Origin of the sequence: Mycolicibacterium parafortuitum (assembly GCF_010725485.1) — a bacterium.
In the GTDB taxonomy this organism is placed as follows: domain Bacteria; phylum Actinomycetota; class Actinomycetes; order Mycobacteriales; family Mycobacteriaceae; genus Mycobacterium.
In genome coordinates, this window is record NZ_AP022598.1 from 3,715,607 (window position 1) to 3,773,277 (window position 57,671).

The following is a 57,671-nucleotide window of genomic DNA, read 5'->3' on the forward strand; positions in this document are numbered from 1 at the left end:
CGAACCGTCGGGCGCATCGGCCGCGGCGCTCGCGAAGATGAATCTGCCGAAGATGAACCATCGCAGGCGGGTGGCGGGCAAGGACATGGCCTTCGAGATCAAACAGGCTCTTGAGGCGGACCGACCGGTCGGGGTGTCGCGGCTGGCCTGAAGTATCGCGGCCACACCGGCGACGGAAGAGTAGATTTCTGGCCAGCGACCAGACCACAGCGGGGGAAGGTTCCATTGGCAGACAAGACGGCGCAGACCATCTATATCGATGCCGACCCGGCGACGGTGATGGACGTCATCGCCGACATCGGTTCCTACCCGGATTGGGTCGCCGAATACAAAGAGACCGAGGTTCTCGAAACCGACGACGAGGGCTATCCGAAGAAGGCGCGACTGGTGCTGGATGCCGCGGTGCTCAGGGACACCATGGTGCTGGTCTACCAGTGGCCCGCCGACCATGCCTCGGTGACGTGGTCGTTGGAATCGAGCACGCTGCTCAAGGCGCTCGACGGCGCATATCGGTTGGTGCCGAAGGGATCTGGCACCGAGGTCACCTACGAGTTGTCCGTCGACCTGATGATCCCGATGATCGGGCTGCTCAAACGCAAGGCCGAGCGCCGATTGACCGACACCGCGCTGAAGGACCTCAAGAAACGAGTGGAGGCTGACTGAGGGCAGCCACGCGGCCCGGATCAGTTTGTTCGTCGGCAAGGGCGGCGTAGGGAAGTCGACGTTGGCGACCGCGACCGCGGTGCGTGCTGCGCGCGCCGGGATGCGGGTGCTCATCGTGTCCACCGACCAGGCGCACTCCACCGGTGACGTGCTCGGTGTCGACCTCGTCCCGACCGGGCTGCGCGAACCCACCCGGGTACTTGCCGAACTCGACACCGACGCCGGCGGCGGATCCCTCGACGCGCTGGCGCTCGACACGCTCGCCCTGCTGGCCGCGCGCTGGCGTGAGATCGCCCGCCCGCTGGCGGCGCAGTTCCCCGAATCCGAGATCGGAGACATTGCGCCCGAAGAACTTTCGGCGCTGCCGGGGGTGCAGGAGGTGCTCGGTCTGCACGAGGTCGGCGAGCTCGCGGACTCCGGTGCGTGGGATCTCGTGGTGGTCGACTGTGCCTCCACCGCCGATGCGATGCGGATGCTGACGCTGCCCGCGACGTTCGCGCTGTACCTGGAACGGGCCTGGCCCCGGCATCGCAGGCTCTCCAGCGGCGACGATGGGCGCACCGTGGTGCTGGTGGACCTGATGGAGCGCCTCGGCGCGGGCACCGAGGCGCTGAGCACCATGCTCACCGACGGTTCCCGGGTCAGCGCCCACCTGGTCATGACGCCGGAACGGGTGGTGGCGGCCGAGGCGGTGCGCACGCTGGGCACGTTGTCGTTGATGGGTGTGCAGGTCGAAGAATTGATCGTGAATCAGATTCTGGTCCAGGATGATTCGTTCGAATACCAGAACCTGCCCGCACATCCGGCGTTCGACTGGTACTCCGCCCGGATCTCCGAGCAGCAGGCTGTGCTCGGGGACCTCGACCGGCAGATCGGCGACGTGCAGTTGGTGCTGGTGCCGCATCTGTCCGGCGAGCCGATCGGGCCCAAAGCCCTCGGCGAGTTGCTCGACGCCGCGCGCAGGCGCGACGGCTCGCCGCCTCCGGGCCCGCTGCGGCCGGTCGTCGACCGCGAGTCAGGAACCGGCCTGGACGCGGTCTACCGGCTGCGCCTCGAGCTGCCACAGGTGGACGCCGCCGCGCTGTCGTTGGGTAGGGTCGACGATGACTTGATCATCGGCGTCGGCGCGATGCGACGCCGGGTTCGCCTGGCGTCGGTGCTGCGGCGGTGCATCGTCATCGGCGCGCAGCTGCGCGGTAGCGAGCTGACGGTGCGATTTCGACCGAATCCGGAGGTGTGGCCGCGGTGAGTGGTTCGCACGCCGAGCTGGGGCCGGAACTGCGGGCGCTCGCCCAGTCCATCCTGGACAAGCTCGACCCCGCCATCAGGCTGGCCGCCGCGCGCGCCCAGGCCGCCGGCGGCGGCCCCGGACCGTGCCAGCAGGTGTGGTGCCCGGTGTGCGCGCTGGCCGCGCTGATCTCGGGTGAGCAGCATCCGCTGCTCACCGTCGTCGCCGAACACAGCGTGGCGCTGCTGACCCTGCTCAAGGCGATGGTCGAGGACATGGAGGCCGCACCCGCGGCCGCTGAATCGCCGCACCCGCCGGACCCGTCTCCGGACGATCCCGGCCCGCCCGATCCGGCGCCGCCGGATCCGCCCGGCCGCTATCAGCACATCCCTGTCAGCATCGACGAGTGACCCCCGCGGGTACATCTGTGGTCGCACACACAGGCCGTGGGTAAAGTTGTCGCAGAGCATAATCTTTCGGAGGGTCCATGTGGTACTGGCTGTTCAAGTACGTCCTGCTGGGCCCGCTGCTGGCTGTCATCGCCAGGCCGAAAATCGAAGGGCTGGAACATATCCCGGCTGACGGCTCGGCCATCATGGCCAGCAATCACCTCGCCGTGATGGACAGCTTCTATCTGCCGCTGATGGTGCGCAGGCGCATCACGTTCCTGGCCAAGGCCGAGTACTTCACCGGAACCGGCGTCAAGGGGCGCTTCCTGGCGTGGTTCTACACCGCGGTCGGCCAGGTCCCGATCGACCGCACCGATGCCGACAGCGCCCAGGCCGCGCTGAACACCGCCGAGCGCATCCTGGGCCAGGGCAAGTTGCTGGGGATGTACCCCGAGGGCACCCGATCACCCGACGGCAGGCTCTACAAGGGCAAGACCGGGCTGGCCCGTCTCGCGCTGCAGACCCAGGTCCCGGTGATCCCGGTCGCGATGATCGGCACCGATGCCGTGAATCCGCCCGGTAAGGGGCTGCGCTTCGGCCGGGTGGTGATCCGCATCGGTCCGCCGATGGACTTCAGCCGCTTCGACGGGCTGGCGGGCAACCGATTCATCGAGCGGGCCGTGGTCGACGAAGTGATGTACGAGCTGATGCGGTTGTCCGGGCAGGAATACGTCGACTTGTACGCAGCTGATGTGAAGCTGGGAAAAGCTGATGCGGCTCCGAAGCCGCCCACCCGCCTGCCGGAGTCGGCTGCCGGTTAGGCCTTGACCGCGTCGTCGCTGGGCTCGCTCGACCCGATCTCGGAGCCGTCGTCGCGGGGGCGCAGCGCGACCGTGCCGACCACGGCGATCACCGCCAGCGCCCACCACAGATAGGACCCGCCGACCAGTTGGCGCCACAACGCCGCGGTGGTCTCGCGGTGCTCGGGCAGCAGCTTGATCGGCGTCCACACCATCAGCGCCAGCCCGGTGGCCGACACCGCGCCCAGCCCGACATGGCGCAGCCGCACCCCGAGCACCGCGGTGGCGACCACCGTCGGCAGCATCCAGACCCAGTGGTGCGACCATGACACCGGCGATACGACCAGTCCGAACATCGCCACGCTGATCAGGGCGAGCACCGGCTGCTCGGCGCGCAACGCGCGCCTGGCCGCCCACACCGTCAGCGCGAGCACCGCGAAGCACAGTCCCACCCACAGCAGGAATCGCTCGCTCTCGCCCAGGCCGAGCCGGGCCAGCGCGCCGGCGATGTTCTGGTTGGTGTTCAGCGTCGCGGTGCCGATGCGGTCGGTGTTGCGGACCGTCTCGGTCCAGTACTCCCAGGAATCGCGCCAGCTGAACGCGAACCCGGCCAGGGTCGCGACGATCGCCGACGCCGCGGTCACCAGCAGCGCGCGGGTGTCGCGGCGCAGCAGGAAGTACAGCAGGAACACCGCGGGGGTGAGCTTCACCGCGATCGCTATACCGAGCAGGATCCCGCGCGGCCACGGGGTGCGGCGCGGCACGCAGTCGGCGATGACCAGGGTCATCAGCACGACGTTGATCTGGCCGAAGTCGAAGTTCGCCCGGATCGGTTCCAGGTAGATCACCGCCGGAGCGACGATCGCGGCGGCCAGCCACAACCGGCGCGCCCACGCCGGCTCGCCGGTGACCTGCGTCTGCGGCCAGACGTCGAGCCGGGTCAGCACGATCGCCGTCGACACCAACAGCAACACCAGCGTCGTCGCGGTGATCGCGACGCTGGCGGCTTCCAGGGACAGCATCGCGAACGGACTGAACGCGACCGCCGCCAACGGGGGATAGGTGAACGGCAGTTCCAGGCCGCCCCGGGTCATGAACATCGCGCCGTCGGCGTACAGCGCCTGGCCGTCCAGCCAGGCCCGGCCGCCCATCCGGTAGACGTCGATGTCGATGCGGTACGGCACGTGGCCGAGCAGGCGCCAACCGGCCACGGCCAGCGCCGCGAGCGTCAGCAACTGGAACAGCCGCCACCCGAGCTTCGGAACCCAACCAGCCCCGTCGGGCGACCGCCGATTATTCATGTCGGGGTCCAGACTATCGGGGCGGATCGGCGAGTCGGCGGGTATCCCGGGCTCGACACCCGCAGGTCGGCGTAAGTTTTCTGCGTGCCCACGGACCCCGGACCCCACCTGGCCTTCTTGGCGTCCATCCCGGAGTCGCGGCTGCCGCTGGTGTGCTGCCTCGTCGCGTTCATCCTGACGTTCTTCATCACCCGCACGATCGTGCGGTACATCCGCAGCCATGCCGACAGCGATGCGCCGCGCAAGTGGTGGCAGCCGCGCAACATCTCGGCGGGCGGCGGGCTGCACATCCACCACGTGGTGATCGGTGTGGTGCTGGTCATGGTCTCCGGGATCACGATGGTCACGATCGCTGTCGACGGCGGTGTACCCGAGTTCACGGCGGCGTCAATCCTGTTCGGGATCGGTGCGGCGCTGGTGCTCGACGAGTTCGCGCTGATTCTGCACCTCCAGGACGTCTACTGGGCCGAGGACGGCCGCACGTCCGTCGACGCCGTGTTCGTCGCCGTCGCGGTGGCGGGCCTGCTCGTGCTGGGCTTCAATCCGCTGTCGTTCTTCGACGTCGCGGACTGGCAGGAGGATCCGTCCTGGGTCACCCGCACCATCGTGGTGGTCGCGGCGGTCGCGACCCTGGCGCTGGCGGTGATCGTGCTGCTCAAGGGCAAGGTGTGGACCGGCCTGATCGGTATGTTCATCACCCCGCTGCTGATCATCGGTGCGATCCGGCTGTCGCGCCCGCACGCGCCGTGGGCGCGTTGGCGCTACACCAAGCGACCGCGCAGAATGCACCGTGCCCTGGAACGGGAACGCTGGCTGCGGCGCCCGGTGATCCAGGCCAAACTGTGGCTGCAGGATGCGATCGCCGGCATGCCGAAGTTTCCCGATGACGCGCTGGTCGACCAGCAACTCGACCGCGAGATCCATGCCGCGCCCGCCCCGGGCGAACCCGAGCCCGCCCGACAGAAAGCCTCCTAGAGATTGCGGTACTTCTACGACACGGAATTCATCGACAACGGCCGCACCATCGAGCTGATCTCGATCGGGGTGGCCGCCGAGGACGGCCGCGAGTACTACGCGATCTCCACGGAGTTCGACCCGCAGCGGGCCGGCAGTTGGGTGCGCAAGCACGTGCTGCCGAAGCTGCCGTCGCCGGCGTCGCCGCTGTGGCGCTCGCGCCGGACCATCCGCACCGAGCTGGAGGACTTCTTCGGCATCGACGGCGACGAGCCGATCGAGCTGTGGGCCTGGGTGGGTGCCTACGACCACGTGGTGTTGTGCCAGCTGTGGGGCCCGATGACGGATCTGCCGCCCGCCATCCCGCGGTTCACCAGGGAACTGCGCCAGTTCTGGGAGGACCGCGGGTGCCCGCGGATGCCGCCCCGGCCCCGCGACGCGCACGACGCACTGGTCGACGCCAAGCACAACCTGGTGCGTTATCGCCTGATGACCGGCCAGTAATACCATCGATGGGTGAACTGGACCGTCGACGTACCCATCGACCAGCTGCCTGCGCTCCCGCCGCTGCCCGAGGACCTGCGGCGTCGCCTCGACGCGGCGTTGGCCAAGCCTGCGCTGCAGCAGCCGTCCTGGGATGCGGGCCAGGCCGCCGCGATGCGCAAGGTGCTCGAGAGCGTCCCGCCGGTGACGGTTCCGTCGGAGATCGAGCGGCTCAAGACGCAACTGGCCGACGTCGCGCTGGGCAGGGCGTTCCTGCTGCAGGGCGGTGACTGCGCGGAGACGTTCGCCGACAACACCGAGCCGCACATCCGGGCCAACATCCGCACGCTGCTGCAGATGGCGGTGGTGCTGACCTACGGCGCGAGCATGCCGGTGGTGAAGGTGGCTCGCATCGCGGGCCAGTACGCGAAGCCGCGGTCGTCGGATGTCGACGCGCTCGGGCTCAAGTCCTACCGCGGCGACATGGTCAACGGGTTCGCCCCGGACGCCGCGGTGCGCGACCACGACCCGTCGCGGCTGGTGCGCGCCTACGCCAACGCGAGCGCGGCGATGAACCTGGTGCGCGCGCTGACGTCGTCGGGGATGGCGTCGCTGCACCAGGTGCACGACTGGAACCGCGAGTTCGTGCGGACCTCGCCCGCGGGTGCCCGTTATGAGGCGCTGGCCGGCGAGATCGACCGCGGCCTGCGATTCATGAGCGCCTGCCGCGTCGACGACCGCAACCTCGACACCGCCGAGATCTACGCCAGCCATGAGGCGCTGGTGCTCGATTACGAGCGGGCGATGCTGCGGATGGACACCGGCGATCTGGCCGATCCGGACCTCTCGGCGACGCCGAAGCTCTACGACCTGTCGGCGCACTACGTGTGGATCGGCGAGCGCACCCGGCAGCTCGACGGTGCGCACGTCGCGTTCGCCGAGGTGATCGCGAACCCGATCGGTATCAAGATCGGCCCGACCACGTCGCCGGAGCTGGCGGTCGAGTACGTCGAACGCCTGGACCCGAACAACGAACCGGGTCGGCTCACGCTCGTCAGCCGGATGGGCAACCACCAGGTGCGCGATGTGCTGCCGCCGATCATCGAGAAGGTGCAGGCGTCGGGTCACCGGGTGATCTGGCAGTGCGATCCGATGCACGGCAACACCCACGAGTCCTCGACCGGCTACAAGACCCGGCACTTCGACCGCATCGTCGACGAGGTGCAGGGCTTCTTCGAGGTGCACCGGGCGCTGGGCACCCATCCCGGCGGTATCCACGTCGAGATCACCGGCGAGAACGTCACCGAGTGTCTCGGTGGCGCACAAGACATCTCGGACACCGATCTGGCCGGTCGCTACGAGACGGCGTGCGATCCGCGGCTGAACACGCAGCAGTCGCTGGAGCTGGCTTTCTTGGTCGCGGAGATGCTCCGGGATTAGAGCAGGTTCGGCAGGTTGGCGCCCAGGGTCCACGCGCCCGCGGCCGCCAGCCCGGCCAGCGTGATCACCAAGATCACCCAGAACAGCAGCACCCGGCGGGCACGCTGGCGCGCCCAGTGGAAGTGCTCCATCTCGATCCCGGCGAAGTGGCTTGTCTCCGACGGGTATTCGTCTTCATCTCCGTTCTCATAACCGTCGTCGAGCACGGGTAGCTCGTCGCGGCCGAACACCTTGGTGTGGTCGCGCACGACCGTCGTCGCGGCGCTGGAGGTCCCTGTGGTCGCGGAGGTGTGCGCCGCCGAGTTCTTCGGTGCGGGCACCCGGAAGTGGGGCAGGTCGAGTTCGCGCACGACGGTCTCCAGCTGGTCGGCCATCTCGGCCGCGTCGGCGAACCGCTGTTCGGGGTCGCGCGCGGTGGCGCACTGCACGAGATCGTCGAACTGCCTCGGCACGCCGCGGATCGCGGTGCTCGGCGGCGGCACATCGCGGTCCATCCGCTGGTAGGCCACCGCCAGCGAGGTGTCACCGGTGAACGGGGTACGGCCGGTGAGCAGCTCGTAGACCAGGATGCCGACCGAGTAGACGTCACCGCGCGAATCGGTCTCGCCGGTGGCGACCTGCTCGGGTGACAGGTATGCCGCGGTGCCGAGGATCACGCTGGTCGAGGTGATCTTGGCTTCGGCCACGGCCCGCACCAGACCGAAGTCGGCGATCTTGACCTCGCCGTCGTCGCTGATCAGGATGTTCTCCGGTTTGATGTCGCGGTGCACCAGGCCCGCGGCGTGGGCGGCGGCGAGCCCGCCCAGCACCGGGCGCAGCACCGCGGCCACGGCGTGTGGCGGCATCGGCCCTCGTTCGGCCAGCAGCTCACGCAGCGTGCCACCCTCGACGAGCTCCATCACGAGGAACGGATGGCGGCCGTCGAGTCCCTGGTCGTACATCGCGACGAGGCCGGGGTCCTTCAGCCGGGCCACCGCCCGGGCCTCCCGCTGGAAGCGGGTCATGAAATGTTCGTCGCCCGCGTAGCGGGAATCCATGATCTTCAGCGCGACCGGACGGTCGAGCCGCAGGTCCAGGCCCCGGTACACCGCCGACATGCCGCCCGTGGCGATCAGCGTGTCCACCCGGTAGCGACCGTCCAGCACGGCCCCGGTCAACGGGCTCTGCTGCTGGTAGGTCTCCACCGGCCCATGGTACGAGCCAGGATCGCGACAGTGTCGGCGCGGAGCCCTAGACTCTGTGCGATGAGCAGCATCCCGACTGCCGATGACGTCCTTGATCCCGACGAAGCCGTGTACGAACTGTCCGAGGTGGCCAAGCTGTTGGGCATCCCGGTGTCCAAGGTGCAACAGCAGTTACGCGAAGGCCATCTGGCGGCGGTGCGCCGCAACCGGACCGTGGTCGTGCCGAAGGCGTTCTTCGACTCGTCCGGCCACGTGGTGAAGAGCCTGGCCGGCCTGCTGGTCGTCTTGCATGACGGGGGATACACCGAGACCGAGATCATGCGGTGGCTCTTCACCCCTGATCCGTCGCTGTCGATCCGCCGCGACGGCGACCCCGAGCCGAAGGCTAGTGCGCGTCCGGTTGACGCGTTGCACTCGCATCAGGCTCGTGAGGTGGTCCGCCGCGCTCAGGCGATGGCGTACTGACCTCGCCTGCCTCCGGCTGCTTGGAGAGCCAGTACCAGGCCGCCGCGGCGCAGGCGCAGGCCAGCAGCACGTGCGTCCACGAGTACATGCCGTGGGCGCCGTCGGGCCGCCAGATCACGGTGATCCACGTGGAGAAGCCCGCGATGAGCGCGATCGCGCGGCGGGACTGGGCCAGCGCCGCGATCACCGCCAGCGGCCAGGTGTAGTACCAGGGCAGCGCGGCCGGAACGAACAGCACCACCACCACCATCACCCACGCGATGCCCATCAGCGCGTCGCGGTCGGTGCGGCGGTAGCGCCACCACAGCAGCGGTGCCGCGATCGCGATCGCGGCGATGCCGAGGATGCGGGTCGCCTCCAGCACGGCGTAGAAGTTCACCGGGATGACGAGGCCGACGACGGCGTTGGTGACGTTGGCGATCGCGGTCGGGATGGTCAGCCAGTTGATGATCTTCACCGAGCCCGCCAGTGCGGTCAGCCAGCCCAGCCCGACGCCGGCGGCCAGCGACAGCACCGCGAACACCGCGACGAACACCACCAGTGATGCCGCGGTCGCGGCGGCGAACGCCTTGGCCGGGCGCAACCCGCGATGGTCACGCAGTCGGCGCGCCCACACCCACACCATGAACGGAAGCGCGAGTCCCGCCGTCGCTTTGACCGCGACCGCGACGGCGATCAGGGTGACGCCTGCGACGTTGCGGCCGCCGAAGCACAGCGCGATGCCGGCCATCATCAGCCCGACCATCAGCATCTCGTTGTGCACGCCGCCCATCAGATGGATGATCACGAGCGGGTTGAGCACCGCGATCCACAGCGCGGCCGCGCCGCTGGCGCCGACATGGCGGGCCACTCGGGGCGCCGCCCAGATCAGCAGCGCCAGCCCGGGCAGCATGCACAGTCGCAGCAGCATGGTGCCGGCGACGACGTCGTTGCCGACGAGCATCGTGACGAACTTCGCGACGAGGATGAACGCGGGACCGTACGGCGCGGTCGTCGTGGTCCAGATCGGGCTGACGTCGTCGAGCAGTGAGTTCGGGTTCTCGATCGGGCCGACGACATAGGGGTCGAACCCGTCGCGCAGCAGCGCGCCCTGCGCCAGGTACGAATACGTGTCGCGGCTGAACAGCGGCACACTGAGCAGCAGTGGGGTCAACCAGAACGCCGTGGTCGCCAGCATCGTGTATTCGGTTGCGGTGCGGTCGATCACGCGCCGGCCCAGCCACACCCATGCGCTGAGCATCAACGCGACGCCGGCCCACAGCAGCACCGAGGACACGACCAGGCCGTGGCCGAATCGCAGCCAGGACAGGTGCAGCGACTCCAGCAGCGGATCGTGCAACCGGGTGCTGCCCGCGCCGAGGCCGCCGGCGGTCAGCAGTACCGCGCCGAGCGCGCCGACGAGCGCGGGGCGTCCCTGCGGGGACAGCGTGAATTCTTTGAGACGTGTGATGCTCGCGGTCATGCGTTCAGGCGGACCGGTTCGAGGCCAATCTGGCGAGCTCTGCCAGTCCGGCCTTGGCCTGCGCGTCGATCGGCACCGAGTTCAGGATGTCGAGTGCGCGACGGGTCAGGGTGTCGATCCGGCCTTCCACCGCGGCCAGTGCGCCGACGGATTCGATCACCTGGCACAGCTCCTTGACCTGGGTGTCGGTCAGGTCGGTGCCGACCGAGCGGCGCAGCAGCTCGGCCGAGTCCGGATCGTGCTGGCCCGCGAGTTCGAGGGCCTCGGCGAGCAGTACCGTGCGTTTACCGGACCGCAGGTCGTCACCGGAGGGCTTACCGGTGACGGCGGGGTCGCCGTAGACACCGAGCACGTCGTCGCGAAGCTGGAACGCGACGCCGAGGCTGGTCCCGAGTTCGTGGAAGGCCTCCAGGATCTCGGGGCGCTCCGCCGCCGCCGCGGCGCCGAGCTGCAGCGGCCGGCTGATCGTGTACGAGGCGGTCTTGTAGATGTTCACCGTCAGCGCGGACGAGACGGTCTCGCTGCCGCTGGACTCGTTGACGATGTCGAGGTACTGGCCGCCGAGCACTTCGGTGCGGATGGCCGACCAGACGCGCTGGACCCGGCGATGAGCGTCGGCGCCGATCTCGGCGCCGGAGATGATGTCGTCGGCCCACACCAGCGACAGGTCCCCGAGCAGGATCGCCGCCGAGAGCCCGAACTGCTCCGGTGAGCCGTGCCAGCCGTTGGTGCGGTGGCGCTCGGTGAAGATCCGGTGCACGGTCGACAGCCCGCGCCGCGTCGCCGACGCGTCGATCACGTCGTCGTGGACGAGCGCGCACGCATGCAGTAGCTCCAGCGCGGAGAACAGACGCAGAACCTCGGGGCCCGGCTCGGAACCGGCGACGGCGCGATATCCCCAGTACGCGAACGCGGGGCGCAACCGCTTGCCGCCGCGCAGCACGAACTCTTCGAGGGCCTCGGTCAGGACCGCGTAATCGGCGCCGATGTAGGCGGCGTCGCGACGGCGCTCCCGAAGGTAGTCGCGCAGTTCATCGTTGACGGCTGCCGCCAGCTCGACGGCTGACGGTGCCGCTGCGTCCACGCTCAGCGGGCGCCCCTTTCTTCTCGGTCAAACCCCCGACTGTTCAGCGTAAAGCCTTCGGCTCCGGTGAGTCGCCCGGCCGCGGGGATCGGTCTCTGCTGTTGTAGGCCAGCCACCCGGTGATCCCGGCGACCAGCAGCGACGCGACGCCCAACCAGATCGCCGCACCGGTGAACGACCTGGCGCTGGGATCGGTGTAGCGGGCCTGGGCGGTCATCGTGCTGACCACGCCGGGGCGCAGCTTCCACTCGACCACCGAGGACGAGATCTGGTCGCCGTTGGTGGAGGTGACCTCACCGGGGAACGCCACCGACAACGACACGTCGGCTTCGGGGTCGTTCAGCGAGGTCAGATCGACGCGGCCCTCCAGGATCACCAGGTCGCCCGCGCGGCGCAGGGAGATGTCCACTCCGGCGGCGTCCCGGTTCATCGCCGCCAGCTGCGGCAGTTCGGCGAAGGTCAGGTCCGAGAACGTTGCCTGCGAGCCGACGTAGTCGTCTCTGCTGTATTCGGAGATCGCGACCTTCTGCGCGAACGGCAGGTTGTTGAGCAGCTGCGGGCCCTGGTCGTCGTCATCGCGGGGGATCGACGCGGCGATGATCTGACCGGAGACGCGGTCGTTGGGCGACACGGTGATGGAGGCCCGGACACGGACACAACCGATCAGCGAAGGCGCGAGCACCAACAGCATCAGCATCAGCGCGAGCAGTCGCCTGCCGGTGCGGGGACGGGTCAGCACCTGGTCATCGTGCCAGACGGACTCGTTCAGGTCAGCGGGAGTGTGCGGCCGAGGATCGCGAACGCACGGGGGTCGCCCGCAAAGTGGTATCCGCGGATGACGTCGGTGAAGCCGAGCCGGCGGTACAGCCGCCAGGCCCGGTTGTCCTCACCGTTGATCTCCGGGGTGGACAACAGCACCTGCCGTTCGGTGCGTCCGTCGAGCAACCGGCGGATCAGCGCCTCCCCGAGGCCGCGGCCCTGGGCGTGCGGGTGGATGTGCAGTTCGGTGAGCTCGAAGTAGCTGGTCATCAACTCCTCGATGCGCGACCCGTCGGCGCCGCTGCGGCGCAGCCCCGAGATGACCTGCTGCTGCCACCACTGGTCGGGGGCGCCGCAGTAGCCGTAGGCGATCCCGAGCATCGGGGCGCTCGGTGGGGGAGCGTCTGGTGTGTCCCCGGCCATCTCGTCGGGGACCTCGACCGCGGCCACGGCCTTCCAGCCCTGCCTGCGGATGTGCTCCAGCCACATGGACGCCCGCTGGTGCTCGGTGCCGCGCGGGTAGCGCATGGCGTCGACGTAGATGGCCAGCGCGTCGCCGAGACGCTGCTGCATATCGGCGGGCGACAGATCGATCAGACGTGTCGCCAAGGGTTCGCCCTCCCGGAGTTGGATCGTGCGGCCGCCTCCATTATTCGGGAAGTGGATGCGCTGACTTCCACCAGCGGTGTACGTCATAGAATCGGGCACTGAAGTAGGTGGTACGGCTTAGTTTCACCTCGTATCATTACTGTTAAGTGCCCGTACACGCGGGCATGCATGATTTCTTCGAACGACTGCGACGCCCCCACGGCAAGAGGGAGGGACGAATGCCACTCTCCGATCATGAGCAGCGCATGCTCGACCAGATCGAGAGCGCGCTCTATGCCGAGGACCCCAAGTTCGCGTCGAGCGTTCGGGGCGGCACTTTGCGCGCTCCGTCGACGCGGCGCCGTCTGCAAGGCGTCGCCCTGTTCGTGCTCGGCCTGGCGATGCTGGTGTCCGGTGTCGCGTTCAGGGCGACCTGGATCGGCAGCCTGCCCGTGCTGTCGGTGATCGGCTTCATCGTGATGTTCGGCGGTGTCATCTTCGCGATCACCGGGCCGCGCGTCGGCAAGGGCGAGCGGATCCCCAACGATCTGGCAGCTCAGCGTCAGAAACGTGCCAAGGGTGCCGGCGGTTCGTTCACCAGTCGGATGGAAGACCGGTTCCGCCGCCGCTTCGACGAGTAGACCCTCCACCTGGAACAGGGGCAGCCCATAGGGCTGCCCCTTCTTTTTTGCCCCACATCTCCCCACCGGGGCTATTTGCCCAGGTGACCGCCGTTGATGCGAGGTCGGCGGCGCTCCGGCGTCGGCGTCCCACGATGGCGAAAGCCCTGGAAGTGGGGGATGGGTGGAAACGCGCGGCAGTATTTGGAGCAAAGTGGGGGATTGTGGGGTAAAGTGGCGGACAACGGAGCGACCGGAGTTCCGTTACAGCAAGGCTTGAGCGAGGGCTGCGAGGTGGCGAGATGTTCTTCGGCACCTACACGCCCAAGCTCGATGACAAAGGGCGGCTGACGTTGCCCGCCAAGTTTCGCGACGCGCTGGCAGGAGGGTTGATGGTCACCAAGAGCCAAGATCACAGCCTGGCTGTCCACCCGCGGGCCGAGTTCGAGGAGATGATCGCCGAGATCTCGTCGAAGGCCAAGCGCGGAAATCCCCAGGCACGCGCGTATCTGCGCAACCTGGCCGCAAGCACCGACGAGCAGTACCCCGATGCACAAGGCCGCATCACGTTGTCACCTGAACACCGCCGCTACGCGAACCTGTCCAAGGAGTGCGTGGTGATCGGTTCGATCGACTTCCTGGAGATCTGGGACGCCCAGGCCTGGCAGGAATACCAGGAGCTACACGAAGAGAACTTCTCCGCGGCCAGCGATGAAGCACTCGGCGACATCCTCTGATCTGGCCCCCGGCCCGCAGGCCCGTGCAGTGTGGCCTCTGTCCGATCCGGCCCTGACGTACTTCCCCGACGTCAGGTTCGCGCTCTCGGGCAGGGACCTCACTGCAGGGGCCGCCCCGATTCCTCGAAGTGCAGCCATGGTGGATGACCAGCCTCATATCCCGGTCCTGCTGGACCGGTGCGTCGAACTTCTGGCGCCTGCCCTGACGCGCGTCAGCGCCGACGGGGCCGGGGCGACGATCGTCGACGCCACCCTCGGCGCCGGCGGACATTCGGAACGATTCCTGACGCAGTTCCCGGCCGTGCGCCTGATCGGACTCGACCGCGACCCCGACGCGCTGCACATCGCCGGACAGCGGCTGGCGCCGTTCGCCGACCGGGTCACGCTGGTGCGCACCCGCTACGACGGGATCGCCGACGCGGTGGCCACTGCCGCGGGCGGCAGTGTGGACGCGATCCTGTTCGACCTCGGAGTGTCCTCGATGCAGCTCGACCGGGTCGAGCGCGGATTCTCCTACGCCAGCGACGCGCCGCTGGACATGCGGATGGATTCCGGATCGGATCTGACCGCCGCCCAGATCCTGAACACCTACGACGAACGGGCGCTGGCCCGGGTGCTGCGCGAGTACGGCGAGGAGAAGTTCGCCGGCCGCATCGCCGCGCATGTCGTCCGGCGCCGCAAGACCGAGCCGTTCGAGACCACCGGACAACTGGTCGAACTTCTCTACCAGGCCATCCCGGCCCCGGCCCGCCGCACCGGCGGCCATCCCGCCAAACGCACGTTCCAGGCGCTGCGCATCGAGGTCAACGCGGAGCTGGACTCGCTGCGTGCCGCGATCCCGGCGGCGCTGCGATCGCTGCGCCCGCACGGCCGGCTGGCGGTGATGGCCTATCAGTCGCTGGAGGACCGGATCGTCAAGACGGCCTTCGCCGCCGCGACCGCGTCGCGCACCCCGCCCGGGCTGCCGGTCGAATTGCCAGGGCACGGGCCCGAATTCACCGCGCTGACCCGCGGTGCCGAGCGCGCCGACGCAGAAGAGATCGAACGGAATCCGAGAAGCGCCCCCGTCCGGTTGCGCGCAGTGGAAAAAGTTGGGGGAGAGCGATGAAGGCGAAGAAGCCACCACGCGACGGCGTCCGCACCCGCGACAGGGAGCGCACAGCGCAGCCACGGGCCAAGCGCGCCGGCGTGCGCGAGGCCAAGCGGATGCCCACCGACGCTCCGCCGCGCGGCCGCAAGGCAACCCGTGACGGGCGCCCGCAGCGGTCGGCGCCGCGGTCCACACCGTCCTCGCGCCCGGTCGACACCCCGGCACGGCCGAAGAGCGCGACCCAGGCCAAGGCGCGCGCCAAGGCCCGGAAGGCCAAGGCTCCCAAGGTTGTTCGGCCCCCGCTGCGTGAACGGCTGCTGGTCCGGCTGGCCTCGATCGACCTGAACCCGCGTCGCCTGGTCTCGCGGGTGCCGTTCGTCGTGCTGGTCATCGCGGCGCTCGGCGTCGGTCTCGGCGTGACACTGTGGCTGTCCACCGACGCGGCCGAACGGTCCTACCGGCTCGGCAGCGCACGCCAGGTCAACCAGGCTCTGATGCAGCAGAAAGAGGCGCTCGAGCGCGACGTGCTGCAGGCCCAGGCCGCGCCTGCGCTCGCCGAGGCGGCCCGCGAGCTGGGCATGATCCCGTCCCGGGACACCGCGCACCTGGTGCAGGATCCGGCCGGCAACTGGGTGGTGGTCGGCACGCCCAAACCGGCCGAAGGCGTTCCGCCGCCCCCGTTGAACCCGCCGCTGCCCGATCCGGTGCCTCCGGCCCCGCCCGCCCCGCGCGTCGTGGAGCCCCGCGAGGTGCCGGTACGCGTGCCGACGGCGCCGTCCGCCGGACTGCCCGCGCTGCCGCTGGCAGTGCCGGGACTCGAAGTGCCGCAAGTTCTTCCGGTTCCCGGCGCTGTTCCCGGTGTGGTACCGCCCGGCGCCGTGCTGCCTGCCGTACCGCAGCCCGGGGAGATGCCGCACGCGGTGTCGGGAGATCTGCCGATGCCGGGTCCGATCGAACCCGCACCTGCACCCGCGCCGATTCCCGCTCCCGTGCCCGAGCCGGCGCCCGTGCCGGTGCCCGAGGCGGGCGTGTGAGCCGGGAACGCTCCGCCCGGGCCCGGCGCACACGGCAGCCCGCTCCCCAGACCGGTTTGCGCAGTGCGTCGTTCGTGTTCCGGCACCGCGCGGGCAATGCGGCGATCTTCCTGCTCCTGGTCATCGCGGCAGCCCAGCTGTTCACCCTCCAGGTGCCCAAGGCCGAGGGGCTGCGCGCCGAGGCGGCCGGTCAGCTCAAGGTCACCGACATCGAGCCCGCGCTGCGCGGGTCGATCGTCGACCGCAACGGCGACAAGCTCGCGTTCACGACCGAGGCCAGGGCGCTGACGTTCCAGCCGGTCCGGGTGCGCAAGCAACTCGACGAGGCCAGGGCGAAGTCCGACGACGCACCCGAGCCCGACGCCCGGCTGCGCGAGATCGCCGCCGAGGTGTCGCAACGGCTGGGCGGTAAACCCGACACCGCGACCGTGCTCAAGAAGCTGCGCAGCAACGAGACGTTCGTCTATCTCGCCCGTGCGGTCGACCCGGCCATCTCTGACGCGATCATCGAGAAGTTCCCCGAGGTCGGCGCCGAGCGCCAGGATCTGCGCCAGTATCCCGGCGGGTCGCTGGCCGCCAACATCATCGGCGGCATCGACTGGGACGGGCACGGCCTTCTCGGACTTGAGGATTCGCTGGACTCCGTACTCGCGGGCACCGACGGGTCGGTCACCTACGACCGCGGCTCCGACGGTGTGGTCATCCCGGGCAGCTACCGGAACCGCCATACCGCCGTCAACGGTTCGACGGTCGAACTGACCATCGACGACGATATCCAGTTCCACGTGCAGCAGCAGGTGCAGCTGGCCAAGGACGCCTCCGGGGCCAAGAACGCCTCGGCCGTCGTGCTCGACGCCAAAACCGGTGAGGTGCTGGCGATGTCGAACGACAACACGTTCAACCCGGCGCAGGACATCAGCCGCCAGGATCACCGTCAATTGGGCAACCTGCCGGTGTCGTCGCCGTTCGAGCCCGGCTCGGTGAACAAGATGATCACCGCCGCCGCGGTGATCGAGAACAAGCTGACCACGCCCGACGAGGTGCTGCAGGTCCCCGGCTCCATCCACATGGGCGGCGTCACCGTCGGCGACGCGTGGGAGCACGGCGTGATGCCGTACACCACCACGGGCGTGTTCGGGAAGTCGTCCAACGTCGGCACGCTGATGCTGGCGCAGCGGCTCGGGCCGGAGAAGTTCGCCGACATGCTCAGGCTGTTCGGTCTCGGGCAGCGCACCGGGGTCGGGCTGCCCGGTGAGAGCCCGGGCCTGGTACCGCCGATCGATCAGTGGTCGGGCAGCACCTTCTCCAATCTGCCGATCGGGCAGGGTCTTTCGATGACCCTGCTGCAGATGACCGCGATCTACCAGGCCATCGCCAACGACGGTGTGCGGATCCCGCCGCGAATCCTCAAGGCAACCGTCGCGCCCGACGGTACCCGCACCGAGGAGCCCCGCCCGGACGGTATCCGGGTGGTATCCGCAGAGACTGCGCGCACGGTGCGCGACATGTTCCGGTCGGTGGTGCAGCGCGATCCGCGCGGCATCCAGCAGGGCACGGGACCGCAGGCCGCCGTCGAGGGCTACCAGATCGCGGGCAAGACCGGCACCGCCCAGCAGATCAACCCCGCCTGCGGCTGCTACTACAGCGACGTCTACTGGATCACCTTCGCCGGGATGGCCCCGGCCGACGACCCCCGGTACGTGATCGGCGTGATGCTCGACGCACCGCACCGCGCCGCCGACGGCTCGCCGGGCTCCTCGGCCGCGCCGCTGTTCCACACCATCGCGTCGTGGCTGCTGCAGCGGGAGAACGTGCCGCTGTCGCCGGATCCGGGTGCGCCGCTGACGCTTCAGGCCGGGTGAAAAGGCGGAGCGACGGGGGAATCGGACCTCCGGTGATCGGTACTGTGTGATCGCCATGAATCTGCGCCCCACCCATCCCGTCGGTCTCCCGCTCTCCGAGCTTGCCGGCCTGGTGTCCGCCGAGCCCGCCACCGCGGTCCCGGACGTCCAGGTCATCGGTGTGACGCTGCGCGGGCAGGACGCGGCGCCAGGGGACCTGTTCGCCGCACTGCCCGGCGCGAAGGCCCACGGTGCGCGCTACGCCGCCGACGCCGTCGCGCGCGGCGCCGTCGCGGTGCTGACCGACCCCGACGGTTCGGCGCAGGCCGGCGACCTCGGGGTCCCGGTGCTGCTGCACCCGGACCCGCGCGCCGTGCTCGGCGACGTCGCCTCGGCGGTCTACGGTCGGCCGTCGCAGAAACTGCGGGTGATCGGGGTGACCGGCACCTCGGGCAAGACCACCACGACCTACCTGGTCGAGGCGGGTTTGCGGGCGGCGGGCCGGGTCGCGGGCCTGATCGGCACCGTCGGGGTCCGCATCGACGGGCACCATCAGCCGGGTGGCCTGACGACGCCGGAGGCCCCCGACCTGCAGGCGCTGCTCGCGGTGATGCTGGAGCAGGGGGTGGACACCGTGGTGATGGAGGTGTCCAGCCACGCGCTGACGCTCGGCCGGGTGGACGGCGTCTGCTTCGCCGTCGGCGGTTTCACCAACCTGTCGCGCGACCACCTCGACTTCCACCCGACCATGCAGGACTACTTCGAGGCCAAGGCCCGGCTGTTCGACCCGGCCTCACCGATCCACGCCCAGCAGGCGGTGGTGTGCGTCGACGACGAGTGGGGCAGGGCCCTGACCGAGCGTGTCCCGGACGCGGTGACCGTCAGCGCCACCGGGCCCGCCGACTGGCACGTGGACGAGATCCGCTCGGTCGACGGCGGTGTGCAGGATTTCCTGGCGGTCGACCCGGCCGGGGTGCACCACGGTCTGGAGATCGGGTTGCCCGGCGGCTACAACATCGCGAACTGTCTGCTCGCGGTCGCGCTGCTGGATGCGGTCGGTGTGTCGCCGGAACAGGCCGCGCCCGGGCTGCGGGATGCGACGGTGCCGGGACGGCTGGAGGCCGTGGACCGCGGACAGGAATTCCTCGCGCTGGTCGACTACGCCCACAAACCAGGTGCGCTGCAGGCGGTGCTGCAGACCCTGCGCGCCCAGTGCACGGGACGCCTGGCGGTGGTGTTCGGCGCAGGCGGCAACCGGGACCAGGGCAAGCGTGAACCGATGGGCCGGGTCGCGGCCGAACTGGCCGACCTGGTCGTGGTCACCGACGACAACCCGCGCGACGAGGATCCGGCAGAGATCCGCGCGGCGATCCTGCGCGGCGCCACCGGCGCCACCGGCGCCGTCGGCGAGGTCGTCGAGATCGGGGACCGGCGTGCGGCCATCGCCCACGCGGTGGCCTGGGCGGGTACCGGCGACATCGTGCTGATCGCGGGCAAGGGACACGAGGCCGGCCAGACCAGCCGCGGACAGACCACGCCGTTCGACGACCGCGAGGAACTGGCCGCGGCGCTGGACGCGCTGCAGACCGGGCGGTCGCCGCGATGATCGAGTTGACGCTGGCCCAGGTCGCCGAGATCGTCGGTGGCCGTCTCTCCGACGTGTCTGCCGCCGAGGCCGAACGCATCCGTATCACCGGCACCGTCGAGTTCGACTCGCGCGCGGTGACCGAGGGCGGACTGTTCCTCGCGCTGCCCGGAGCCCGCACCGACGGGCACGACTTCGCCGCCGCCGCCGTCGAATCGGGTGCCGCGGCGGTGCTGGCCGCCCGCCCGGTCGGCGTGCCCGCCGTCGTGGTTGATCCCGTCGTGGTCGAGCACCCCGCCGGGACCGCCGGGGTGCTCGAACACGACGCCGACGGTTCCGGGGCCGCCGTGCTCGCCGCGCTGGCGAAGCTGGCGGCCGCGGTCGCCGCGAAGCTCGTCGAGGGCGGGCTGACCATCATCGGCATCACCGGCTCGTCGGGCAAGACCTCGACGAAGGACCTGATCGCCGCGGTGCTCGCTCCGCTCGGCGAGGTGATCGCCCCACCCGGGTCGTTCAACAACGAACTCGGTCACCCGTGGACGGTGCTGCGCGCGACCGAATCCACCGATTTCCTGGTGCTGGAGATGTCGGCGCGGCACCCCGGCAACATCGCCGCGCTCGCCCGTATCGCAACGCCCACCATCGGGGCGGTGCTCAACGTCGGCACCGCGCACCTCGGCGAGTTCGGTTCCCGCGAAGCCATCGCCGCGACGAAATCCGAACTGGTGCAGGCGGTTCCGGAATCGGGCGTGGCGATCCTCAATGCGGACGACCCCGCGGTGGCCGCGATGGCGGACAAGACCGCCGCGCGGGTGGTGCGCGTCGGGCGCGACTCGCCGGGCGCGGACGTCAGCGCCGACGGTGTCAGCCTCGACCCGCTGGCGCGGCCCACCTTCACGCTGCGCGCGGGCGCTGAACAGGTTCCGGTGACCCTCGCGGTGCACGGCGACCACCAGGTCTCCAATGCGCTGATCGCCGCGGCCGTCGCGTTGGAGTGCGGCGCGACGCCGCAGCAGATCGCCGCCGCGCTCGGCGCCGCCGGGCCGGTGTCGCGGCACCGGATGCAGGTCAGTACCCGGGCCGACGGTGTCACCGTGGTCAACGACGCGTACAACGCGAACCCGGACTCGATGCAGGCCGGGCTGAAAGCGCTGGCGTGGATGAGCCGGGGCGGCACACCGAAACGCCGCAGCTTCGCGGTATTGGGCGAGATGGCCGAGCTCGGCGAGGACGCCATTACCGAGCATGACCGCATCGGCCGGCTGGCGGTGCGCTTAGATGTCTCTCGACTCATCGTCGTCGGATCCGGGAGGCCTATGAGCGCCATGCTGCACGGTGCGGTCATGGAAGGGTCGTGGGGTTCCGAGGCGACGCAGGTCGCCGACGCCGACGCGGCGCTGGCGCTGCTGCGCGACGAGCTGCGGCCCGGCGACGTCGTGCTGGTGAAGGCCTCCAACTCCGCGGGCCTGGGTGCGCTGGCCGAGACACTGGCGACGGAGGGCGGCCGATGAGGCAGATCCTGATCGCCGTCGCGATCGCGGTGGCGGTGTCGATCCTGTTGACCCCGGCGCTGATCCGGTTGTTCACCAAACAGGGATTCGGCCACGAGATCCGTGAGGACGGGCCGCCGAGCCATCACAAGAAGCGCGGCACCCCGTCGATGGGCGGCGTCGCGATCCTGGCCGGCATGTGGGCGAGCTACTTCGGCACCCACCTGGTCGGCGTGCTGATCGACGGCAAGGGTCCGTCGGCGTCGGGTCTGCTGGTGCTCGGCCTGGCCACCTCGCTGGGTGTGGTCGGGTTCCTCGACGACATGATCAAGTTGCGCCGGGCCCGCAACCTGGGGCTGAACAAGACCGCGAAGACGATCGGCATCCTGGTCGCGGCGGTGCTGTTCGGTGTGCTGGCGCTGCAGTTCGCCAACGCCGACGGCCTGACCCCGGGCAGCCCGGAGCTGTCCTACGTCCGCGAGATCGCGACGGTCACGCTGGCACCTGCGGTGTTCGTGCTGTTCTGCGTCGTGATCGTCAGCGCGTGGTCGAACGCGGTGAACTTCACCGACGGCCTCGACGGGCTGGCCGCCGGTGCGATGGCGATGGTGTGCGCGGCCTACGTGCTGATCACGTTCTGGCAGTTCCGCAATGCGTGCGCGACCGCGCCCGGCGTCGGCTGCTACAACGTCCGTGATCCGCTGGACCTGGCGATCATCGCGGCGGGGACCGCGGGCGCGTGTATCGGCTTCCTGTGGTGGAACGCCGCGCCCGCCAAGATCTTCATGGGTGACACCGGATCGCTGGCGCTGGGCGGCGTGATCGCCGGCCTGTCGGTCACCAGCCGCACCGAGATGCTGGCCGTCGTGCTCGGCGCGCTGTTCGTCGCCGAGGTCACCTCGGTCGTCGTGCAGATCCTCGCGTTCCGCACCACCGGCCGCCGGGTGTTCCGGATGGCGCCGTTCCACCACCACTTCGAGTTGGTCGGCTGGGCGGAGACCACGGTGATCATCCGGTTCTGGCTGTTGACCGCGATCGCGTGCGGGCTCGGTGTCGCGCTCTTCTACAGCGAATGGCTGACCACTGTCGGGGCCTGACGTGGACGACCTTGTCGGGCTGTCCGTTCTGGTCACCGGCGCGCGGGTGACCGGCGAGGCGATCCTGGCGGCACTGACGTCGCTCGGGGCACGCGCCACCGTCACCGACGACAGCGAGGCGGCGCGCGCCGCGCTGGCCCAGCGCGGCGTCGACGTCGCCGCTCCGGCCGACGCGGTGGCCCGTGTCTCCGACTTCGACCTGGTCGTGACCAGCCCGGGGTTTCCGCCGACGGCACCGGTGCTGGCCGCGGCCGCCGCGCACGGCGTCCCGGTGTGGGGCGATGTCGAGCTGGCGTGGCGGCTGGACCGGTCGGGCCGGTTCGGTCCGCCCCGCAAATGGCTCGTGGTGACCGGCACGAACGGTAAGACCACGACCACGTCGATGCTGTTCGCGATGCTGGAGGCCGCCGGCCGCAGCGCGGTGCTGTGCGGCAACATCGGCGATCCGGTGCTGGCGGTCCTGGACCGGCCGGCCGAGGTGCTGGCCGTCGAGCTGTCCAGCTTCCAGTTGCACTGGGCGCCGTCGCTGCGGCCCGAGGCCGGCGCGGTGCTCAACGTCGCCGAGGACCACCTCGACTGGCACGGCTCGATGGCGGCCTACGCGCAGGACAAGGGCCGCGCGCTGACCGGTCGGGTCGCTGTCGGCGGGCTCGACGACCCGATCGCCGCCGGGCTGCTGGCCGGTGCGCCGGCGCCGGTGAAGGCCGGGTTCCGGCTCGGTGAGCCGGGGCCGGGTGAACTGGGCGTGCGCGACGGCCTGCTGACGGACAACGCGTTCGGCGACGCTCTGGTGCTGGCGCCTGCGGACAGCATCACGGTCGCGGGTCCGGTCGGCGTGCTCAACGCGCTCGCCGCGGCGGCCCTGGCCCGCGCCGTGGACGTGCCCGCGGCCGCGATCGCCGCCGCGCTGGCGGGCTTCCAGGTCGGCAGGCACCGCGCCGAGGTGGTCGCGACCGCGGACGGCATCACCTATGTCGACGATTCGAAGGCCACCAACCCGCACGCCGCGCACGCGTCGATCAGCGCGTTCCCGCGGGTGGTGTGGATCGCGGGCGGGTTGCTCAAAGGCGCCTCGGTCGACGAGTTGGTGGCCGCGACCGCCGATCGGCTGGTCGGTGCGGTGCTGATCGGCCGCGATCGCGCGGCCGTCGGTAACGCTTTGGCGCGACACGCACCGGATGTCCCCGTCGTCGAGCTTGTGACGGGGGAGGATTCTGTGGTGCTTGAGAAAGATGAGTCAGCTGTTACTCGTGTGACTCGAGTGGTTCAGGTGGGGGAGCAGTCGCTGTCCGAGGCCGTGATGGGCGCCGCCGTCGACGCCGCACAGAGCCTGGCCCGGCCCGGCGACACCGTGCTGCTGGCCCCCGCCGGCGCCTCATTCGACCAGTTCAGCAGCTACGGCCATCGTGGTGACGCGTTCGCCGCGGCAGTCCACGCAGCGCTGCGGTAACCGGGCGCGCCAGTGAGCAACATCCTGAGCCGGTTGCGCCACCGCCGCGCCAACCCGGCCGCCTCGCCGGATGCGGCGGTCACCGCGGCGGACGGTGCGCTGCCCATGCCGCGGACCCGCGTCGGGGCGTGGCTGGGCCGCCCGATGACGTCGTTCCACCTGATCGTCGCGATCACCGTACTGCTGCTCACCATGGGGCTGACGATGGTGCTGTCGGCCTCCGGTGTCTACTCCTACGACCAGGAGGGCTCACCCTGGTCGGTGTTCGCCAAACAGCTGCTGTGGACGATCATCGGGCTGTTCGGGTTCTACGTCGCGCTGCGGCTCCCGGTCGCGATGATGCGCCGGTTCGCGTTCACCGGGTTCGCGTTCACGATCGTGCTGCTGGTGCTGGTGCTGATCCCCGGAATCGGCAAGGTGGCCAACGGTTCCCGGGGCTGGTTCGTGGTCGCCGGGTTCTCGATGCAGCCCTCGGAGCTGGCCAAGATCGCGTTGGCGATCTGGGGTGCGCATCTGCTCGCCGCGCGGCGCATGGAGCACGCGTCGCTGCGCGAGATGCTGGTGCCGCTGGTGCCCGCCACGGTGATCGCGCTGGCGCTGATCGTCGCCCAGCCCGACCTCGGGCAGACGCTGTCGATGGGCGTCATCCTGCTCGGCCTGCTCTGGTACGCGGGCCTGCCGCTGCGGGTGTTCCTGGCCTCACTGGGCGCGGTGCTGGTCTCCGGCGTCGTGCTGGCCCTGGCCGAGGGCTACCGCTCGGCGCGCGTGCAGTCCTGGCTGAATCCCGCCGCCGACAGCCAGGGCGCGGGCTACCAGGCCCGGCAGGCCCGGTTCGCGCTCGCCAACGGTGGCGTCTTCGGCGACGGTCTCGGTCAGGGCACCGCCAAATGGAACTACCTGCCCAACGCGCACAACGACTTCATCTTCGCGATCATCGGCGAGGAACTGGGCTTCGTCGGCGCCGCGGGTCTGCTGGTGCTGTTCGGCCTGTTCGGCTACACCGGGATGCGCATCGCGCGCCGTTCTGCCGACCCGTTCCTGCGCCTGCTCACCGCGACCGCGACGCTGTGGATCCTGTCCCAGGTCTTCATCAACGTCGGCTACGTCGTCGGACTGCTGCCCGTGACGGGTCTGCAGCTGCCGCTGATCTCCTCGGGCGGCACCTCGACGGCGACCACGCTCTTCATGATCGGCATCATGGCCAACGCCGCCCGCCACGAACCTGAGGCGGTCGCCGCGCTGCGCGCCGGCCGCGACGACCGGGTCAACCGCTTCCTGCGGCTGCCGCTGCCCGCGCCCTACGTCCCGAGCCGCACCGAGGCGCTGCGCGACCGGTTGCGTAAGCGGCCGGAGCGCACCGGCAAGCCGAAGAAGGCGGCGAAGCCGGCAAAATCGGGAAAGGCGGCACGAGCCGAGAAGCCCGACAAGAAGAAGCCTCGGGCCCGCACCACCTCGACCGCGCGCCACCCGGTGCGGTCGGGACGGTCCTCCGGCGACTACGGTGATACCCGGCGTAATCAGGGCCGACGGGCCCGCACACTGGAAGGTCAGCGTTACGGGTGACAGGGTTTTCGGTCCTCCTTGCCGGTGGTGGCACGGCAGGCCACATCGAACCCGCGATGGCGGTCGCCGACGCCCTGGTCGCGCTCGACCCGGGCGTGCGGATCACCGCGCTGGGCACCGAGCGGGGTCTGGAGACCCGGCTGGTCCCGCAGCGCGGCTACGACCTTGAACTGATCACCCCGGTGCCGCTGCCGCGCAAGCTCTCCGGCGACCTGCTGCGGTTGCCGCTGCGGGTGCGCCGGGCGGTCAAGCAGACGCGGGAGGTGCTCGACGCCGTGGACGCCGACGTGGTCATCGGGTTCGGCGGCTACGTCGCGGTGCCTGCCTACCTCGCCGCCCGGGGGCGCGTGCCGGTCGTGGTGCACGAGGCCAACGCGAGCGCCGGATGGGCCAACAAGGTCGGCGCCCGGATCGCGCAGCGCGTGCTGTCCGCGGTACCCGATCCCGGGCTGGGCCGCGTCGAGGTGGTCGGGGTCCCGGTGCGCGCGGCGATCACCTCGCTGGACCGGGTGGCGCTGCGGGCCGAGGCGCGCGCGTACTTCGGCTTCGCCGACGACGCCCGCGTGCTGCTGGTGTTCGGCGGCTCCCAGGGGGCGCAGTCACTCAATCGTGCGGTCTCCGGTGCGGCGGAAAGCCTTGCCGCAGCCGGGATCTCGGTGCTGCACGCGCACGGCCCGAAGAACGTCCTCGATCTACGCACGCCGCAGCCGGGCGATCCGCCGTATGTCGCGTTGCCGTACCTGGACCGGATGGACCTCGCGTACGCGGCCGCCGACCTGGCGGTCTGCCGATCCGGGGCGATGACCGTCGCCGAGGTCAGCGCGGTGGGTCTGCCCGCCGTGTACGTGCCGCTGCCGATCGGCAATGGCGAGCAGCGACTCAACGCGCTTCCGGTGGTGCAGGCCGGCGGCGGCCTCGTCGTCGACGACCAGTCGCTGACACCGGAATTCGTCGCGCGCACGGTGACCGAACTGCTCACCGACACCGACAGGCTGGCGGAGATGACGTCGGCGGCCGCGCTCGCCGGCCATCCAGAGGCCGCGACCCGGGTCGCCGAGATCGCGCTCGAGGTGGCGCGCGGGGCCGGGAGCCGGCGATGACCGGTCACCATCCCGCGACGCTGCCCGCCGAACTGCAGCGGGTGCACATGGTCGGGATCGGCGGTGCCGGGATGTCGGGCATAGCCCGAATCCTGCTGGACCGCGGTGCGCAGGTCTCCGGATCCGATGCGAAGGAGTCCCGCGGCATCGTCGCGCTGCGGGCGCGCGGCGCCGAGGTCCGGATCGGGCACGACCCGTCCGCGCTCGACATGCTGCCCGGTGGGCCGACCGCGGTGGTGACCACGCACGCGGCGATCCCGAAGACCAACCCCGAACTCGTCGAAGCGGGCAGGCGCGGCATCCCGGTGATCCTGCGGCCCGCGGTGCTGGCCCGGTTGATGGACGGCTACACGACGGTGCTGGTCACCGGCACCCACGGCAAGACGTCGACCACCTCGATGACCATCGTGGCGTTGCAGCACTGCGGATTCGATCCGTCGTTCGCCGTCGGTGGTGACATCGGCCAGTCGGGCACCAACGCCCATCACGGCAGCGGGGGCACGTTCGTCGCCGAGGCCGACGAGAGCGACGGTTCGCTGCTCGAATACCACCCCGACGTCGCGGTCGTGACCAATATCGAGGCCGACCACCTGGACTTCTACGGCACCGTGGAGGCCTACACGGCGGTGTTCGACGAGTTCGTCGACCGCATCAAACCCGGTGGCGCGCTTGCGGTCTGTGTCGACGACCCCGGTGCGGCCGCGCTGGCCGACCGCGCACGTCGGCGCGGTGTCCGGGTGCTTCGCTACGGCAGCGAACCCGGCCTGGAGGCCACGCTGCTGGACTGGGCGCAGCAGGGTACCGGCGCGGTGGCCGAGATCGAACTCGGGGCGCAGCGACTGCCACGGACCATGCGACTGTCCGTGCCGGGCAGGCACATGGCGCTGAATGCGCTCGCCGCGCTGCTGGCCGCCGTCGAGGTGGGCGCTGACGTCGATGCGGTGCTCGACGGGCTGGCCGGATTCGACGGTGTGCGACGCCGTTTCGAGCTCGTCGGAACCGCCAACGGCGTGCGCGTGTTCGACGACTACGCGCACCACCCGACCGAGGTGCGCGCCGCGCTGACCGCGTTGCGTGCCGTCGCCGAGCAGGCAGGCGCCGGCCGCACCGTCGCGGTGTTCCAGCCCCATCTGTATTCGCGCACAGAGACTTTCGCCGCCGAGTTCGCCGCCGCGCTGAGCACGGCCGACGAGGTCTTCGTGCTCGACGTGTACGCCGCGCGCGAGCAGCCGCTGGCCGGGGTCAGCGGCGCCACCATCGCCGACGCGGTCACCGTGCCGGTGACCTACGTCCCGGACTTCTCCGCGGTGGCGGCCCGGGTCGCGGCGGTGCTCGCGCCCGGCGACGTGGTCGTCACGATGGGCGCCGGTGACGTCACGCTGCTCGGCACCGAGATCCTCGCCGAGGTGCGGGCCCGGACATGACCGAGCCGACCGAACCCGCCGCCGAGCCGGAGGCCCCGGCGGAGACCCCAGTGCAGGATCCGCCCGAACCGGACGTCGAGGACACCGAGGGGCCGCGGCGCCGGGCCCGGCGCGAACGCGAGGAGCGGCGCGCCGCCCAGGCCCGGGCCCGCGCGATCGAGACGGCCCGCGTCGAGGCCAAACGCAAGGTGATGGGCGCGGAGGCGCCGCAGGCCAAGACGCTGGGGCGCGGCACGGTGCGCGGTCTGAAATTCCTGATGTGGACGGCCGTGCTCGCGGTGGTCGTGGTCGGGATCGGGCTGCTGCTGTACTTCACCCCGATCATGTCGGCGCGCAGCATCGTGGTCGTCGGCGTCGGCGCGGTGACCCAGGACGAGGTGGTCGGCGCGGCCGCTGTCGCGCCGGGCACCCCGCTGCTGCAGGTCAACACCGACGCCGTCGCGGAGCGGGTGGCCGGGATCCGCCGGGTCGCGTCGGCGCGGGTGCAGCGCCAGTACCCGTCGACGCTGCGGATCACGATCGTCGAGCGGGTGCCGGTCGTGCTCCGCGACTATCCGGACGGTGTGCACCTGTTCGACAAGGACGGCGTGGACTTCGCGACGGCACCGCCGCCGCCGGGCATCCCGTACCTGGACACCGAGAACCCCGGACCCGGTGATCCGGCCACCCAGGCCGCGCTGCAGGTGATGACGTCACTGCGGCCGGACGTGGCCGTGCAGGTGGGCCGCGTGTCGGCGCCATCGGTGGCGGCGATCACGCTGACCCTGATCGACGGCAGGACTGTGGTGTGGGGGACCACCGACCGTACCGAGGAAAAGGCCCTCAAACTGGCCGCGCTGCTGACGCAGCCCGGTCAGGTCTACGACGTGTCGAGTCCGGACCTGCCGACCGTCAAGTAGCGAGAAAACTTTTTTGTCGTGTCGTTTCGGCGCGCCTGCCCGGCTTGGGTGGGGCCCGGCCCTACCGTTCTGTTTGCGCGGAACAACTTGACATAACTCTAAGCCTCTGGTTGAGGTTGAGGGTTTGCTCCAGCGGTTATCCGTTACCAGACAGGCAACCAGGCAGGAAGGGCAATCGATGACCCCCCCGCATAACTACCTCGCTGTGATCAAGGTGGTCGGCATCGGCGGCGGTGGCGTCAACGCCGTCAACCGGATGATCGAACAGGGTCTCAAAGGCGTCGAGTTCATCGCGATCAACACCGACGCCCAGGCGTTGTTGATGAGCGATGCCGACGTCAAACTCGACGTCGGCCGCGACTCGACCCGCGGTCTCGGCGCCGGAGCGGATCCCGAGGTCGGCCGTAAGGCCGCCGAGGACGCCAAGGACGACATCGAGGAGCTGCTGCGCGGCGCCGACATGGTGTTCGTCACCGCGGGCGAGGGCGGCGGCACCGGCACCGGCGGCGCACCCGTCGTCGCGTCGATCGCACGCAAGCTCGGAGCGCTGACCGTCGGTGTCGTGACCCGGCCGTTCTCGTTCGAGGGCAAGCGCCGCAGCAATCAGGCGGCCGAGGGCATCCAGGCGCTGCGCGAGAGCTGCGACACCCTGATCGTGATCCCCAACGACCGCCTGCTGCAGATGGGCGACGCCGCGGTGTCGCTGATGGACGCGTTCCGCAGCGCCGACGAGGTCCTCCTCAACGGCGTGCAGGGCATCACCGACCTGATCACCACCCCCGGCCTGATCAACGTCGACTTCGCCGACGTCAAGGGCGTGATGAGCTCCGCAGGCACCGCGCTGATGGGCATCGGCTCGGCCCGCGGCGACGGCCGTGCGCTCAAGGCCGCCGAGATCGCGATCAACTCGCCGCTGCTGGAGGCCTCGATGGAGGGCGCGCAGGGCGTGCTGCTGTCGGTCGCCGGTGGCAGTGACCTCGGTCTGTTCGAGATCAACGAGGCCGCCTCGCTGGTCCAGGAGGCCGCGCACCCGGATGCGAACATCATCTTCGGCACCGTCATCGACGATTCGCTCGGTGACGAGGTCCGGGTCACCGTGATCGCCGCCGGCTTCGACGCGGCCGGACCGGGGCGCAAGCCGGTGACCGGTGAAGCGCAGCCGGCCGCCGCGCCGGCCTCGCAGCCGATCGCGCCGGGCACGGCGGGCCGGGTGAACTCGTCGATCTTCGAACCGGCCGACCCGACCAGCGTGCCCGCGGGGCACACCAACGGGGCGACGGTGCGCATCGGCGGCGGTGACGACGGCGGGATATCGGACGACGACGTCGACGTGCCTCCGTTCATGCGCCACTAGCTCGTAGGGTTGCTCAGGTGACCTTCCGTATCCGGCGCGTCACCACCACCCGTGCGGGCGGGGTTTCCACACCGCCGTACGCGACGTTCAATCTCGGCGACCATGTCGGCGACGACCCGGCAGCGGTAGCGGCCAACCGGCACCGGCTGGCCGAGGCCGTCGGGCTCGGCGACGACCGGTTGGTGTGGATGAACCAGGTGCACAGCGCCAACATCGCCGTCGTCGACCGCGCCCAGACCGTGGACGAGACCGACGGCCTGGTGACCACCGTGCCGCGGTTGGCGCTGGCGGTCGTGACCGCCGACTGCGTGCCGGTGCTGATGGCCGACGCGCGGGCCGGGGTGATCGCCGCGGTGCACGCCGGCCGCGTCGGTGCCGCCGCCGGGATCGTGGCCCGGGCACTGGAGACGATGGTCGACGCCGGCGCCGACGTCGCCGACGTGTCGGTGCTCCTTGGTCCCGCGGTCAGCGGACGCAACTACGAGGTGCCCGAACCGATGGCCGCCGAGGTCGAACGGGCACTGCCGGGAAGCCGGACCCGAACCGGCCGCGGCACGCCCGGTCTCGATCTGCGCGCCGGTATCGCCAACCAGCTGCGTGGTCTCGGGGTGCGCGCGATCGACGTCGACCCGCGCTGCACGGTCGAGGACCGCAACTTGTTCAGCCACCGCCGGGACAATCCGACCGGGCGGCTGGCGTCGCTGATCTGGCTGGAGCCGGCATCGTGACCACCGAGCGCGAGAACGAACTGCGCGACCGGCTGGCCGCGCTGCGTGAGCGGTTGGCGCGCGCCGCCGAGGACGCGGGGCGTGACGTCGGGGAGATCGAGCTGTTGCCGGTCACCAAGTTCTTTCCGGCCGACGATGTCGTGACGCTGTATCGGCTCGGCTGCCGCGCGTTCGCCGAATCCCGCGATCAGGAGGCGTCGGCCAAGGTCGAGCGGGTGGCGCAGGCGATCGGCCCGCTCGGCGGCGAGCCGGTCCGGTGGCACATGGTGGGCCGGATCCAGCGCAACAAGGCCCGCTCGATCGGGCAGTGGGCGTATGCGGCGCACTCCATCGACAACGCCAAAGTCGTTGCCGCGCTCGACCGGTCGGCGTCGGCCGCGCTGGAGGCGGGCGTGCGCGCCGCGCCGCTGCGGGTGTTCGTGCAGCTCAGCCTCGACGGCGACGAGTCGCGCGGCGGTGTCGACGTGTCGGCGGCCGACCGGATCGACGAGCTGTGCGCCGCGGTCGACGGTGCGGACGGGCTCGCGTTCGTCGGGTTGATGGCGATTCCCCCGATAGGTGCCGATCCCGGCGAAGCGTTCGCCCGGTTACAGCAGGAGCGTGACCGGGTGCAGCGGCATCATCAGCAACCTCTTGGCTTGTCAGCGGGGATGTCCGGTGACCTCGAAGCGGCGGTGCGACACGGATCAACTTGTGTGCGTGTCGGTACCGCGCTAATGGGATCTCGACCGCTAACGTCACCCGCAGTAGTCACACGAGTCACACCTTCATCACAGACAACAGTTCCGCTGGAATCCTCCGAGCCAGCGCCACCGCCAGAAGGGTCCACACAATGAGCACACTGCACAAAGTCAAGGCCTACTTCGGTATGGCGCCGATGGACGACTACGAGGACGACTACTACGAGGATGACGACCGCGGATCCGCGCGCGGCTACCGCCGCCCGCGTGAGGAGCGGTTCGACGACGACTACCAGCGTGGCTACGACAGCCATCCGGAGGACCGGCGTCGCGAGTACGACGAGCCCCCGGCCTACCGCGCCGGCGGTTTCGACGACGCCCGGTTCGAGCCGCGGATGCGTACCCCGCGCGAATTCGACCGCACCCCTCCGCGTTTCGGCGCGATGCGCGGCTCCACCCGCGGGGCCCTGGCGATGGATCCGCGCGGCATGGCCGAGCTGTTCGAGGCAGGCAGCCCGCTGGCCAAGATCACGACCCTGCGCCCGAAGGACTACAGCGAGGCCCGCACCATCGGTGAGCGCTTCCGCGACGGCACTCCGGTGATCATGGACCTGGTCTCGATGGACAACGCCGACGCCAAGCGACTCGTCGACTTCGCCGCCGGGCTCGCGTTCGCGCTGCGCGGTTCCTTCGACAAGGTCGCGACGAAGGTGTTCCTGCTGTCGCCCGCGGATGTCGATGTCACCGCCGAGCAGCGCCGGCGTATCGCCGAGGCCGGGTTCTACTCCTACCAGTAGGCACCGCTCTCACCCCGGGTAGGCTGGCTGAGCCGCACGGACGGTGTCGGTTCGCGGCTGTAGTCAAAGTCACATCTGCCTGAGTGAGGTCGGCTTCGTTGGCGTTGTTCTTCGAGATCCTGGGTTTCGCGCTGTTCGTTTTCTGGCTGCTGCTGATCGCCCGGGTCGTGGTCGAGTTCATTCGATCGTTCAGTCGGGACTGGCATCCGCGGGGTGCGACGGTCGTCGTGCTGGAGATCATCATGACGCTCACCGACCCGCCCGTGAAGTTGCTTCGCCGGCTGATTCCCCAGCTCACGATAGGTGCGGTGCGGTTCGACCTGTCGATCATGGTGCTGTTGCTGCTCGCGTTCATCGGCATGCAGCTGGCCTTCGGAGCGGCCACCGCCTGACGAATTATCGGCCTCGACTGCAACCGCCGGGTCTGGTGTGACAGGATGGACGCCAGTTACGTTCCACCCAGCCTTTACACTTCGTGATCAGTTGACGGTCCAGACTCAAGGGGGCAGACGATGCCGCTCACTCCTGCCGACGTGCACAACGTGGCTTTCAGCAAGCCACCGATTGGCAAGCGCGGCTACAACGAGGACGAGGTCGACGCGTTCCTCGACCTCGTCGAAAACGAACTGTCCCGTCTGATCGAGGAGAACAGCGACCTTCGTCAGCGGATCTCCGAGCTCGACCACGAACTCGCCTCGGCGCGGTCCGGGGGAGCGGCGGCCCAGCCGACGCAGACCATCCCAGCCTACGAGCCTGAGCCCGAGCCCGCACCCGCTCCGGAGCCGGTCTATGAGGCGCCCGCCCAGCAGGCGCCGGCGACCGAGGACCAGCACCTGCGTGCCGCGAAGGTGCTCAGCCTGGCGCAGGACACCGCCGACCGCCTGACCAGCAGTGCCAAGGCGGAGTCGGAGAAGATGCTCGCCGACGCCCGGGCGCAGGCCGATCAGCTGGTGACCGAGGCGCGCCAGACCGCCGAGACGACGGTGACGGAGGCGCGCCAGCGTGCCGACGCGATGCTCTCCGACGCGCAGACCCGGTCGGAGACGCAGCTGCGCCAGGCCCAGGAGAAGGCCGACGCGCTGCAGGCCGATGCCGAGCGCAAGCACGCCGAGATCATGGGCACCATCAACCAGCAGCGCACCGTGCTCGAGGGTCGACTGGAACAGCTCCGCACGTTCGAACGCGAGTACCGCACCCGTCTGAAGACCTACCTGGAGTCGCAGCTCGAAGAGCTCGGCCAGCGTGGTTCGGCCGCACCGGTGGATTCCGGGGCCAACAACGACGGCGGGTTCAACCAGTTCAACCGGGGCAACAACTAACCGCGTGCGACTCACTTCTGGCGGAGCAGACCCATGTTGATCGTCGCGCTCGTGCTCGCCGTCATCGGCTTGGGCGCCTTGGTGCTGGCTGTTGTCACGAGCAACGCGCTGATCGCATGGGTCTGTATCGCCGCGAGCCTGATCGGCGTCATCCTGTTGATCGTCGACGCCATCCGCGACCGCAACGGCGATGGTAGCGGAGCCGAATCTGATTCGGAGACAACGGATTCCACCGAAGTCATCGAAGAGGTCGACTACGAGGATTATCCGGACGAGGCGCCGATCGCCGAGGAGTACGACGAGACCGTCGACATCGAACCGGAACCCGAACCGGAGCCGGCGCCGGAGCCGGTCGACGAGGACGTACCGGCGGACGAGCAGTCCCCGAAGAACTGACCGTCAGCCGGCGGCCGCGAGCAGGTCGCGGACCTCGTCGTCGGTGACCTGGTGGAAGTCGGCGAATACCTGCCCGACCGCCTGTAAGTCGGCGGGCATCGTCGAGCACACCACCTCATCGGCTTCCTTGCGCAACATCCGGCACACCGACCGCGGTCCCACCGGCACAGCGACGATCACCCGCGCCGCCCCGGCCTGCCGGACGGCCCGCACCGCCGCCACCATGCTCGCACCCGTCGCGATCCCGTCGTCGACGAGGATCACCGTGCGGCCGGCCACCCGAAGTGGGCCGCGGTCGCCGCGATAGGCCTCCTCGCGCCGGTGCAGTTCGACGGTCTCGCGGGCGATCGCCTCACGTACGACGTCATCGCCGATCCCGAGACTGCGCAGCAGGTCGTCGTTGAGCACCACCCCGCCGCCGCTGGCCAGCGCGCCCATCGCCAGTTCCGGCCACTGCGGCACACCGAGCTTGCGCACCAGACAGACGTCGAGCGGCGCCTGCAGCGCCAGGGCCACCTCCGCGCCGACCGGAATGCCGCCGCGCGCGAGCCCCAGCACGTAGAGGTCGTCGCGGCCGGCGTAGTGGGCGAGATCGCGCGCGAGAACCCGACCGGCCTCCTGCCGGTCCCGATACGTTCGTCTGGTGTCGTTCATGGCACGGTCCTTGGCGGCGCTTACCCGGCTCGATTATCGGGCAATCCATCCCCGGAACCTAGGAGGGCCAGTGGGCATCGAGTACGAGAGCGTCGTCGACCATCCCCGTGACGTGGTGTGGGACTGGTTCAGCCGGCCCGGCGCGATGCCGCGGCTGATACCGCCGTGGCAGCCGATGACCCCGCTGGCCGAAGCAGATTCGCTGGCCGACGGGGTGGCCGTCCTCGGATTGCCCGGCGGGCTGCACTGGGTGGCCCGCCACGATCCGTCGGCATATGTGCCGGGCAGCCGGTTCGCCGACGAACTGTCCTCGCGCGGCCCGGCTTCATGGCCGCCTCGGGTGATCGGACATTGGCGGCATACGCACTCGTTCTCCGACGCGGGTGCGGGCACGTGCGTGCACGACCGGGTGGACGCGCCGGTCCCGGCTGCGGCATTGCGGCCCACGTTCGTCTACCGGCACCGCCAGATCGCCGACGACCTCGCCGCGCACCGCCGCGCCGCCGATGCGGGCGCGGGCCCGATGGTCGTCGCGCTCACCGGGTCGTCCGGGCTGGTCGGATCCGCGCTGACAGCGTTCCTGACCACCGGCGGCCACCGGGTGATCAAGCTCGTGCGGCGCCGCCCCCGCGGTGACGACGAGCGGCAGTGGGATCCGGGCTCACCGGCCCCGAACCTGCTCACCGGCGTCGACGCCGTCGTGCACCTGGCCGGCGAATCGATCGCGGGCAGGTTCACCGACGCGCACCGGGACGCCATCCGCGACAGCCGGATCGAGCCGACCCGGCTGCTGGCGAAGGCCGCCGCGGCAGCCGACGGCGGACCGCGCTCCTTCGTCAGCGCCTCGGCCATCGGCTACTACGGATTCGACCGCGGCGACACCCAGTTGACCGAGGACGCCACCCGCGGTGACGGCTTCCTCGCCGACGTCGTCGCCGACTGGGAGGCCGCGACGGCGCCCGCGTCGGATGCGGGACTTCGGGTGGTGAAGGTGCGAACGGGGATCGTGCAGGCTGCCGCGGGCGGCACCCTGCGGCTGTTACGGCCGTTGTTCTCGGCGGGCCTGGGCGGGCGGTTGGGCAGCGGTCGGCAGTGGCTGTCGTGGATCGGCCTCGATGACCTGGTCGACATCTACCACCGTGCGCTCTACGACGAGCGGCTCAGCGGGCCCGTCAACGCCGTCGGCGCGGAACCGTTACGCAACAGCGAGTACACCGAGAGTCTGGCACGCGTGTTGCACCGTCCGGCGCTGCTGCCGGTGCCTGCGATCGGCCCGCGGATCCTGTTGGGAGAGCAGGGCGCTCGCGAGCTGGCCGCGGCGAGTCAGCGGGTGGTCCCCGCCAAGCTGTTGGCGCTGGGGCATCCGTTCCGGCACCCGGACGTCGCGGATGCGCTCGCCCATCAGCTCGGGCGGGAGTGACCGGCCACCCGGGTCAGGAAGCCGCGCACCAGTGCGCGCACCCGGACCGCGACGTCGTCGGCGAGTTCATCTGTGCGCGTGAGGATTTCCTCGTGAGTCAGGCCGACGCCCTCGATATCGTCGTGGTCGTCTGCCAACCAGACCTTCAGCAGGTCGGCGTCGACCTCGGGATGGAACTGCAGCGCCAGCGTGCGGCCGAGCGTGAACGCCTGGGACGCGTTGGCGGTTCGGGCGATCTCGGTTGCCCCCGGCGGCAGCGTCCAGCGGTCGAAGTGCCACTGGAACCATGGTCCCGCGGGGACCACGTCGGGGCGGTCGGAGGTGACGTCGTACCAGCCGACCTCCTGTCGCGGCGCGCGCTCTACCGTGCCGCCGAACGCCTGAGCGAGCAACTGTCCGCCGAAACAGACGCCCAGCAGCGCGATCCCGGCATCGGCGGCGTCGCGCATCATCTGCATCTCGGTGCTGACCCAGGTCTCGAGCAGGGCCGGGTTGTAGACCGCCCAGGTGGCTCCCAGCGGCACGATGACGTCGTACCCAAGTGGGTCGGGGAAGGTCACATCACCGGCCGGATCGTGAGCCTTCTCGGCGGGGACCACCACGAAGGTGTCGATGTCGAAGCCGTTCTCCGCGAACGCGTCGCCGAGGAGGGCTTCGGTCGCCGAGTGCTCGTTGAGCAGGAACAGGACTTTGGATGCCACGCCGGACATTATCGCCGTGCGGTCAGCTGCTCCGCATCGCCGGGGTGAGTCAGGACATCGTCGAGAACGCGATCGGCAGGTGGGCGGGGCCGGTGATGCCGGTGATCGGCTTCCAGACGGCGGGCCCGTCGCGCCGGAGATCAGGCATCCGTTGCGACATGATCGCCAGTGCCTCGGACAACTCGATCCTCGCGAGGTGGGAACCGAGGCAATAGTGCACACCGCCACCGAAGGTGAGCATCGCGTGCGCGTCGCCGCGGGTGATGTCGAACCGCTCCGGGTCGCGGTAGGTGGCGGGATCCCGGTTGGCCGACGCGGTGTTGGCCAGCACCATCGCTCCCGCAGGCACGGTGTAGCCGTCGATGTCGACGTCCTCGACGGCGACGCGCACCGTCGTGAAGATGACGGGGGAGAATCGCATGACCTCTTCGACGGCATTGGGTGCGAGTTCGGGATGGCGGGCCAGTAGCGCCCACTGGTCGGGGTGATCGCAGAACACCTCGATCGCCGCCGCGAGCTGATTTCTGGTCGTGTCGGTGCCGGCCATCAACAGAGTGGCGGCGAGTGTCAGCAGCTCCTGGTGGGTCAACCGGTCGCCGTCGAGCTCGGCACGCATCAGGTCGGACAGCAGATCCTCGGTGAGGGAGTTGCGGCGGTCGGTGACCATGGCGTCCAGATAGGCCTCCAGCGCGCGCCACGCGGCGACGATGTCGGGGCCGTCCTCCACCACGTTCCAGTCGAACATCTTGAAGATGTCGTCGGCCCACGCGGACAACAGATCCCAGTCCTGACGGCGGGTGCCGAGCAGCTCGCAGATGATCGGGACGGGGTAGCGCCGGGAGATGTCGGCGACGGCGTCGCAGCGGCCCAGATCGGCGACCGTCGACACGAGTACAGAGATCACGTCCGCGCAGGCACCGCGCAGACGGCCCGCCGCCGAGGGGGTGAACGCCTTTGCCACCAGCCGTCGTTGGCGGTGGTGCTGTTCTCCGTTGAGGCTGAGCAGGGAGGTCACGACGATGTCCCAGAGGTCGCCGGAGGTGACCCCTTGGGCGGCGAGCCCGATTCCCTCCGGTATCTCGAAATGATCGTCGCGCAATACCTTTCGCACCGCATCGTAGGTGAGCACTTCGAGTCCGTGCGGCCCTGCCGCGATGGGCCCCTGCTGCCGCGCGGCGGCGATCAGGCGGTGCGCTTCGGCGGGACTACGGGCGTGCTCGTAGGCGATGCGGGGCAACGCGGGGTCGATGACGGCTGCGTCGGTGAGATCGTCGACGGTCATGACGGAAGTCTGGGCGGGATCAGGGTTCCACCCCAGGGTGGTGCGCTACTGCTGTTTCGGGCCGGGGAGTGGGGACGGCTTAAGTAGGGCGCTCGAACTGTCGGTGTGTGACCAGTCGAGGGTTTGACGGGGCCGCGGCGGTGGGGCGTTCGCGCGCATTTCTGGTGAGTCAACGTGTCTGCCGGCCCTGGTAGTGTCGAACACATGTTCGATGGTTGGTCTGATGGGCGGGTCGTCTCAGGGGTGGCTGATTCGTATCGGCAGGTCGCGATCGGAATGGCGGCGGCTTCGGCGGGGATCGCGGAGTTGCTGGGGCGGCGCACCGTCGAGGAGATCGACCGCGAGGCTGATGTGCGCTCGTTGATCACCGCGTTCGAACGCACGGTGGTCGAGGTCGGGGCGGCGTTGCGGCTGCCGCCGGCGCGGGCGCGGGAGTTGGTCCATCAGGCTGATGTGTTGCACACCCGGTTGCCGGCGGTGGCGGCACTGCTGGCCGCCGGGGAGGTCGACTATCCGACGGTGCTGTTGGTCATCGAGCGCACCGATCTGGTTGCCGAGCAGCACATGGCGCGCCTGGATGCGGCGCTGGCCGAGCGGATCCGCACCTGGGCGCGCTGGTCACGCAAGCTGGTGCGCGATGCCGTCGACGGGTTGGTCGCCGAGGTCGATGCCGCGGCGATCAAGCGGCGCCGCCAGGCCGCTTTCGATGAGCGCCGGGTCACGGTGGCCGCCGGGTTGGACGGGATGGCCGCGGTACGCGCGCGGATGTCGGCGTCGCAGGGCGCGGCGATGGACGCCCGCTGGAGCATGCTGGCCAAACAGGTGTGCCCTGGTGATCCGCGCAGCCTGACTCAGCGCCGCGCTGATGTGTTCGATGCCCTCAACACCGGTGGCGCGTTCGGGTGTGGCTGTGGGGATCCGGGCTGCCCCTGTCTGGTCGTGGTCCCCCCGGCGGCCGCGCAGCACGACCCACCAGCCGCCGAACCCGAGCCCGAACCCGAGCCCGAGGCGCTGGAGCCGCCCGGGGCCGAGGCGCCCGAGGCCGAGCCGCCCGCCGAGGCGCCCGCGGTCGAGCCGGTCCCGGCACCGCCGATCCCGGCACCGGCACCGCCGGGGCCGGTGTCGGTGTTGGGGCGGCAGGTGGTGCTCCACGTGATCGCCACCGCCGACACCGTCACCGGGCACGGCAACACTGCGGGCTATTTGGCCGGCTACGGGATCATCGACGCCGAACTGGTGCGCGAGCTGGCCCGCGAGGCCACCCGCCGGCTGGTCGAAGCCCCACCATTCGATCCGCGCCAGGCCGTGACCTACCGGCCCAGCGCGGCGCTGGCACGGTTCATCCGCGCCCGCGACCTGACCTGTCGCTTCCCCGGCTGCGAGGTGCCGGCCACCTGCTGCGACATCGACCACACCATCGCCTTCGACCACCACGACCCGACCGCCGGCGGGCAGACCGTGCCCTGGAACCTGGCCTGCTACTGCCGCACGCACCACCGCCACAAAACCCACGACACCGGCTGGAACGACCGGCAACTGCCCGACGGCACCATCATCTGGACCTCCCCGAGCGGACACCAATACCGCACCCGCCCCGCCGGGGTCGGGCTGTTTCCCGGGCTGGGCCGCGCCCAGCACCGCAGCGAGCAGCAGCGCATCACCGCCGCACGGCGCCGACTCAACGCTCACCGCGACACCAGCGAACACAACAGCTACCGCAACCAGAAGGCCCGCAACGAAATCCGGGATCGGCGCTGGCGCAACGGATTCCGCTGCCGCTACCTACTGTTCACAGGCGACTACGCCCACCACACACCCAGCAAAAGCCCGTTCGCCCGCTTCGTCAACGACCCCCTCGAACCCGAAACCCTCCCACCACACTGGCAACCCCCACCACCACGAAACAATGACACCGACGAACCACCACCCTTCTGACGGTGGCGGGCGTGTTTGCCCGGATCTCCGCAGGGCTCTCGACTGCCGGATGCTGACGTTTGCGTGGCTGCGACGTGGATAGCCAGTCGGCGAAGCAATGTGCCGCGCATTCGACATTTCACAGTTCGCTGTACTGCTTTTGTCGGCGATGTTCGCCATTGTCTAATTAGTTGACACAACGCCATATCGAACGGCTTGGCCACGGCCACGGCGACGGCCAGCGACGCATTCGCTAGGTGGGTAACCAGCTCGGTGTAAAGCAACTTTACACAGGTAAATCGGCTAACAAAGCTATTGCGCAGAGTTTGCTTGCTGAGACTCCGTCTTATCTTCAGTCGTGTTCGCCGGAACTGCTTGACGACAGGGTTCCGCTGGTGTTTTATGCCTTTCCAAGTCGTCAATATCACATTCGTGATTTTTGGAACGATTAGCCATAGCCCAGAGGTCGGGCGCCGTGGAATGGACGGGAGTGAGTTGCTGATGGGCTACGGGCGATTTGTTGGTCGTGTCGGTGCGTTAGCTGTGGCGCTGGGAATCGGGTTGGCCGGTCCCGCCGTCGCCTCCGCCGGTCCGGGCGACGACACCAGCGCCGGGGAGTCGCGCTCCGACGCCAGCGCCGAGTCGGCCGGCTCCGACACCCGCGCCAAGAAGCCCACCGCAAGGTCACAAGACTCCACCGATTCACCGACCGACGCCGACGGCCCGGATCAGTCCAACGACGACCCGGAGCCAGACGACTCCGATCAGGACTCCGACACGGACTCCAACACGGACGGGGATGACGACGCAACGGCCGTCGAGGAACCGGCTGACACCGATCCGGGGGAGGGGGCACGCGAGCGCGACACGGTGCCCCCACGCACCGAGGACGAGAAGGTCTCGGTGACAGACGAATCCGATGTCACCGCGGAGGATCCCCTCGACGCACCCGACACAACGACCTCCACGCCGCCGTCGGAGAGGGCATCCGCCGCCGCCGTCCAAGGACAGACCGCGTCGGTGTCCTTGCACACCGACAGATCCGCGGTGCAGACCGCGACGGTGTCCTCCGGCCTGACCGTCATCGTCTCGAAGTTCCTGAGCCTGCTGGGTATCGGATCGTCGGTAGGCAACGACACCGCACCGCTGCCCAGGTTCGAATTCGTCGCCGCGGTCTTCGGTGCGATCCGCCGCGAGATGGACAAGCTGTTCGCCAACAACGGCCCGACAGCCGCACTCGCATCGACCAGTCTCACCGCACCCGGCATCCTCACCGGTTCGGTGATCGCCTCCGACCCCGAGGGCGACAAGCTCGTCTATTCAATCCTGCAGGCGCCCAACCGAGGAACCGTCGTCGTGGACAGCACCGGCGCGTTCACCTACACGGCCAACCCGCTGCTGACCGGCGCCGGACAGGACAGCTTCGTCGTCCAGGTCCGCGACGCCGGCTTCCATCTGTTCTCCGTCACACCGACCAAGACGCAGGTCCCGGTGACCATCACCTTCGGCGCCGACGGCGTTGTCACCCAGACCACTTCATTACTGTTGGCCGGCCGGACCGCCGGAGCCGGCACCATGGTCACCGCGTCCGCCGGCACCGGAACGATCTATCACATCACCACGTCCGGGCCCGACATCGTCGGCTTCAACCCGGCCAGGGACAAACTCGACCTCGGCGACGTGTCCGTGCACAACTTCATCGTCGTCGACACCCCCGACGGCGTCGGCTTCCGTAACCCGTGGTCCGGCGAGACCACTGTGCTGCGTGGCGTGTCGCTGGGCCAGCTCACCGTCGACAGCTTCGCCCCCGTCCTGAACGATCATCTGCGCCAGGATCTCTCGGGCGCGCTGGCGTGGGAGCACGGCATCACGCCCAAGGCCAACACCGTCTACGCGCGGTCGCACGAGATCGGCCAGATCGACCGGGTCACCTTCAACCCCGCGACCGACGTCGTCGACTTCCGCTACTTCGGCACCCGTGAGCAGATCTACATGTCCGACACCCCCGACGGCGTCGTGATCTCCAACGCCGGCACCGGACAGGCCCTGATCCTTCAAGGCATCACCAAAAGCCAGCTCACCGCAACAAACTTCATCTTCCACAGCGCCCAGGTCCGCGAGGACCGTCTGAACCAGCAGCTCGGCATCGGCACCGTGCCCGACTCCCAGGTGCTGCCGCAGGGTGTTCCGATCGCAGGTACCAACACCTGGCCCACCGCTGCGGGCAACGGCCGGCCCCCGACCGGCCAGAGCGGCACCACGACGAAGATCTCCTGGCAGTACGGCAGCCACACCACGCTGAACTTCGACCCGAGCAAGGACAAGCTCGACTTCGGCTGGTTCAAGGCCCACGAGTTCGACGTCACCGAGGTCGCGGGCTCCACCCGCATCGCGATCACCGGAAACAACCAGTCCTACACACTTACCGGTGTCGCGCTCGGTGAGCTGCAGCCCAGCAACATCATCGCGCTCGACGAGAGCGCCCGGGTGACATGGAGCAACCTGATCTACGGCGCCGGGCAGACGGTCACACCGCCGAAGCTCTCGGTCGGCGATGCCCAAGTGCTGGAGGGCAATTCGGGATCGTCGACGATCGTGTTCACGGTGACGCTGTCGAAGCCGTCCTCCGAGACGGTGACGGTCAGCTACAGCACGAGCAACGGAACCGCCACAGCCGCCGGCGGTGACTACGTGCCCGCGGTCGGCACACTGACGTTCACCCCCGGACAGACCTCGAAGACCGTCGACGTCCTGGTCACCGGCGATGCCGTCGTCGAGCTCGACGAGCAGTTCACCCTGACGCTGTCGTCGCCGGTCAACGCGACCATCGCGGACGGCACCGGGGTCGGCACCATCGTCAACGACGATGTCGACCAGGCGCCGGCGGCGCCACCGAGCGTGTCGATCGCCGACCTCACCGTGACGGAGGGCAACGGCGCGCACAGCCACTTCATGTTCGTCGTCACGCTGAGCAAGCCGTCGACCGAGACCGTCACGGTGCGCTATGCGACGTCCAGCGGCACCGCGACCGCCGGGGTGGACTACACCGCCACCACCGGGACCATCACCTTCGCGCCCGGGGTCGCCACCCAGCTGGTGCACGTCGACGTCATCGGTGACTCCGTCGTCGAACCGGACGAGACGTTCTTCGTGACGCTGTCGAACCCGACCGGCGCGACCATCGCCGACGGGGTGGCCACCGGCACGATCGCCGACGACGACAACGTCGTCGTCCCGGGGGCCGGCGGGGAGAACTCCGGCAACCCCGGCGACGCGCTCTGGGGCGAGGCGTTCTTCGCCCCCTATGTGGACATGGGGGCCTGGCCGGTGCCGGACCTGCTCGCACTCGCTCAGCAGCGCGGGATCTCGCTGCTGACACTCGGTTTCATGCAGGCGACCCCGGACGGCAAGCTGGCCTGGGCCGGGCTGTCGGCGCTGCGCCCTGACTCGGACTTCGACCAGGCCAAGGCGATCAACCGGTCGATCGCGGCGCTGCAGGCCGCCGGCGGCGACGTGATGATCTCGCTCGGCGGCGCAGCGGGCACCAGCCTCGCGCAGTGGTACGCCGCGCACGGCCTGGGGGCGCAGGCACTGGCCAACGCCTACGCCGAGGTCGCCGATTTCTACAAGCTCAACCGGATCGACTTCGACATCGAGGGTGCCGCGGTCGCCGAGCCCGCCTCGATCGCGCTGAACGCCCAGGCGCTCAAACTGCTGCAGCAGATGCGTCCGGACCTGGAGATCTGGTACACGCTGCCGGTGCTGCCCAGCGGTCTGACCGCCGACGGGATCAACGTCGTGCGCAAGGCCGTCGAGGCTGGCGTCAGGCTTGACGGCGTCAACGTGATGGCGATGGATTACGGTGAGTCGGCGGCGCCCACCTCGGGCCCGAATGCGAAGACCATGGGCGCCTACGCGATTCAAGCCGCGGAATCCACCTACGCCCAGCTGAACAGCTTGTACGCGGGATACGGGCAGTCCTTCGGCTGGAATCAGCTCGGTGTGACACCGATGATCGGCGTCAACGACGTGCTCACCGAGGTGTTCAGCGTCGCCGACGCGCAGGCGCTCGAGGACTTCGCGCGCGCCAGGGGGCTCGGCATGCTGTCGATGTGGTCGCTGAACCGGGACTACCCGGGCAGCCTGGGTCAGGCCACCACCAACACCTCCGGAACCGACACGCCCGCAGGCGGATTCAGCTCCGTCTTCAACGACTACGGCACCGTGAATCCGATCTCTGGTCCGCCGCCGGCGATCTCGATCGCCGATCTGTCGGTCGCCGAGGGCAACGGCACGGGTTCGCACTTCATGTTCGTCGTCACCCTGGACAAGCCGTCGACGCAGACGGTCACCGTCGGCTACGCGACGTCGAACGGGACCGCGACCGCGGGTACCGACTACGTCGCGACGTCGGGCACCGTCACGTTCGCTCCCGGCGTGACCTCGCAGATGGTGCACGTCAGCGTCGTCGGCGACACCGTCGCCGAATCCAACGAGACCTTCACGGTGACGCTGTCGAACCCGAGCGGCGCGACCATCGCCGACGGCATCGCGACCGGCACCATTGTCGACGACGACGGCACCACCCCGACCCCGGGCGGAAACGCCTCGGTCCGCTACACCGTCAACGACAACTGGGGCTCGGGCTTCACCGCATCCGTTGCCGTGACCGCCGGGGCGGACGGAATGAACGGTTGGACCGTCGAATTCGATTCCCCGGCCCAGATCAGCAACATCTGGAACGCCGAGATCGTCAGCCGGGTCGGCAACCACTACGTGGTGCGCAACGCGTCCTACAACGCGCAGGTCGCCGCCGGGCAGACGGTGACCTTCGGATTCCAGGCCTCACCGGGGGGCGGTTCGGCGACCGCGACCAACTTCACGGTCAACGGCGTCGCCGGCGGCGAGAACCCGACCGTGGTTCCGCCGAAGGTGTCGGTGGCCGACGCGAGCGTGACGGAGTCCCACAGCGGTGCCAAGAACCTGGTGTTCGTCGTGACCCTGGACAAGCCGGCCACCTCCGCGGTCAGCGTCGCGTACACCACGTCGAACGGAACTGCCATAGCGGGAACCGATTTCACGGCGACCGCCGGGGTGCTGACGTTCGCCGCGGGAGAGACCACCGCGCAGATCGCCGTCCCGATCCTCGGCGACACCGCCGTCGAGGCGGACGAGACGTTCACCCTCACGCTGTCGAACCCGAACGGGGTGACCATCGCCGACGGATCCGCGGTCGGCACGATCCTCAACGACGACGTCGTCGCACCGGCTCCCGGCAACTCGTCGGCGACGATGGTGGTCAACGACAACTGGGGTTCGGGCTTCACCGCGACCGTAACCGTGACGGCCGGGTCGGCCGGGTTGAACGGCTGGACCGTCGAATTCGATTCGGCGGCCGAGATCAGCAATATCTGGAACGCCGAGATCGTCAGCCGGGTCGGTACCCGCTATGTGGTGCGCAACGCGGAGTGGAACCCGAAGGTCGCCGCGGGCAAGACCGTCACGTTCGGTTTCCAGGCGTCCCCGGGAGGCGGTTCGGCGACGGCGTCGAACTTCACGGTGACCAGGTAGGGAGGGCGTTCCTTCAGGGCCGTGAACTGCGTTTTCAACTTCTTGTTGAGAGGACTTCAACAGTTTGTTGTAGCGTGGCGGGCACCACACCTGGAGGACATATGCGATCACCAGCGTCACGCCGTCTTCGATTCACCGTGCTGGTCACGGGAGCCTTCGTCGCCGGGCTCACCGCATGCGGAGGAGGTGGAACCGGATCGGATACCGGAGGGCCCGACGCCTCGGATAATCAGTCCGCGATCCCCGACAACAGCGCGCTGATCGCCGAGATCGCGCCGGACCCGGAGCTCGCCGCGACGCTGCCGCCGCCGGTCGCCGAGTCGAAAACGATCAACGTCGGCTCCAACATCCAATCGGCTCCGAACAACTTCTACGCCGGTGACGGCACGTCACCGATCGGATACGAGGTGGACCTCGCCAAGGCCATCGGCTCGAAGCTCGGGGTGCAGATGGCGTACCAGGACATGGCTTTCGGTTCGCTGATCACCAGTCTGCAGTCCAACCGGATCGATATGACGATGGCCGCGATGAACGACACCAAGGAGCGCCAGCAGCAGGTCGACTTCGTCGACTATTTCTCGTCCGGTATCACCATCATGGTGCAGAAGGGCAATCCCGAAGGCGTCACCGGCCCGGACACGCTGTGCGGCAAGAACGTTGCGGTGGTACAGGGAACCAGCCATCAGAAGTTCGCCGCGGCCCAAAGCGACAAATGCGTGCAGGCCGGACAAGCCGCCGTGAACGTCACCGCGACCGACAGCGATACCCAGAACCAGAATCAGCTCCGCACCGGTCGCGTCGCGGCGATTCTCAACGATCTGCCCAGCGCGGTCTACATCTCGCGTACGGCCAACGGCGGAAATGCCTTCGAGGTGGTTCCCGGGCCGCCGATCGAAGGTGGCCCATACGGCATCGGTTTCGCCAAGAACAATACCGCCCTGCGGGATTCGGTGAACCAGGCGCTCAGCGCGCTGATCGCCGACGGAACGTACGGCGAGATCCTCGCGAGCTGGGGGGTCGAACAGGGCGCGCTGACAGAGACCGCAATCAATGGTGGTTGAGCCGCTGCCCATCGTCCGCCTGCGGCACTGGGGCAGATGGATCAGCGCCGCCGTCATCGCCGGGGTGTTGGCTCTCGTCGCCGCCACCCTGGCGCGAGCCCAGATCGATTGGGCGGCGGTGCCCGACTTCGTCGTCTACCGGGTGATGCTGGTCGGTTTGGTGAACACGGTGTTGCTCGCAGTCATCGCGCAGACCGTGGCCATCGTGATCGGCACCGTCATCGCGTTGATGCGCCGTAGCGCGAACCCGGTGTCGCGGTGGTTCGCCACCGCCTACATCTGGCTGTTCCGCGGGCTTCCGGTGCTGCTGCAGATCCTGATCTGGTACAACCTCGCCCTCGTGATCCCGACCATCTCGATTCCGTTGCCGTTCGGCGGATATCTGCTCGACGAACCGACCAACGTCCTGGTGAGTGCGTTCACCGCGGCGCTGTTGGGGCTTGCGTTGAACGAGAGCGCCTATATGGCCGAGATCGTGCGAGCAGGGTTGAACAGTGTGGACGCCGGTCAGGTCGAGGCGGCGAAGTCGATCGGGATGAGTCCGGCGATGACGCTGCGCCGCGTCGTGCTCCCGCAGGCGATGCGGGTGATCATCCCGCCCACCGGCAACGACTTCGTCGACATGTTGAAAGGCACCTCGATCGCCTCTGTGATCGGGGTGACCGAACTGCTGCACGCGGCGAACAACATCTCGTCTCACAACCTGCTGGTCATGGAGACGCTCTTCGCCGCAGCCGTGTGGTACATGGTGGTGGTGACGATTGCCGGTGTGGCGCAGCACTATCTGGAACGCACTTTCGGTGCGAGTGAACGCGGCGCGGCCGCTGCGGCGGGCAGAACACTGCGTGCCCTGCCCCTTCGAAGGAGTGCCCGTGTCTGAGCCGCTGCTGCGGGCCGTCGGCGTGCGAAAGAGCTACGGGCACACCGAAGTCCTGCGAGGAATCGACCTGGAGGTGCATCGCGGTCAGGTGGTGTGTCTGTTGGGCCCGTCGGGGGCGGGCAAGAGCACCTTCCTGCGCTGCCTCAATCACCTCGAGACGATCGACGCCGGGCAGGTCTGGGTGGACGGCAAACCGATCGGCTTCGAACTGCGCAACGGCAGGCTCTACGAACTTCGCGAACGTGATGTCGCCTTACAACGCCGAGACATCGGGATGGTCTTCCAGCGGTTCAATCTGTTCGGCCACCGCACCGCGCTGGAGAACGTCGTCGAGGGACCGATCCGAGTCTTGGGTGTCTCACCGGGTGCTGCACGGGAGAACGGGCTGGAGCTTCTGGACCGTGTCGGCCTCGCCTCTCGCGCGGACGCGTATCCCGCGCAGTTGTCCGGAGGTCAGCAGCAACGCGTGGCGATCGCTCGGGCGTTGGCGATGAAACCGAAATTGATGCTGTTCGACGAGCCCACGTCGGCATTGGATCCCGAGCTGGTCGGCGAGGTACTGGCGGTGATGAACACGTTGGTCGACGAGGGAATGACGATGGTGGTGGTGACCCACGAGATCGGTTTCGCCGCCGAGGCCGCCGACGAAATCGTGTTCATGGCTGACGGATGCGTAGTGGAGACCGGTTCGCCCGACCGAATCCTCAAGGCGCCCAGCCACGAGCGCACGCGCCAGTTCCTGGCCCGGGTGCTTGCGTGACACCGATCTCACCGCGCTACCGGCTTCAGTTCTCCGAACCCGCGGGTTATCTCGACTTCGCGCGGTTCGGTCCGCCGTCGTATGCCGTGCTCGACACCACCGCCATGCTGCTGGAAAAGGCCACACACGCCGGACCCGGCACCGTGGACGAGCTGATGAGGGAAGAGACGAGGGTCAAGGCGGCGGCAGCCCGGTTGTGCGGCAGCGACATCGACCACGTCGTGTTACAGCCCCACACCAGTCTCGGATTGATGCAGGCGGCGTTCAACGCCGCGGGTGGCTCGGTGTTGGTGGCCGCCACCGAATTTCCCGCCAACACCTACCCGTGGGCCCGCGCCGAACAGGCTGGGCGGCTGACCATGCGTGCGCTGCCGGACGGTCACGTCACCGCGGATCGGGTGGCGGCCGCGTTGACCGACGACATCACGATGGTCTCGGTGAGTGCGGTGGACTTCCGCACCGGATATCGCGCCGATCTGGCAGCCTTGCGTGACGTCGTCGGTGACCGCCTTCTCGTCGTCGACGGGATCCAGGGATTCGGCGTGATCGACGAACCGTGGGAAGTCGCCGACATCCTGGTCGTCGGCGGTCAGAAATGGCTGCGGGCGGGGTGGGGCACCGGGTTCGCGGTGCTCTCGGACCGGACACTGGAACGGATGGACCCGGTGCTGTCGGGCTGGACCGGTGCGCGCGATCCCGGGTTGTTCGACAACTCGATCCATCCGCCGGACCGGACCGCTGCCGCCTGGTCGATCTCCAACCTGAGCCCGGTGACCTCCGGTGCGTTCGCCGCGGCACTCGAACTCGTCGAAGACGCGGGTGTCGGCGTGATCACCGCCCACCTCGCGGAGCGCGTCGAAGCGCTGGAGGAGGTCGTGGTCTCGTGCGGGGCGCAGATCGTCTCCGAGCGCCGGCGACGAGCGGGGATCCTGGCGTTCACCCTGCCGGACCATCCGGCCGAGCAGGTCGGCGCGGCGCTGAGCGCCGCGGCGATCGCGTCGACCGTTCGACCTGATCATGTGCGGCTCTCGCCACACATCACGACCTCGTCGGAGACTCTCGAGCAGCTCCGAACAGCTCTACGGACCCTGACGTCGCCGAGTCCGTCGATGCCGGTGCTGCCCCCGGTCCCCGCGGGTGCGGCCACACACGACGTGCTGATGTCGCTGATCCCCGCCGTTCACGGGCTGGCAGCGATGCTGGGGCCCGGCAACGAGGTTCTGTTGCACGACTTCTCGCGATTGCCCGATTCGATCGTGGCGATCGCCGGCGATCTCACCCACCGCACAGTCGGCGGACCGATGACCGATCTCCTTCTCGGTCTCATCCGTCGCGGCACCACCCAGGACCTGATCAACTACCGCACGAACAACCCTGACGGACGGCCGATCCGGTCCTCGACGCTGTTCCTTCGCGACGCCGACGGTGTCGCGGTCGGGTGCCTGTGCGTGAACAGCGAGTTGTCCGTGACGGTCTCGGAGAACGTCGCGGCTCAGGACGAGAGCTTCCCCCCTGACGTGGACAGCTTGCAGCAGTTCCTGGTGGACCGGGCGATATCGAAGGTCGGAGTGCAGCCCTCGGAGATGAAGAAGCAGCAGAAGGCCGCCGTGGTGCGCGAGCTCGACGACGCGGGCTTCTTTCTCATCCGGGACTCCGTCGACCACGTCGCCGGGCGCTTGGACGTGACGCGCTACACGATCTACAACTACCTCAACGAGATTCGGGGCTGACCTGAGGAGCGTACGGGCGCGCCAGCTCGAGCCATCTTTCGAGGTCCGGGGAGGTCTCGTATTCCGAGTCCAACAGGTACAGGCTGGGCGCGGGGCAACTCGCGCCGATCTCCACGAGGACCGGACGCAACGTGAGTTCGGGTGCCAGCGCATGGGTGGGCGCGCCGCCCAGCATCACCGCGAAGGTGGTCTTCTGGCCCAGCTCGCCCGCGCCGAACTGGTCGAGGAACAGCTTGAGTAGTCCGGTGTAGGTGCCTTTGAAGGTGGGGGAGGCGACCACGAGGAAATCGGCGGCGAGCACGGTGGCCTTGGCGCGCGCGACCTCCGGGTCGCCCCAGCCGAGCAGACCGGCGCCGAGGTCGATGACGTCGATCACCGCCTCGGGTGGGCGCCCGCCGAGCTTCTCGGCGATCAGCTCCGCCGCCGCCCTGGTCCTGGACTTCGGCTTCGGATTACCCACCACCACAACGGGCATGCCGTCCCCTCTCTTCACGTGGCACGAGGGTACTCAACCCGTTGTGCGGCAACGGCGCTCCGGTTGCGCTCACGCTGAGGAAATCGGTACGTCAAGAAGTCCCTCGGGGTCGATCAGGGAGACCTCATGGCCGTCGAGGGTGAGCCGACGGACGATCTCGAGCAGCATCCGGCGTGCGACGTCGTCGATCGAATACGCCATCGTCAGATCCAGTTTCACGTGATGTTCTGCCGGCGCGGTATCGGTGACTTCGCGAATCACCCGCTCGGCGCCGGCGAAGCGGATTCCGCCCTGCAGCTGGATCACCCGGACCGCATCGGGTCCCTCGCCGACGGCGTGATTGGACCGCACGACCGCGCGACTGGCGGCCGGGATCTCCATCACGTGCAAACCCATGTCCGACGAGAACCGCCCGAACAGCCCCACGCCGCGCACGCTGTTGCCATGGACGTCCAATCGCGGTGAGAACGTGGCGATCCCGATCTGCCCTGGCAGCGCACCGATCAGGCCACCGGCGACCCCGCTTTTGGCCGGGATACCGACCTGGGTCGCCCAGTCACCGGCGGCGTCGTACATTCCACAGCTGAACATCACACTGAGCACCTGACGCACCACCGGTTCGGGCACCACGCGCTCCCCGGAGACCGGATTCACGCCGTGGTTGGCCAGGGTGGCGGCCATCACCGCCAAATCGAGCGTCGTGACGAGCAGGGAACACTGCCGGGTATACCCCTCGACGACGGCGGCGGGGTCCTCGGTGATCACGTTGTAGCTGCGAAGCATGTGGGCGATGGCCAGGTTGCGATGCGCGTGCTCCAACTCCGAGGCGCACACCGCATCGTCGAACATCAGGCGGCGGCCTGCGAACGCCGAAAGCCCGTCGACCACACGCTCCAGCCGAGCTGTCGCGTCGATACCCTCGGGCCCGACGAGGGAGTGCGCGGTGATCGCGCCCGCGTTGATCATCGGGTTGAGCGGACGCCCGGTGCCCCCTTCGAGGGAGAGTTCGTTGAACGCCTCGCCGGAGGGTTCGACACCGACCTTGGCCAGCACCGCGTCGAAGCCACGGTCGGCGAGCGCAAGCGCGTAGGCGAACGGCTTGGAGATCGACTGGATGGTGAACTCGGTATCGACGTCGCCGACGCCGTAAACCGCACCGTCGACCATCGCGAATGCCGCGCCGAGCCGCTCGGGGTTCGCCGCAGCCAGTTCGGGAATGTAGTCCGCCAGTGCCCCCGAGCTGTCTGACGCGACGTCGCCGAGGGCTTCGGTGAGGTAGTCAGGAATCGGTGACCGCATGGCCCTGCTCACGCACAGTCCGGCTCACGAGGGGAGTGTATCGAGGTTGACGGCGACGCGTAGCGTGTCGGAATGAGCGGAGGCCCATGATGATTTCGCATCCGATCACCATCGACCTGTTCCACGGACTCGCGGAGCTGGAGGACACCGGCCGAGGCTGGCTTGCGCATCGTCTGCCGCGCGCCGCTCGTGCGCGATGCGACGATCCGCAGCTGTTGAGCGCGGAGGCGCAGCCATCGGGTGTGCGGCTGGCAGTGCGCTCGGCCGCGACCGTGATCGAGCTCGACCTTCTGCGCACCCGAGTGGTGCTGACCGGTGTGCCGCCCCGCGCCGACGGTGTCGTGGATCTGCTGATCGACGGTCGGCGGGTTGGGCACGCGGAGGTGTACGGGGGTGATCTGGTGCGTGTCGACCCGCGCACGGGTGCGAGTGAGACGGATTCGGGTGACGTGGCGACCCTGCGCTTCGCCGGGTTACCGCCGCGGGACAAGACGGTGGAGCTTTGGCTGCCCCACTACGAGCGAACCGAGCTGGTCGGCGTGCGCACCGATGCGCCGATCGCGCCCGTGCCGACCGGTCGGCCCACGTGGGTCCACCACGGCAGCTCGATCAGTCAGGGCTCCAATGCGGACAGCCCGAGCACCACCTGGCCGGCGTTGGTGGCCGCTGCCAGAAACCTCGACCTGGTGAATCTCGGGTTCTCCGGCAGCGCCATGCTGGATCCGTTCGTGGCCAGGGTGATTCGCGACCGCCCCGCTGACCTGATCAGCGTGAAGATCGGCATCAACCTGGTGAACGCCGATCTGATGCGCAGGCGTGCGTTCGGTCCCGCTGTACACGGATTCCTCGACACCATCCGTGACGGCCACCCGACGACGCCACTGATCGTCATCGGACCACTGCACTGCCCGATCCACGAGTTCACGCCGGGGCCGGGGAGTTTCGACGTCGAAGCACTCGCGGCGGGCGCCGTGCGCTTCGTGGCGCTGGGTGACCCCGACGACGCCGTCGTGCCGAACGCGGGACTACGTCGACTCACGCTCCGCGGCATACGCGAACAGCTCGCCGAGATCGTGCAGGGGCGACAGGTCGAGGATCCGCACCTGTCCTACGTCGACGGTCTCGATTTGTACGGGCCGGGCGACGAAGCCTCGCATCCGTTGCCTGACAACCTGCACCCCGATGCCACCACTCATCGGCTGATCGCCGAGCGGTTCGGCGCGGTCCTCGGGGCGCTGTCGCGTCGGCGCTAGTGTCCTGAGTCATTAATTATGGTGCAGTAGTTGGCGATACTGGCCAGGATTTGGTCGGCGGTCTTGGTCCAGACGTAGGGCCGGGGGTTGTCGTTCCAGGTAGCGATCCAGGCGCGGATGTCGGCGTTGAGTTGGCGCACCGAAGTGTGGGTGCCGCGTCGCAGTTTCTTGGTGGTCAGCTCGGCGAACCATCGTTCGACGAGGTTGAGCCATGAGGAGCTGGTCGGGGTGAAGTGCAGGACGAAACGGGGATGGTTTGTCAGCCAACGCTTTACCGCTGGCGTCTTGTGGGTGGAGGCGTTGTCGAGCACGACATGACAGTCCAGATCGGCGGGGACTACGGTGTCGATCTTCTTCAGGAACGCCAGGAACTCCTGGGAGCGGTGGCGGGCATGCAGTGAGCCGATGACCTGGCCTGTGGCCAGATCCAATGCCGCGTACAGGCTGGAGGTGCCGTGACGCACGTAGTCGTGGCTTGCCCGCGCCGGGGTGCCCGGCAGCATCGGGAACACCGGTTGGGTGCGGTTGAGCGCCTGGATCTGGGTTTTCTCGTCCACGCACAGCACCACCGCGCGCTCCGGGGGATCCAGGTAGAGACCGACGACGTCGCGGACCTTCTCGGCAAACAGCGGATCTTTGGACAGCTTCCACGAATCCTGTTTGTGCGGCGCCAGTCCGAACGCCCGCCAGACACGGGAGACCATCGACTGGCTCAACCCGAGGTGATCGGCCATCGAGCGGGTCGACCAGTGCGTGGCATCCGGTGGCGTGCTCTCCAATGTCGCGGTGATCAGGTCCTTGATCTTCTCGTCACCGACCACCCGGGGCCGGCCCGGCCGTGGTTCGTCGAGCAGGCCGTCGCACCGGTCGACGACGAACCGGTTGCGCCACCGACGCACCGTGGTGATCGACAACTCCAGCCGTTCGGCGATCTCGGTGTTAGACCCACCGTCTGCTGCCGCCAACACAATTCGCGATCGCATCGCCAGCCCTGCAGCGCCGGTCCGGCGCCGCGCCCATCCCTCCAACTCGGCCCGCTCCTCAGCGGTCAACACAATCTCAGCAGCATGAGGCGTCGGCACAACCCAGTTTAACAACTAGATTGCAATTAATGACTCAGGACACTAGCCCGCGATGCGGTACCTGCGCTCCGGACGGCCCACGCCGTACTGCAGGCGAAGTTCCACGGCACCGACGCTCAGATAGTGCTCCAGATAGCGGCGCGCGCTGACCCTCGATATCCCCACCAGGTCAGCGCATTCGGCGGCCGACACCTCTCCGGCGTCGCGTACGGCGGTCAGCACCAGTTCGCCGGTCTCGGCGCCCAGACCCTTGGGCAGCACCTTGGCCGGCGCCGCGGACGGTCCGCCGAACAACGTGTCGACCAGATGCTGGTCCACACCGTGCGCGGATTGCAGCGCGTCGGCGCGCGAGGCGTAGGCCTCCAGTTTCGATTCGAGCTGCGGAAACTCGAACGGTTTGATCAGGTAGTCGGCGGCGCCGCCGTCGAGCGCACCGCGCACCGTGTCGAGTTCCCGCGCCGCGGTTATCATGATGACGTCGACCCGGTCGCCGCCCGCGCGCAGACGTTGCAGCACGTCCAGTCCCGTCATGTCGGGCAGATAGACATCGAGCAGCAGCAGCTGCGGTCGCAGTTCCCGCGTCGCCGTCAACGCGGCGGCGCCGGTGTGGGCGACACCGACCGCGCGGAAGCCGGCGACCCGGTCGACGAACCTGCGGTGGATCTCGGCGACCATGAAGTCGTCGTCGACGACGAGAACGTCACGCATGGGTGTGCACCGCCTTGAGTTGCACCGTGAAACACGCTCCACTGCCCGGCGCATCGCCGACCTCCACCGTGCCCCCGTGCTGGGCGGTCACCAGCCGCACCAGCGCGAGACCGATCCCGCGGCCGCCGGGAACCTCGGGTTTGGACGTGACGCCCCGGGCGAAGATCTCGTCGCGAAGATGTTCGGGGACACCGGGTCCGGTGTCGATCACGCTGATCGTGAGGCCCTCCCGATCGTCGATGCGCACCGTCACCCGGGCCTGCGCCGCGCCGACCGACACATCGACCGCGTTGTCGATCAGGTTGCCCAGCAGCGTGATCACATCGGTGGCCAGCGCCGGGTCCAACGCACCCAGATGCGAGACCGGATCCAGCCGCAGCTCCACGCCGCTCTCAGCGGCCAGCGACGTCTTCGCGATCAACAACGCGGCCACCGCGGGATCGGCGATGCGTTGTGTCACCGCATCGCTGATCTCGGCTCGGCGGCGCGTCAACGTGCCCACCAGATCACGCACCGCATCGTATTCGCCCAGCTGCACCAGCCCGGAGATCGTGTGCAGCTGGTTGGCGAACTCGTGCGTCTGTGCGCGCAGCGTGTCGGTGACGCTCTTGTGCGAGGACAACTGACCCTGCAGCGCAGCGAGTTCCGTGCTGTCACGCATCGTGGTGACCGTTCCGACCTGTCGACCCTGGCTGGTCGCCGGGCGACGGCTCAACGCCAGTACCCGGGTTCGCGTCGCGATCACGGTGTCGTCGACGGCCTGCCCGTCGGCGCCGGACATCAGCAGCGACACCACCGCCGGATCGATCCCGACCTCGTCCACCCGGCGGCCCACCGCGCTGCCGGGTACGCCGAGCAGATCCTGTGCACCGTCGTTGAGCAACGTGATCTCCCCGTCGTCGTTCACCGCGATCACCCCCTCACGGATGCTGTGCAGCAACGCTTCCCGATGATCGGCCAAATTCGCGATCTCGGCGACCTCCAATCCGCGGGTGTGGCGCTTGATCCGGCGCGACAACAGCCACGACGCCACCAGACCCAGTGCAGCGCCCAGCCCGAGGTAGACCAACAGGCTCTCGCCGGCCCCGCTGAGCAGTGCCCATACCGACGGGTACATCTCGCTGACCGACGCGATCGCCAGCACGTCACCGTTGATGGCCAGGATCGGCACCTGCCCGATCAGACTGTGCGTGCCGTCGACGTCGTCGTCGCCGAACCAGGCCCGTCCCTCGTCGGCGCGGCTGGTTCCGAGGTCGACGCGCGTACCGATCCGCGACGGGTCCGACGATGCGCGGACCACCCCGTCGGGCCCGAGGATCTCGGCCAGGCTGGCGCCCGAGAGCGCCACCGCCCGGTCGACCTCCGGGGCGAGGGTCTGGGCGGCGAACGGGTCCTGATAGCGGTCGCGCACGATCGGGGTCGAGGCCATGTTCTCGGCGACCGCGATCATCCGCTGGCCCCTGACCTCGCGGAACTCGGCTTCGGACTGCGTCACCGACACCGCGGCGACCGCCACCAGCACCACCGCGACCACGACCAGCTGGAAGACCAGGAACTGGGCCGCCAGGCTGCGTCCCCGGAGCAGGGCGGCGACCGCGGACCGGGTGTTCTCAATGATCAAAACGTCCTTTGCCTCCACATCGGTGACGTGGGTCACTGTCGGGGTCCAGTATTGCTGAGCATCACAAGTGATTGGGGACGACATGTTCGCAACCTGGCGAGCAAGGGCCCGCGCCGTCGCGGTCCTCGCCGTCATCGCCGCACTGCTGGTCTCGGCCTGCGGGGTGACCCGCGGTGAGCAGACGGGTCTGCACCGTCTGCGGATGATGGTGCCCAACAGCCCCGGTGGCGGATACGACCTCACGGCGCGGACCGCGGTGAAGATCATGGAAGACGAGGACATCACCGGCCGCGTCGAGGTGTTCAACGTGATCGGCGCCGGTGGCACGGTGGCGATGGCGCGGCTGATGAACGAGCGCGGCAACGGCGACCTGATGATGATGATGGGTCTGGGCGTCGTCGGTGCCACCTATACCAACGGGTCTCGGGACCGCGCCTCCGACGCGACCGCGATCGCCAAGATCGTCGAGGAGCAGGAGGGCATCCTCGTTCCCGGCGACTCACCGTTTCGCACGGTGCGCGATTTCGTCGACGCCTGGAAGGCCGACCCGGCCAAGGTGACGATCGGCGGCGGTTCCAGCCCCGGCGGCCCCGACCACCTGTTCCCGATGGAGACCGCCAAGGCCGCCGGGCTCGACCCCACCAAGGTCAACTTCGTGTCCTACGACGGTGGCGGTGATCTGCTGACGGCCCTGCTGGGCAACAAGATCGCCGCGGGGACGTCAGGGCTGGGCGAGTATGTCGACCAGATCGAGTCCGGTCAGGTCCGGGTGCTGGCGGTGTCCGGTCAGGAGCGGGTCGAGGGAATCGACGCCCCCACCCTGACCGAGGCGGGTATCGACCTGACGTTCACCAACTGGCGGGGAGTGCTTGCCCCGCCGGGGATTTCGGATGAGGACCGGGCCACGCTGGTCAAGGTTCTCGAAGAGCTGCATGCCACCGATGCCTGGAAGGAGGCGCTGGTGAAGAACGGTTGGAGCGATGCGTTCATGACCGGGGAACCATTCGAGACTTTCCTGCGTGAGCAGGATCAGCGCGTCGAGACCACGCTGACCGATCTGGGGCTGCTGTGAGCGCCGAACCGGCCGAACCGGCCACTCGCCCCGACTACGCGCAGTACATCGTCTGCGCGGTGATGGTCGCCGTCGGCGCATTCCTGATCGTCGACGCGCTGCGGATCACCGACGGCTTCGCCAAAGTGGATCCCGTTGGGCCACGGCTGTTCCCGATCGTCATCGGGGTGGGGCTGCTGGTGAT

At 68.9% G+C, this 57,671-nt stretch carries 53 protein-coding genes (2 of these 53 running past the window's edge); 39 read left to right on the top strand and 14 right to left on the bottom strand.

The annotated features are described in order from the left end of the window. From NTM_RS17805 to NTM_RS17825, 5 genes are all read left to right on the top strand, one after another. On the top strand, positions 1 to 151 hold the 3' end of the coding sequence (locus tag NTM_RS17805; RefSeq protein WP_104865272.1) for an SRPBCC family protein. 239 nt of this gene lie to the left of the window's left edge; the window shows 151 of its 390 coding nt (coding positions 240–390); its start codon lies off the left edge, out of view; it ends in the stop codon at positions 149 to 151. A gap of 74 nt (positions 152 to 225) precedes the next feature. Then, positions 226 to 663 (top strand): SRPBCC family protein, encoded by a 438-nt coding sequence (locus NTM_RS17810; RefSeq protein WP_104865271.1) that lies wholly within the window; start codon positions 226 to 228, stop codon positions 661 to 663. After that, a complete protein-coding gene (locus NTM_RS17815; RefSeq protein ID WP_104865270.1) occupies positions 656 to 1,912 on the top strand; it encodes an ArsA family ATPase in 1,257 nt (418 codons plus the stop codon). Before NTM_RS17810 ends, NTM_RS17815 begins: the two co-directional genes overlap by 8 nt. Continuing rightward, complete coding sequence (locus tag NTM_RS17820; RefSeq protein WP_163767015.1) at positions 1,909 to 2,301, top strand: hypothetical protein; 393 nt, start codon at positions 1,909 to 1,911, stop codon at positions 2,299 to 2,301. Before NTM_RS17815 ends, NTM_RS17820 begins: the two co-directional genes overlap by 4 nt. Positions 2,302 to 2,378: 77 nt before the next feature. Then, positions 2,379 to 3,101 (top strand): lysophospholipid acyltransferase family protein, encoded by a 723-nt coding sequence (locus tag NTM_RS17825; RefSeq protein ID WP_163767016.1) that lies wholly within the window; start codon positions 2,379 to 2,381, stop codon positions 3,099 to 3,101. Here the strand turns inward: NTM_RS17825 and NTM_RS17830 are convergent. Next, positions 3,098 to 4,381, bottom strand: a complete 1,284-nt coding sequence (locus NTM_RS17830; RefSeq protein ID WP_163767017.1) for a glycosyltransferase family 87 protein — start codon at positions 4,379 to 4,381, stop codon at positions 3,098 to 3,100. The two genes, NTM_RS17825 and NTM_RS17830, sit on opposite strands and share 4 nt — an antisense overlap. A gap of 84 nt (positions 4,382 to 4,465) precedes the next feature. On the opposite strand from NTM_RS17830, the gene NTM_RS17835 reads away from it, so the two are divergent. From NTM_RS17835 to NTM_RS17845, 3 genes are read left to right on the top strand one after another with little or no spacing between them, the layout of a single operon-like run. Then, positions 4,466 to 5,356: a hypothetical protein gene (locus NTM_RS17835; protein ID WP_104865267.1), complete on the top strand. Its 891-nt coding sequence runs from the start codon at positions 4,466 to 4,468 to the stop codon at positions 5,354 to 5,356. A 3-nt stretch (positions 5,357 to 5,359) separates the two neighbouring features. After that, positions 5,360 to 5,839, top strand: coding sequence for a polyadenylate-specific 3'-exoribonuclease AS (locus tag NTM_RS17840; RefSeq protein WP_083146044.1), 480 nt, complete (start codon positions 5,360 to 5,362; stop codon positions 5,837 to 5,839). Positions 5,840 to 5,851: 12 nt separating this feature from the next. Further along, positions 5,852 to 7,258, top strand: a complete 1,407-nt coding sequence (locus tag NTM_RS17845) for a class II 3-deoxy-7-phosphoheptulonate synthase (protein ID WP_104865266.1) — start codon at positions 5,852 to 5,854, stop codon at positions 7,256 to 7,258. Here the strand turns inward: NTM_RS17845 and NTM_RS17850 are convergent. Further along, positions 7,255 to 8,442 (bottom strand): protein kinase domain-containing protein, encoded by a 1,188-nt coding sequence (locus NTM_RS17850; RefSeq protein ID WP_163767018.1) that lies wholly within the window; start codon positions 8,440 to 8,442, stop codon positions 7,255 to 7,257. The two genes, NTM_RS17845 and NTM_RS17850, sit on opposite strands and share 4 nt — an antisense overlap. A 60-nt stretch (positions 8,443 to 8,502) precedes the next feature. Between NTM_RS17850 and NTM_RS17855 the strand changes: the two genes are divergently transcribed. Further along, entirely contained in the window at positions 8,503 to 8,907 is a 405-nt protein-coding gene (locus tag NTM_RS17855) for an Rv2175c family DNA-binding protein (protein WP_083146047.1), read from the top strand. On the opposite strand, the gene NTM_RS17860 is transcribed toward NTM_RS17855, so the two are convergent. Genes NTM_RS17860 through NTM_RS17875 form a run of 4 tightly spaced genes read right to left on the bottom strand, consistent with a single transcriptional unit; the run spans position 8,828 to position 12,821 of the window. Beyond that, positions 8,828 to 10,369, bottom strand: coding sequence for an alpha-(1->6)-mannopyranosyltransferase A (locus tag NTM_RS17860; RefSeq protein ID WP_104865264.1), 1,542 nt, complete (start codon positions 10,367 to 10,369; stop codon positions 8,828 to 8,830). The genes NTM_RS17855 and NTM_RS17860 overlap by 80 nt on opposite strands. 4 nt (positions 10,370 to 10,373) lie before the next feature. Then, a complete protein-coding gene (idsA2, locus tag NTM_RS17865) occupies positions 10,374 to 11,453 on the bottom strand; it encodes a bifunctional (2E,6E)-farnesyl/geranyl diphosphate synthase (RefSeq protein ID WP_163767019.1) in 1,080 nt (359 codons plus the stop codon). A gap of 43 nt (positions 11,454 to 11,496) precedes the next feature. Next, positions 11,497 to 12,192, bottom strand: coding sequence for an LppM family (lipo)protein (locus tag NTM_RS17870; protein ID WP_272955233.1), 696 nt, complete (start codon positions 12,190 to 12,192; stop codon positions 11,497 to 11,499). 26 nt (positions 12,193 to 12,218) lie between these two features. Continuing rightward, positions 12,219 to 12,821 (bottom strand): GNAT family N-acetyltransferase, encoded by a 603-nt coding sequence (locus tag NTM_RS17875; RefSeq protein ID WP_163767020.1) that lies wholly within the window; start codon positions 12,819 to 12,821, stop codon positions 12,219 to 12,221. Between the two features lie 218 nt (positions 12,822 to 13,039). Between NTM_RS17875 and NTM_RS17880 the strand changes: the two genes are divergently transcribed. The 20 genes from NTM_RS17880 to NTM_RS17975 all read left to right on the top strand — a co-directional run bounded on the left by NTM_RS17880 (position 13,040) and on the right by NTM_RS17975 (position 34,004). After that, positions 13,040 to 13,441, top strand: coding sequence for an SCO2097 family morphological protein (locus tag NTM_RS17880; RefSeq protein ID WP_083146051.1), 402 nt, complete (start codon positions 13,040 to 13,042; stop codon positions 13,439 to 13,441). A 281-nt stretch (positions 13,442 to 13,722) separates the two neighbouring features. Further along, positions 13,723 to 14,157, top strand: coding sequence for a division/cell wall cluster transcriptional repressor MraZ (locus tag NTM_RS17885; RefSeq protein ID WP_083146052.1), 435 nt, complete (start codon positions 13,723 to 13,725; stop codon positions 14,155 to 14,157). Next, positions 14,132 to 15,265, top strand: coding sequence for a 16S rRNA (cytosine(1402)-N(4))-methyltransferase RsmH (gene rsmH, locus NTM_RS17890; RefSeq protein ID WP_179963955.1), 1,134 nt, complete (start codon positions 14,132 to 14,134; stop codon positions 15,263 to 15,265). The genes NTM_RS17885 and rsmH overlap by 26 nt, the downstream gene beginning before the upstream one ends. Then, on the top strand, positions 15,262 to 16,281 hold the full coding sequence (gene ftsL, locus NTM_RS17895; protein ID WP_163767022.1) for a cell division protein FtsL: 1,020 nt from the start codon (positions 15,262 to 15,264) through the stop codon (positions 16,279 to 16,281). Before rsmH ends, ftsL begins: the two co-directional genes overlap by 4 nt. After that, positions 16,278 to 18,143 carry a peptidoglycan D,D-transpeptidase FtsI family protein gene (locus NTM_RS17900; protein WP_104865260.1) on the top strand — a complete coding sequence of 622 codons (1,866 nt, stop codon included), beginning with the start codon at positions 16,278 to 16,280 and terminating at the stop codon, positions 18,141 to 18,143. Before ftsL ends, NTM_RS17900 begins: the two co-directional genes overlap by 4 nt. Before the next feature lie 55 nt (positions 18,144 to 18,198). Beyond that, positions 18,199 to 19,728, top strand: a complete 1,530-nt coding sequence (locus NTM_RS17905; protein WP_163767023.1) for a UDP-N-acetylmuramoyl-L-alanyl-D-glutamate--2,6-diaminopimelate ligase — start codon at positions 18,199 to 18,201, stop codon at positions 19,726 to 19,728. Beyond that, positions 19,725 to 21,218, top strand: a complete 1,494-nt coding sequence (locus tag NTM_RS17910) for a UDP-N-acetylmuramoyl-tripeptide--D-alanyl-D-alanine ligase (protein WP_163767024.1) — start codon at positions 19,725 to 19,727, stop codon at positions 21,216 to 21,218. Before NTM_RS17905 ends, NTM_RS17910 begins: the two co-directional genes overlap by 4 nt. Continuing rightward, positions 21,215 to 22,294: a phospho-N-acetylmuramoyl-pentapeptide-transferase gene (gene mraY, locus NTM_RS17915; protein WP_083146057.1), complete on the top strand. Its 1,080-nt coding sequence runs from the start codon at positions 21,215 to 21,217 to the stop codon at positions 22,292 to 22,294. The genes NTM_RS17910 and mraY overlap by 4 nt, the downstream gene beginning before the upstream one ends. After that, positions 22,281 to 23,744, top strand: a complete 1,464-nt coding sequence (gene murD / locus NTM_RS17920; RefSeq protein ID WP_163769536.1) for a UDP-N-acetylmuramoyl-L-alanine--D-glutamate ligase — start codon at positions 22,281 to 22,283, stop codon at positions 23,742 to 23,744. The genes mraY and murD overlap by 14 nt, the downstream gene beginning before the upstream one ends. Positions 23,745 to 23,756: 12 nt before the next feature. After that, positions 23,757 to 25,307: a putative lipid II flippase FtsW gene (gene ftsW / locus NTM_RS17925; protein WP_104865257.1), complete on the top strand. Its 1,551-nt coding sequence runs from the start codon at positions 23,757 to 23,759 to the stop codon at positions 25,305 to 25,307. Continuing rightward, positions 25,304 to 26,407 (top strand): undecaprenyldiphospho-muramoylpentapeptide beta-N-acetylglucosaminyltransferase, encoded by a 1,104-nt coding sequence (gene murG / locus NTM_RS17930; RefSeq protein WP_104865256.1) that lies wholly within the window; start codon positions 25,304 to 25,306, stop codon positions 26,405 to 26,407. The genes ftsW and murG overlap by 4 nt, the downstream gene beginning before the upstream one ends. Continuing rightward, complete coding sequence (gene murC, locus NTM_RS17935; RefSeq protein ID WP_163767025.1) at positions 26,404 to 27,831, top strand: UDP-N-acetylmuramate--L-alanine ligase; 1,428 nt, start codon at positions 26,404 to 26,406, stop codon at positions 27,829 to 27,831. The genes murG and murC overlap by 4 nt, the downstream gene beginning before the upstream one ends. Beyond that, positions 27,828 to 28,730 (top strand): cell division protein FtsQ/DivIB, encoded by a 903-nt coding sequence (locus tag NTM_RS17940; protein WP_163767026.1) that lies wholly within the window; start codon positions 27,828 to 27,830, stop codon positions 28,728 to 28,730. The genes murC and NTM_RS17940 overlap by 4 nt, the downstream gene beginning before the upstream one ends. A 178-nt stretch (positions 28,731 to 28,908) precedes the next feature. Continuing rightward, positions 28,909 to 30,084, top strand: a complete 1,176-nt coding sequence (ftsZ, locus tag NTM_RS17945; protein ID WP_083146063.1) for a cell division protein FtsZ — start codon at positions 28,909 to 28,911, stop codon at positions 30,082 to 30,084. 17 nt (positions 30,085 to 30,101) lie between these two features. Beyond that, on the top strand, positions 30,102 to 30,812 hold the full coding sequence (gene pgeF, locus NTM_RS17950; protein ID WP_163767027.1) for a peptidoglycan editing factor PgeF: 711 nt from the start codon (positions 30,102 to 30,104) through the stop codon (positions 30,810 to 30,812). Further along, the gene (locus NTM_RS17955) at positions 30,809 to 31,648 is read left to right on the top strand and encodes a YggS family pyridoxal phosphate-dependent enzyme (protein ID WP_163767028.1); all 840 of its coding nucleotides are present in this window, start codon (positions 30,809 to 30,811) and stop codon (positions 31,646 to 31,648) included. The genes pgeF and NTM_RS17955 overlap by 4 nt, the downstream gene beginning before the upstream one ends. Beyond that, positions 31,645 to 32,289 carry a cell division protein SepF gene (locus NTM_RS17960; protein ID WP_104865251.1) on the top strand — a complete coding sequence of 215 codons (645 nt, stop codon included), beginning with the start codon at positions 31,645 to 31,647 and terminating at the stop codon, positions 32,287 to 32,289. The genes NTM_RS17955 and NTM_RS17960 overlap by 4 nt, the downstream gene beginning before the upstream one ends. 98 nt (positions 32,290 to 32,387) lie before the next feature. Further along, a complete protein-coding gene (locus NTM_RS17965) occupies positions 32,388 to 32,681 on the top strand; it encodes a YggT family protein (protein WP_104865250.1) in 294 nt (97 codons plus the stop codon). 120 nt (positions 32,682 to 32,801) lie between these two features. Then, the gene (wag31, locus tag NTM_RS17970; RefSeq protein WP_104865249.1) at positions 32,802 to 33,608 is read left to right on the top strand and encodes a DivIVA-like cell division protein Wag31; all 807 of its coding nucleotides are present in this window, start codon (positions 32,802 to 32,804) and stop codon (positions 33,606 to 33,608) included. Positions 33,609 to 33,641: 33 nt separating this feature from the next. Beyond that, a complete protein-coding gene (locus tag NTM_RS17975) occupies positions 33,642 to 34,004 on the top strand; it encodes a phage holin family protein (protein ID WP_104865248.1) in 363 nt (120 codons plus the stop codon). A 3-nt stretch (positions 34,005 to 34,007) separates the two neighbouring features. Here NTM_RS17975 and NTM_RS17980 read toward each other — a convergent pair whose 3' ends face one another. Beyond that, positions 34,008 to 34,658 carry a phosphoribosyltransferase gene (locus tag NTM_RS17980; protein ID WP_163767029.1) on the bottom strand — a complete coding sequence of 217 codons (651 nt, stop codon included), beginning with the start codon at positions 34,656 to 34,658 and terminating at the stop codon, positions 34,008 to 34,010. 70 nt (positions 34,659 to 34,728) lie between these two features. On the opposite strand from NTM_RS17980, the gene NTM_RS17985 reads away from it, so the two are divergent. After that, positions 34,729 to 36,078: a TIGR01777 family oxidoreductase gene (locus NTM_RS17985; protein WP_163767030.1), complete on the top strand. Its 1,350-nt coding sequence runs from the start codon at positions 34,729 to 34,731 to the stop codon at positions 36,076 to 36,078. Here NTM_RS17985 and NTM_RS17990 read toward each other — a convergent pair. Together NTM_RS17990 and NTM_RS17995 are read right to left on the bottom strand one after the other, a co-directional pair. Continuing rightward, positions 36,060 to 36,788, bottom strand: coding sequence for a type 1 glutamine amidotransferase (locus NTM_RS17990; protein ID WP_163767031.1), 729 nt, complete (start codon positions 36,786 to 36,788; stop codon positions 36,060 to 36,062). The two genes, NTM_RS17985 and NTM_RS17990, sit on opposite strands and share 19 nt — an antisense overlap. A 40-nt stretch (positions 36,789 to 36,828) precedes the next feature. Further along, positions 36,829 to 38,061: a cytochrome P450 gene (locus NTM_RS17995; RefSeq protein WP_163767032.1), complete on the bottom strand. Its 1,233-nt coding sequence runs from the start codon at positions 38,059 to 38,061 to the stop codon at positions 36,829 to 36,831. 243 nt (positions 38,062 to 38,304) lie between these two features. On the opposite strand from NTM_RS17995, the gene NTM_RS18000 reads away from it, so the two are divergent. The 6 genes from NTM_RS18000 to NTM_RS18025 all read left to right on the top strand — a co-directional run bounded on the left by NTM_RS18000 (position 38,305) and on the right by NTM_RS18025 (position 49,977). Then, on the top strand, positions 38,305 to 39,996 hold the full coding sequence (locus NTM_RS18000; protein WP_232079750.1) for an HNH endonuclease signature motif containing protein: 1,692 nt from the start codon (positions 38,305 to 38,307) through the stop codon (positions 39,994 to 39,996). A gap of 522 nt (positions 39,997 to 40,518) precedes the next feature. Then, positions 40,519 to 45,546 (top strand): Calx-beta domain-containing protein, encoded by a 5,028-nt coding sequence (locus NTM_RS18005; protein WP_272955234.1) that lies wholly within the window; start codon positions 40,519 to 40,521, stop codon positions 45,544 to 45,546. Between the two features lie 101 nt (positions 45,547 to 45,647). Continuing rightward, complete coding sequence (locus NTM_RS18010) at positions 45,648 to 46,607, top strand: ABC transporter substrate-binding protein (RefSeq protein ID WP_104866023.1); 960 nt, start codon at positions 45,648 to 45,650, stop codon at positions 46,605 to 46,607. Beyond that, on the top strand, positions 46,597 to 47,487 hold the full coding sequence (locus NTM_RS18015) for an amino acid ABC transporter permease (protein ID WP_163767035.1): 891 nt from the start codon (positions 46,597 to 46,599) through the stop codon (positions 47,485 to 47,487). Before NTM_RS18010 ends, NTM_RS18015 begins: the two co-directional genes overlap by 11 nt. Next, entirely contained in the window at positions 47,480 to 48,247 is a 768-nt protein-coding gene (locus NTM_RS18020) for an amino acid ABC transporter ATP-binding protein (RefSeq protein ID WP_163767036.1), read from the top strand. Before NTM_RS18015 ends, NTM_RS18020 begins: the two co-directional genes overlap by 8 nt. Next, positions 48,244 to 49,977 (top strand): aminotransferase class V-fold PLP-dependent enzyme, encoded by a 1,734-nt coding sequence (locus tag NTM_RS18025; RefSeq protein WP_163767037.1) that lies wholly within the window; start codon positions 48,244 to 48,246, stop codon positions 49,975 to 49,977. Before NTM_RS18020 ends, NTM_RS18025 begins: the two co-directional genes overlap by 4 nt. Here NTM_RS18025 and NTM_RS18030 read toward each other — a convergent pair. Then, complete coding sequence (locus NTM_RS18030) at positions 49,958 to 50,452, bottom strand: NADPH-dependent FMN reductase (RefSeq protein ID WP_170312020.1); 495 nt, start codon at positions 50,450 to 50,452, stop codon at positions 49,958 to 49,960. The genes NTM_RS18025 and NTM_RS18030 overlap by 20 nt on opposite strands. Before the next feature lie 69 nt (positions 50,453 to 50,521). Beyond that, the gene (locus NTM_RS18035; protein ID WP_104866019.1) at positions 50,522 to 51,751 is read right to left on the bottom strand and encodes a glutaminase; all 1,230 of its coding nucleotides are present in this window, start codon (positions 51,749 to 51,751) and stop codon (positions 50,522 to 50,524) included. Positions 51,752 to 51,840: 89 nt separating this feature from the next. On the opposite strand from NTM_RS18035, the gene NTM_RS18040 reads away from it, so the two are divergent. Further along, on the top strand, positions 51,841 to 53,004 hold the full coding sequence (locus NTM_RS18040) for an SGNH/GDSL hydrolase family protein (protein WP_163769538.1): 1,164 nt from the start codon (positions 51,841 to 51,843) through the stop codon (positions 53,002 to 53,004). Here NTM_RS18040 and NTM_RS18045 read toward each other — a convergent pair. Genes NTM_RS18045 through NTM_RS18055 form a run of 3 tightly spaced genes read right to left on the bottom strand, consistent with a single transcriptional unit; the run spans position 53,001 to position 56,415 of the window. Beyond that, positions 53,001 to 54,086 carry an IS630 family transposase gene (locus tag NTM_RS18045; RefSeq protein WP_163767038.1) on the bottom strand — a complete coding sequence of 362 codons (1,086 nt, stop codon included), beginning with the start codon at positions 54,084 to 54,086 and terminating at the stop codon, positions 53,001 to 53,003. The genes NTM_RS18040 and NTM_RS18045 overlap by 4 nt on opposite strands. Positions 54,087 to 54,128: 42 nt before the next feature. Next, a complete protein-coding gene (locus NTM_RS18050) occupies positions 54,129 to 54,794 on the bottom strand; it encodes a response regulator (protein WP_163767039.1) in 666 nt (221 codons plus the stop codon). Then, positions 54,787 to 56,415, bottom strand: a complete 1,629-nt coding sequence (locus tag NTM_RS18055) for a sensor histidine kinase (RefSeq protein ID WP_232079751.1) — start codon at positions 56,413 to 56,415, stop codon at positions 54,787 to 54,789. Before NTM_RS18055 ends, NTM_RS18050 begins: the two co-directional genes overlap by 8 nt. Before the next feature lie 82 nt (positions 56,416 to 56,497). Between NTM_RS18055 and NTM_RS18060 the strand changes: the two genes are divergently transcribed. Continuing rightward, positions 56,498 to 57,487 carry a Bug family tripartite tricarboxylate transporter substrate binding protein gene (locus NTM_RS18060; RefSeq protein ID WP_163767041.1) on the top strand — a complete coding sequence of 330 codons (990 nt, stop codon included), beginning with the start codon at positions 56,498 to 56,500 and terminating at the stop codon, positions 57,485 to 57,487. Further along, positions 57,484 to 57,671, top strand: the 5' portion of a protein-coding gene (locus NTM_RS18065) for a tripartite tricarboxylate transporter TctB family protein (protein ID WP_272955235.1). It continues 325 nt past the right edge of the window; the window shows 188 of its 513 coding nt (coding positions 1–188); the start codon lies at positions 57,484 to 57,486; the stop codon falls past the right edge of the window. Before NTM_RS18060 ends, NTM_RS18065 begins: the two co-directional genes overlap by 4 nt.

Bases quoted from the DNA above. Each gene is read 5' to 3' on its own strand.
- NTM_RS17825 (WP_163767016.1), top strand. From the start codon at position 2,379: ATGTGGTACTGGCTGTTCAAGTACGTCCTGCTGGGCCCGCTGCTGGCT.
- NTM_RS17830 (WP_163767017.1), bottom strand. From the start codon at position 4,381: ATGAATAATCGGCGGTCGCCCGACGGGGCTGGTTGGGTTCCGAAGCTC.
- NTM_RS17855 (WP_083146047.1), top strand. From the start codon at position 8,503: ATGAGCAGCATCCCGACTGCCGATGACGTCCTTGATCCCGACGAAGCC.
- NTM_RS17860 (WP_104865264.1), bottom strand. From the start codon at position 10,369: ATGACCGCGAGCATCACACGTCTCAAAGAATTCACGCTGTCCCCGCAG.
- NTM_RS17880 (WP_083146051.1), top strand. From the start codon at position 13,040: ATGCCACTCTCCGATCATGAGCAGCGCATGCTCGACCAGATCGAGAGC.
- NTM_RS17885 (WP_083146052.1), top strand. From the start codon at position 13,723: ATGTTCTTCGGCACCTACACGCCCAAGCTCGATGACAAAGGGCGGCTG.
- rsmH (WP_179963955.1), top strand. From the start codon at position 14,132: ATGAAGCACTCGGCGACATCCTCTGATCTGGCCCCCGGCCCGCAGGCC.
- ftsL (WP_163767022.1), top strand. From the start codon at position 15,262: ATGAAGGCGAAGAAGCCACCACGCGACGGCGTCCGCACCCGCGACAGG.
- NTM_RS17905 (WP_163767023.1), top strand. From the start codon at position 18,199: ATGAATCTGCGCCCCACCCATCCCGTCGGTCTCCCGCTCTCCGAGCTT.
- NTM_RS17910 (WP_163767024.1), top strand. From the start codon at position 19,725: ATGATCGAGTTGACGCTGGCCCAGGTCGCCGAGATCGTCGGTGGCCGT.
- mraY (WP_083146057.1), top strand. From the start codon at position 21,215: ATGAGGCAGATCCTGATCGCCGTCGCGATCGCGGTGGCGGTGTCGATC.
- murC (WP_163767025.1), top strand. From the start codon at position 26,404: ATGACCGGTCACCATCCCGCGACGCTGCCCGCCGAACTGCAGCGGGTG.
- NTM_RS17940 (WP_163767026.1), top strand. From the start codon at position 27,828: ATGACCGAGCCGACCGAACCCGCCGCCGAGCCGGAGGCCCCGGCGGAG.
- ftsZ (WP_083146063.1), top strand. From the start codon at position 28,909: ATGACCCCCCCGCATAACTACCTCGCTGTGATCAAGGTGGTCGGCATC.
- NTM_RS17960 (WP_104865251.1), top strand. From the start codon at position 31,645: ATGAGCACACTGCACAAAGTCAAGGCCTACTTCGGTATGGCGCCGATG.
- wag31 (WP_104865249.1), top strand. From the start codon at position 32,802: ATGCCGCTCACTCCTGCCGACGTGCACAACGTGGCTTTCAGCAAGCCA.
- NTM_RS17975 (WP_104865248.1), top strand. From the start codon at position 33,642: ATGTTGATCGTCGCGCTCGTGCTCGCCGTCATCGGCTTGGGCGCCTTG.
- NTM_RS17980 (WP_163767029.1), bottom strand. From the start codon at position 34,658: ATGAACGACACCAGACGAACGTATCGGGACCGGCAGGAGGCCGGTCGG.
- NTM_RS17990 (WP_163767031.1), bottom strand. From the start codon at position 36,788: ATGTCCGGCGTGGCATCCAAAGTCCTGTTCCTGCTCAACGAGCACTCG.
- NTM_RS17995 (WP_163767032.1), bottom strand. From the start codon at position 38,061: ATGACCGTCGACGATCTCACCGACGCAGCCGTCATCGACCCCGCGTTG.
- NTM_RS18010 (WP_104866023.1), top strand. From the start codon at position 45,648: ATGCGATCACCAGCGTCACGCCGTCTTCGATTCACCGTGCTGGTCACG.
- NTM_RS18015 (WP_163767035.1), top strand. From the start codon at position 46,597: ATGGTGGTTGAGCCGCTGCCCATCGTCCGCCTGCGGCACTGGGGCAGA.
- NTM_RS18030 (WP_170312020.1), bottom strand. From the start codon at position 50,452: ATGCCCGTTGTGGTGGTGGGTAATCCGAAGCCGAAGTCCAGGACCAGG.
- NTM_RS18035 (WP_104866019.1), bottom strand. From the start codon at position 51,751: ATGCGGTCACCGATTCCTGACTACCTCACCGAAGCCCTCGGCGACGTC.
- NTM_RS18040 (WP_163769538.1), top strand. From the start codon at position 51,841: ATGATTTCGCATCCGATCACCATCGACCTGTTCCACGGACTCGCGGAG.
- NTM_RS18050 (WP_163767039.1), bottom strand. From the start codon at position 54,794: ATGCGTGACGTTCTCGTCGTCGACGACGACTTCATGGTCGCCGAGATC.
- NTM_RS18060 (WP_163767041.1), top strand. From the start codon at position 56,498: ATGTTCGCAACCTGGCGAGCAAGGGCCCGCGCCGTCGCGGTCCTCGCC.